Below are 55,228 nucleotides of genomic sequence, written 5' to 3'. Positions count from 1 at the left end.
GACGCGGTGGGCCTCGATCAGCCGGCTGCGGCTGCCGCGGTCGCGCTGGATGGTCGCGCCGCCGCCCTCGTAGGTGAGCCGGATGCCGACCCGGTCCGCCAGCCGCTCGACGGCCTCCACGAACGTGATCAGATCGATCTTCTGGACGAACTTGATCACGTCGCCGCCCTCGCCACAGCCGAAGCAGTGGAAGGTGCCGTGCGTCGGGCGGACGTTGAACGACGGGGTCTTCTCGTTGTGGAACGGGCAGAGGCCCTTCAGGCTGCCCCCGCCGGCGCGGCGCAGCGCCACGTACTCCCCGACGACCTCGTCGATCCGGTTCCGCTCGCGCACCTCCGCGATGTCGCTCTCCCGAATCCGTCCTGCCACGCCACCCACTCTAGTCTTGCTGTTCCCTTCCCCCTCGTCCCCTCTCCCCCGGGTGCGGCACACTCGGGGGCATGGCCTCCACGCCCACCGCCCAGGACACGCTCGCCGCGCGGTTCGCCGAGCACCGCGGTCACCTGATCGGGGTCGCCTACCGGCTGACCGGCACGCGCGCCGACGCCGAGGACGCCGTCCAGGAGTCCTGGCTGCGGCTGGCCGGGCTGGACGACGCCGGCCGCGCGGCGATCCGCGACCTGCGGGGCTGGCTGACCACGGTCGTCGGCCGGATCTGCCTCGACCGGCTGAAGTCGGCCGCCGCGCAGCGGGAGAAGTACGTCGGCAACTGGCTGCCGGAGCCGGTCGTCACGCCGTTCGGGCGGCCGGTGAGCGAGGACCCCCTGGACGTCGCGGTGCGCGACGACGGGCTGCGGATGGCCGCGCTGGTCGTGCTCGACAAGCTGACCCCGGAGCAGCGCGTCGCGTTCGTGCTGCACGACGCCTTCTCGGTGCCGTTCTCCGAGATCGCGGACGCGCTCGGCGTCTCGGTCGAGGCCGCCCGCCAGCACGCCTCCCGCGGCCGCAAGGCCCTCGCCGACGCCGACCCGGCGCCGCGCGTGCCGCTCGACGACCAGGCGAAGATCCTCGAGAAGTTCGTCATCGCCCTGCAGGCCGGGGACATCCGGGCGATGACCGAGCTGCTGGCCCCGGACGTCGTGCTCATCGGCGACTCGAACGGCAAGGGCCGGACCACGCGCCAGCTCATCGTCGGCGCGGACAAGATCGCCCGGTTCTTCGTGGGCCTCACGAGCAAGTACCCGCCCGGGGTGCTCACCGGCGGCACGCCGGTGCTCGTCAACGGCGATCTGGGGGTGTACCTCGCCCCGCAGCCGGGCCAAGACGGCTTCTTCGCCCTCGACGAGCACGTGCAGGCGATGACCGTCCGCGACGGGAAGATCGTGGCGATCTACGACGTCGTCAACCCGGACAAGCTGACCCGGATCACGCGTCCTGGCGACGCGCCCTCGTGATCCCGGCCGCCAGCAGGAGGACGGCGAAGCCGCCGAAGTAGGCCAGGGCCCAGCCCGGGCTCAGCGGCGAGTCCGAGAGGACGGTGGCGTTGCCGCCGTCCCGGCCCGCGTTCGCTTCTCCGGTGCCGCTGAGGAACTTCGCGACGGCGTTCAGCGGCAGCCACCGGTGGATCGCCTGCCCCGCGCGGGGAATCAGCTGGACGACGTTCTCCGCCATCAACGGGTAGGCGACGACGACCGCGACCGCGCCGGCGGTGTAGCGCACGAGCAGGCCGACGCCGACCCCGCAGAGAGCGGCCAGGGCGAAGACCGGGCCGGTGCCGGCGACGATCGTCCAGTCCGCGGCGCTGTCCAGGGCCAGGTCGGCGTCCGGGGCGAGCACCCGCGCGACCAGCCAGGCCCCGAACGCGGCCGCTTCGCCGAGCCCGAAGGCGTACCCGGCGACGACCACCGCCTTCGCGACCAGCGCGGGCGTCCGGCTCGGCACGGCCTGGAAGGTGCCGTGGATCGTGCCGGAGTGGTATTCGCTCGTCACCGCGAGCGCCGCCAGCACCAGCACGGCGACCAGCCCGAGCTGGTAGCCGAACTGGGTGCTCGCGACGGTGGGCGGCAACCGGGACTCCGTCGCCGTGAGGGCGGTGAGCGCGGCGGGGGCGACCAGCGCGGCGAGCGCGAAGACGCCGCACACCCAGGGCGTGACGATGCTGAAGAGCTTGATCCGTTCACTGGCGACGAGGTGCATGGCCGGAACGGTCCCGCGGCGGACCCCGGTGGCGCGTCCCCCCGGGGTCCGATTCCCGGGGTCCTACGGGAGCGGGACGCGGCAGGCGTCGCCCGAGGTGAAGCCCTGGTCGACGATGCCGAGCGCGCTGTTCATCCGGGCGCGCGAGTTCTCCAGCGCGATCTGGTAGGTCAGCTCGACGACGCCGTCGCGGCCGAACTCGCGCTCGAGCTCGGCGACCTGCTCGTCGGTCACGGTGACGTGCTCGCCGGACATCGCGTCGGCGTAGGCGATCGCGAGCCGCTCCTGGTGGCTGAACGCGGGCGAGGTCGCGTAGTCGTCGATCTTCTTGAGCCGCTCGATGTCCAGGCCTTCGTGCTTCTGCAGCATGGTGCCGAAGTCGACGCACCACGAGCAGCCGATCCGGGTCGCGACCCGGTAGACGGCGAGTTCCCGCACGTTCGGCGGCAGTTTCTTCGACGCCCGCTCCACCATCAGCTCATGCGCGGTGTTGGCCCGCAGCAGGCCGGGGTGGTGCGCGACGACGGCCATCGGCTCCGGCACCGCGCCGTAGCGGCGGCCGGCGATCCGGTAGAACAGCTTGAGGACCGGTCCGGCTTCGGTGGTCTTCTTCGCGGCGATGCGAGGCATTTCCCGTTCTCCTTCGTCTCGGTCAGGAGGGGAACGAGACGGCGTCCGAAGACGTGACAGCCGGCGCTGTGAGCCACGCCACCAGCATCGTCACGGCTGCCGCGGCGAACACGACGGTCAGGCCCGGTGCGGCCAGCCCGCCGGTCGTGGCCAGCGCGAGCCAGCCGAACACCGCGGCTCCGGCCAGCCCGCCGGCCTGCCGGGCGAACGTCAGCGACCCCAGCGTCACGCCCATCAGCTCGCGCTTCGCCCGGGTCTGGCCCAGGACGGTGTACGCGGACGTGCAGACCGCGAACGCGGCCCCGATCGCGAACAGCCCCGGGCCGAGGAGCCAGGGCCGGCCGCCGAGGACGGCCGCGGCGGCGGTGGCGGCGAGCCCGGCCGTGCCGAGCAGGCACCCGAACCGGCCCCACGCGGTCATGTCCGGCCGTTTGCGGGCCAGCGCGGCGAAGGACGCGGAGAGGACGAGCTGCCCGGCGGTCATCGCGACGAGCAGGACCCCGGTGCCGGCCGCGTCCGCGGCGAGGGCGGCGACGAGCGCGACGTAGGTGAAGGTGCCGTAGAGCGCGGCGCCCGCCAGGCCGTTGACCACCACCGCGCGCGCCAGCACGGCGTCCGCGAACACCTTCGGCGAGATCAACGGGCTCGCCGTGCGGCGCTGCCGCCGGACGAAGAGGAACCCCGCCACCGCCGCCGTTCCGGCCAGGATCGGCGTCCACAGAGGACTGCGGGCGAGGGCGTCGTCGGTGCCGAGCGCGACGACGGCGGACCCGGCGGCCACCAGCAGGACGCTGCTCGCGACGTCGAACTTCTCCCGGGCACGGCGGGGTCTCGCGGGCAGCCCGCGCAGGCCGAGCAGCAGCGCGGGGACGCACAGCGGCAGGTTGACCAGGAAGATCCACCGCCAGCCCGGGCCCGCCGCGAGCAGCCCGCCCAGCGGCGGCCCGCCGAGGGTGGCGGCCGCGAAGACCGCCGTCTGCCAGCCCTGGCGGCGCAGCAGTTCGTCCCGTTCGAACAGCTCGCCGAGCGCGCTCATGGCCGTGACGATCAGGCCGCTTCCGCCCAGCCCCTGCAGGGCGCGGGCGGCGATCAGCGAGCCGACGTCGGGCGCGGCGGCGCACCACGCCGATGCCGCGGCGAACACGAGGACCGACGCGGCGAAGGAGACCCGGCGGCCGTAGAGGTCGCCGAGCCGGCCGTGCAGCGGCGTCGCGACGGTGAGGGTGAGCAGGCCGGCCGCGGTCACCGCGACGAGACCGGTGCGGGTGTGCAGGTCGGCGCCGATCGACGGCAGGGCCGCGGTGACGATCAGGCCGTCGAGCTGGGCCATGGCCATGCCGAGCAGGAGACCGGCGAAAGCAAGGTTGCGAGATGCGTGCATAAAGCACACGTTATAGTGTGCGTTATGCACGCATCAAGGCCCGGCGGGCCGGCCCTGTTCCGCTTGGTCCGCCACTGGGCCCGCCAGTGGGCCCCGGACGTCGTCGAGCGCTTCGCCGCCGGCGCCCCGCCGGCGTGGACGGTGCCGAACCTCTTCGTGATCCAGGCGATCGACGGCGCGGCGGCCGACGAGGTGACCGTCGCGGACGTCGCGCACCAGCTGGGCATCGACCGCTCGGTGGCCAGCCGGATGGTCGGCGAAGCGGTCCGAGACGGCTTCGTGGAGCGCTCGACGTCGACCCGCGACGCGCGACGCGCGGTTCTCACCCTCACCGACGCGGCGAAGGAGTTCCTCGAGACTTCGCGAGCCCACCAGCGTCAGGCGTTCGACACGCTGGTGGGCCACTGGCCGAAGGAGGACCGAGAGCGCTTCGCGGGCTACCTGAACCGGCTCGCGGACGAGGTCCTCGGCTAGCTTTCCGCCAGGATCACGTTCAGCGCCTCCCAAGCGTGCCAAGCCCGTGTGACGCCGAACTGGGCGTTGAACCGCAGCGCCGCCCGCACGTCTTCCGGTGACGCGCCGCCCCGCCGCGCGCGCCCGACGTGCGTGCGGAACGTGTCGGCCAGGGTCTGGTAGTGGACGTCGACGCTGAGGCTGACCAGGCCGCGTTCCCGCTCGCTGAGCGTGCCGGGCCCGTGCCCGGCGCGCATCCGCGACTGCAGGTCGAAGAAGCCCCGGAAGTGCGGGTCCAGCTCGTCGAGCCGGGCCCGCACCGGGTCCGGCAGCGGACTGGGGCCGTCCGCCAGCAGTTCCGGCGCGAGCGGTTCGGCCCCGGGCCGGGGAATCCCGAGTTCCGCCTCGAGCTCGGTGATCCGTTCGATGCCGGCGGTCGCCGCGTGGTAGCCGCAGTCGTACGAGACGAACCGCAGCAGCTCCCGGATGTCCGCGGTGGACACCCCGGCGGCCAGCCCGGTCCGCACGTGCGCGGTGAACGCCAGACCCAGGCTCGCCTGGCAGACGTCGGCCGTGACGCACAGGAACGTCTTCTCGCGGTCGGTCAGCTCGGGGATCGACCGGACGTGCTTCGCGGTGGCCCCGACCATCTGGGCGAAGACCGGGTCGAGCGCGGCCAGCCGGTCGAGGTTCGTCGGCTGTTCGGTGGTGGTCAAGGTAGTGCTCCCTCCGTTGAAGAACATCCGTAGCGCTACAGCTGTAGTGCGAGTGACGCTACACCTGTAGCGCAATGGGTGTCCAGCTACACTGGGACGACCATGAACGACACCGCCCGCCGCCGTCCCAACGCCCGTGGCAAGGGCGAACTGCTGCGAGAAGAGATCGTCACGGCCGCCGTGCGGATGCTCGACGAGCTGGCCGACGACGAGGCGCTGTCCCTGCGGGCCGTCGCGCGCGAGGTGTCGATCGCGGCGACGTCGGTGTACCTGCACTTCCCGGACCGGGACGCGCTCGTCCTCGCCGCCATGCAGCGCTGTCACGAAGACCTCGTGCGCACCGGCGACGAAGCCGCCGCGGCCGCACCGGACCCGGCCGCCGCGCTGCGCGCCCGGATCCTGGCGCAGGCGACGTGGGCGCAGGAGCACCCCGGGCTCTACAAGGTGCTCCACGAGAGCAAGGTCCACCGGCGGCACGGCATGCCGTTCAAGGAGGTCATGGTCGCCCGCACGACCGAAGCGGTCCAGGCGTGCATGGACGCCGGCCTGGCCCCGGCCGACGACGCCGCGACCGTCGCCATCGACCTGCGGACCGCCGTCAACGGCATGCTGGCGCAGCGCATCAACGAGCCGGACCTGCCCTGGCCGCCCGCCGTCGGGCAGCTCGACCGGTTCCTGGTGAAGCTGGTCGGCCTGCGGCTCTGACTCGTGCTCCCTTGTGCTCCCGGCCGGAACGGGCTTGGGTGTGCGGGTATGAACCCGGGTTTCCCGACGGTGATCCCGCGGATGGTGGTGAGCGACCTCGTCGCCGCCGTCGCGTTCCTGCGCACGGTGTTCGGCGCGACGGGCGAGGCCGAAGGCGGCCGCCCGGCCGAGCTCCGCATCGGCGACTCGCTGGTGCTGGTGTCCGCGGAGGGTGAGCGCGAGCTGTTCCCGGCGTTCCTCTACGTGTACGTCGCCGACGCGGACGCGACGTACCGCCGCGCCCTCGACTGCGGCGCGACGAGCCTGGAGGAGCCATCGACCATGCCGTACGGCGACCGGCGCGCGATGGTCCGCGACCCGTTCGGCAACGTCTTCCAGATCGCCCACCGCCGCTGACCGGGAGCCGGGTCCTCCCGCCCGGCCTGTCCGTCAGCCCCCGCGGACGTAGCCTGCCGAAGTGATCGACGACGGCTATGACCGCCGGGCCCTGGCCAAGGCGTGGCTTCTCGCCCATCCCGACAACCGCGACGGCCACCTCGAAGGGGAGACCGCGTACAACACGGCGCTCATCGAGCACCGGCGGCGGCTGCTGAGCACCCTGTCCGAGCTGTTCGGCTTCGACCCGGACACGGCCCCGCTGCCGTCCGGCGTCCGGCGCACCGGGCTGCGTGCCCTGGTCGATTCGACCGTCCGGTCGGCCCTCGCCGTCCGGACGCCGACGAGCGGGTTCCTGGCGGCCGGGCTCATCGTCGACTCGCTCCAGAAGTCCGGCGCCGCGGGCTCCGCCGTCTTCGCCACGCTGGATCGGATCGACGACATCGCCGCGCAGGCCCGCGAAGCGCACATCGACACGCTGGCGGCGTTGTTCGCGATCTTCCTCGGCGATCGCGCCGGGCAGGTCTTCACCTCGGCCGATCTCCGCGCGGCGGGCACGGACGACACGGAGCCCGCGCCGCACGACTTCCGTTGACCGACCGGCTACTCCCCCGTGCTGCCGTCCACCGACTGGCGGATGAGGTCCGCGTGGCCGTTGTGGCGGGCGTACTCCTCGATCATGTGGACCAGGATCCAGCGCAGGCTCGGCGTGCCGCCGTCCGGCCACGGGCGGCGGGCCGGCTGCGACAGGTCGCCGTTCTCCAGGACCTTCGCCACCGTTTCCCGCGAGCGGGCGACCGCCTCCTCCCAGAGGCCGACGAGCTGCTCCGGGGTGTCGTCCGCGGCGGACTCCCAGTCCCAGTCGGGCGTGGCCGCCCAGTCGACCGCGTCGAACGGGGCCGCCCGCTCGCGGTCGAACCACACGCGGGAGAACCAGTGGTCCTCCACGTACGCCAGGTGCTTGAGGAGCCCGCCGAGCGTCATCGTGGACGGCGGGACCGTCGCGCGCAGGCCGGCCGCGTCCAGGCCGGCGCACTTCCAGGCCAGGGTCGCCCGGTGATAGTCGAGGAATCCCAGGAGGGTCGCGGCTTCGTCGCCGTCGATGGGCGGCTCGGGCCGGCCCTGTTCGTCCACAGAAGTCACGGGCGCCGACTCTACCGAAACTGTCGGTGCCCCCCGCTAGGTTCCGGCCATGGCTCATTTCGTACTGGTGGCAGGCGCCTGGCTCGGCTCGTGGGCGTGGGACGAGGTGGTCCCGCCGCTGCGCGCGGCCGGCCACGGCGCCCACCCGGTGACGCTCTCCGGCGTCGCCGAGAAACGCGGCGTGCCGGCCGGGCAGCGGACGCACGTCCAGGACATCGTCGACGTCGTCGAGGGCGGTGACCTGCGTGACGTCGTCGTGGTCGGGCACAGCTACTCCGGCATCCCGGCCGGGCAGGCGGCGGAGCGGATCGGCGACCGGCTGAAACGGGCGGTGTTCGTCGACTCGAACGTGCCGGCCGACGGCGCGTCGTTCACCTCCCGCTGGGGCGCGACGGAAACGGCCGCGCTGACGTCCCGCGGCTTCTGGCCACCTCTGGCGGCGGAAGACTATGCGGGCCAAGGGCTTTCGGAGGAACAGATCGCCCGGATCGTCAGCCGCTCGACCCCGCACCCGGCGGCGTCACTGACCGAACCGGCGACGCTGAGCCGTCCGCTGGGCGAGCTGCCCGCGACGTACGTCAAGTGCCTGCTCGACGGCGTGACCCCGAGCCCGGACGTCGTGGAGCTGCTCACGAGCGACCGCTGGGAACTGGTCGAGCTGAACACCGGTCACTGGCCGATGTTCTCGCAGCCGGCCGAACTGGCCCGGATCCTGCTGGCGGTCGCCTGAGGCGGTCACGGCGTCAGCGGGCGGACGTCCCAGATCCACACCCCGCCGACGAACTCCGCCGGCTTGCGCAGCAACAGCTCCACAGTGGACTTCAGCGCTTCCTGGTTCTGCCGCGGGCCGACCACCAGCACGTCCGCGTTCCAGTACCGCAGATCCGCGAGCGCCTGCGTCCGGTCGCCCTCGGTGACGTCCGCCGCCTGGCCGGTGCGCTCGACTTCGGCGAAGAGGTCCGACGTCGGCCGCGGAACCGCGCCGTAGCGGCCGCGGCGGTCGTCCGGGGACGTCGGGCCGACGAAGTAGCCCTCCGGCATCGGGTAGCCGAGTCCGGCGTCGACCTGCCAGTGCAGTGGCTCGGCCTCGCCGGTGCTGGGCAGCGGGACCGGCACCAGCGAGCCGCCGGGGGCGACGAACTGGCGCCAGATCCCGTCGGCGAAGAACGGCGGCGAGAGCGGGCGCTGGTGCGTCACCAGTTCCGTCGGCGCGATCGGGAGCAGCACGGCGATCACCGCGCCGATCCAGATCATGCGCAGCGGGAAGCGGGCCTGGCCGTCGGCGGGCTCGGGTTGCGCGGCCGCCGCGGTCCAGACGCGGTGCGTCGCGATCGCCAGGAGCCCGCCGACCACCGGGATGCAGCCCATCGCGAGCCGGGATTCCAGCAGCGAGTCCAGCAGCGGCAGCTGCCCCAGCCACTTCCACGGCCCGGCGATGCCGGTGTCCTCGTGCGCCACGGTGATCTCGATGCCGAGCGAAAGCAGCGCCATCACGTACATCGTGATCGCGAGCGCCCGCGAAACGACGTCACGCCAGAGCCAGATCGTCAGCACGACCATGAGCACGATCAGGGGCCAGCCGAAGAAGGCGTTCTCCTCGGTGCGGTTCATCGAGACGTCCGCGGCCGCCTCGGGCGCACCGGCGATCGACTGCGTCGCGAAGCGCGTGAACGCCGCCGTGTCGTTGCCCGCCGAACCGTGCAGCAGCGAGTGGAAGCTCTGCGGGCCGAAGAACTGCCAGTACAACGGGAACCCGGCGATCAGCAGCGCGATCACCGCGCCGATGCCGATGCCCTTGCCCAGGGGGGCCAGCATGCCGCGGATCTCGGCGCGGTGCGGGATCAGGTACGCGACCGCGAACACGAGGAAGGTGAGCGCGAAGATCGCCAGCGGCTCTTCGCCGAGCAGGATCTGCCACGCGACGAGGAGGCCGAGCACGACACCGTTGCGCACCGGGCGCTCGTTGTGCGCGATCTGGATCGTCTTGAGCGCGATGAACGGCAGCACGAACAGCACGACGAAGTTCGGGTGCGCGTTGCCGTGCGAGATCATCGGCGGGGCGAAGCCGCAGAACGCGCCGCCGATCGCGGCCGCCGTGCGGTTCGGCACCAGGTGCCGCGAAAACACCCAGTACCAGCCGATCGCGGTGCCGGCGAGCCCGGCGGTGAGCACGATCGCCCAGGTCAGCGTTGCGCCGAAGGTCAGCGTGATCGGCGCCAGGGGGATGTTCAGGCCGAACATCGCCGCGTTCGCCGCCATGTTCACGCCGAGCGGGTAGTTCTGCAGGTCCGTGGTGAACGGGTTCTGGAAGTGCAGGACGGACCGCGCGACGACCGTCGAGTACCACTCCCACTGGCTCTGGTCGGCCGCGCCGTTCCAGAGGTAGCCGCGCTTGAGGTCGAACCACAGCCCGTTGTAGAGCAGGATCGTGAACAGCAGGAATCCGCCGGCGATCGCGGAGTCCTGCCACGCCCAGCGTTTCGGGCCTTCGGGCGGTTCGGGCGCGGGCGGCACCAGTTCGGGGACGGCTTCGGACTTCAAGCTCACGGTTCGACCACCCTGGCGAGGAAGTAGAGCGCCCCGGTGCCGGCGTGCCGGACCAGCAGCAGGAACGGCCGGTCCACCGTGACGGCGACCGGATCGTCGATGATCATCGAGGTGAGGCGCATGGTCAGCGCGGTGGCCGCGGCCCCCTCGAAACCCTGTTCGTCGACACGCAGCACGGCCTGGTGCAGCACCTCGGACACGGCCAGCCGCGGGTCCGGGGAGAGCCCGCCGAGGTCGGCCTCGTCGGTGAACATCGTGCGGACGCCGAGGCCGCGCAGCACGCCGGTCAGCGAGCTGGGCACGTCGAGCGAAATCTTGGGGAGCGCCAGCTCCACGGGCTTGAAGCGGACCTCGTCGAGCAGGCTCGTCAGCGACGCCGGATCGAGCGCCGCTTCGGCGTCGGCGAGGTCGCCGTCGGGCAGCAGCACGACGGCCTGCAGGCCGCCCGCCGCGACCAGCTGCACCGCCTGCCAGCCGCCGGCCCGCGCGTAGCCGACGCTCTCGCTGAGCCACATCGTCGGCACGTCGCGGGTGCCGGACGGCGCGTGGAACGGCGCGTCCGTGGTGTTGGCCTCGCGGAACGGCAGCTTCCACGCGGCCTTGAGGTACAGCGCGTTGACCAGCACGGCCGCGATGTCGGAGTCGATCGAGCCGGGCGGCAGCAGCTGCGGGATCAGCCCGTGCGTGGTGCGGCCGACGTCCTCGTTGATCAGCGCGCGAGCGGCCTCGGGTTCCTGCTCGAAGGGCGCGCTCGCGACGGCGGCGCCGGGCCACTCGGCCAGCGCCGCCTTGAAGGAGTCCTCCAGCGGGAGCCGGGCGTCGGCCCACAGCGTGTTCGCGACGGCCAGCTCGGGCTGTTCCGCGCTCCGTGCCTCTTCGCCCAGTCGGGTGGCTTCGCGCAGGAAGGTGGTCTGCTCGCCCGGGTCGCCGAGCAGGGCGACGAGCTCGTCCCGGGTCTTGCCCCGCGCGGCGCGCGCGGCGAGGGTCAGCGCACTGGCCACCGAATACGGCGAGAAACAGCTGTTCCCGCCCTCGGCACCGAGGGCCGCGTGGACGGCGAGGGCGAACCGGAGGTGGCTGTCCGTGGCCATGCGGGCGAGAGTACCGGAACGGTTCACCCCACCGAGCGGCTACGCGGAACTCCGCCCACCGGTGACAAATCCCCCACCGGCCCCCGCACAGCCAGGTGCTAGTGCCCGCCGCCCCCGCCCCCGACGGGTCGGCTCGCGTGCGCGTGATGCCTCGTTGAGCGCGGGGTCAGCGGTGCAGGCGGGTGACGTGCCAGGAGTACCAGACGTGGGCCTGCGCGTCCGTGAGCGAAGCGACCTGGTCGATCACCACCCGCAGGAGGCCCGCGTCGCCCGTTGCCGCGTTCCAGGCCGGGACGAACAGCGGGTCGAGGGATTCCGGGGCCCGCCGCGCGAGCGCGTGGACCAGCTCGACCAGCAGCTCGCGCTGGCCTTCCTGCATCGCCAGCCGCCGCCGGTCGCTCATCACGTAGCGCAGCGCCAGTGCCTTCAGCAGCGCCACCTCCGCCGCGACCTGCTCCGGGACGCACAGGCGCGCCCGGTAGCGGCTCAACGCCCCTTCGCCGAACTCCGCCCGCGTGCCCGTCACCGCCGCGGTCGTGAACCGGCCGACGAGTTCGCTGGTCAGCCGCTTCAGCGCGACCTGCGCGCCCGGTGAGCCGTCCGGTTCCGCCGACGCCAGCGCCGCCACCACCGGCAGCGCCAGCAGTTCCTCCGCCGCATCCTCCAAAGTGGACACCGACTGGCCGGAGAAGTGCTTGGCGGCGGCCTCGGCGACGGCGGCGCGCTCGTCCGGGTGGGCCAGCACGCGCAGCTTGATCCGGCCCGCCAGCACGCCGTCCTCGACGTCGTGCACCGAGTACGCGACGTCGTCGGCCCAGTCCATGATCTGGGCCTCGAGACACGTCTGTTCGGCCGGAGCGCCTTCGCGGAACCACTCGAACACCGCGGCGTCGTCGGCGTACACGCCGTACTTCGCCTGGCCGGGCTTGCGCGCCCACGGGTACTTCGTGGTCGCGTCGAGGCAGGCGCGGGTCAGGTTGAGCCCGGCCGTGGCGCCGTCGGGACCCACCAGCTTGGGCTCCAGCCGGGTCAGGATGCGCACGGTCTGCGCGTTGCCCTCGAAGCCGCCGCAGGTCGCGGCCACCTCGTCGAGCGCGCGCTCGCCGTTGTGCCCGAACGGCGGGTGCCCGATGTCGTGCGCCAGCCCGGCGGTGTCCACCAGGTCCGGGTCGGCGCCCAGCTCCTCGGCGATGCCGCGGCCGATCTGGGCGACCTCCAGGGAGTGCGTCAGCCGGGTGCGCGGGACGCCGGTGACCTCGGCGCCCTCGCCCGGCCCGACCACCTGGGTCTTGCCGGCGAGCCGCCGCAGCGCGGCGGAGTGCAGCACCCGGGCCCGGTCGCGGGAGAACGCGCTGCGCCCGTCCGCGCGCGCGCCGGGCAGCGCCCCGCCCTTCGCCGGCTCCGGCAGCAGGCGGGCGGTGTCGTGCTCGGTGTAACCGTCGTCCACCCGGTCAGCTTAAGCGGGCGGACCGACAAAAAGCTCAGCCCAGGAAGGTGGCGAACAGGTCGTCGGCCGGGGTCTTCGTCAGCCGGTAGTACAGCAGCGCGCCGGTCTCGCGGACGATGTAGCGGACCTGCGTGACGCGCTCCTGCACGATCGGCCCGCTGTGCGTCGGCGCGGTCCAGGCGTCCAGGCCGAGGTCGTCGGCCATGGTGCGGGCGCGGAAGGAGTGCCACGGGTCGCTGACCAGCACCGCCGTGTGCCAGCCGCGCCCCTGGACCTGGTCGGCGACCGCCCGGAGGCTGCGCAGCGTGTCGCTGCCCTCCCCGACCGCCAGGGTCGCGGCCGGAGGCACGCCGTGGCGGGTCAGCCACAGCTGGCCGGCCCGGGCCTCGGTGAAGTTGTCCTCGGCCTTCTTGCCGCCCGCGGTGACGATCGTCTTCGCGACCCCGGCGTCGAAGAGCTGCTTGGCCTTGACCAGCCGCGCGGCGTAGATGTCCGACGGCTTGCCGTTGTACTGGGCCGCGCCCAGCACCACGATGACGTCGGCGGGGGTCCGGTCGTTCTCGCGCGCCACCTGCCACACCCGGAACGCCGTTCCGCCGATGAGCGCGAGCAGCACGAGGACCGTGCCGAAGGCGATCCGGCGCGCCCAGCTCGCGCGCGACGGTTTCGTGCGTTCAGCGGTACCCACCCGCCCCATCTTGTCAGAAGGCGGCGGGCCGCTCAGAGCCAGCCGCGCTCCTCCGCGACGCGGACCGCTTCGGCCCGCGTCCGGGCGCCGGTCTTGCCGATCGCGGCGGACAGGTGGTTGCGCACGGTCCCTTCGGACAGGTGCACCGCGCGCGCGACGTCGGCCACCGTGCTGCCGTCCTTGGCTTCCCGCAACACGTCCCGCTCCCGCCCGGTGAGCGGGCTGGCGCCGGTGGCGAGCGACTCGGCGGCCAGCGCCGGGTCCACCACCCGGAGTCCACTGTGGACCCGGCGGACGGCTTCGACGAGCTGTTCGGGCGGGGCGTCCTTGACGACGAACCCGGCCGCGCCCGCCGCCATCGCGCGGGCCAGGTAGCCGGGACGGCCGAACGTCGTGCAGATGATCACCCGGCACGACGGCAGCGCGGCCCGCAGGTCCGCCGCCGCTTCGAGGCCGTCCTTACCCGGCATCTGCACGTCCAGCAGCGCGACGTCGGGCTTGGCGGTCATCGCCGCGGCGACCACCTCGTCGCCGGCGCCGACCTGCCCGACCACCTCGATGTCCGTTTCGAGGCCGAGCACGGTGGCGAGCGCCCCGCGCACCATGGCCTGGTCGTCGGCCAGCAACACCCGGATCAAGCGAGTCCTCCCGCGGGTTCGGCGCGCACGGCCGGGACGGCCGCGCGGGATTCCGGCAGCGGGACCTCCGCCCGCACGGTCAATCCTCCCCCGGGCCGGACCGACGTCCGCACCGTGCCCCCGACGGCGCCCAGCCGCTCGGTGAGCCCGCGCAGGCCGTTGCCCGGGACGACCTCGGTGGCCGTGCCGTCGTCCTCGACCTCCAGCCAGGTGCCGCCCAGCCGGACCTTCACCTGCTTGGCGCCGGAGTGCCGCAGCACGTTCGTGACGGCCTCGCGCAGCACGTACCCGAAGGTCGTCTGGAACTCCGGCCGGACGTTGTCGACGGCGTGCGGCAGGTCGGCGTCGATCTCGGCGGCCCGCAACGCGGCCCGGGCGCCGACGATCTCGGCCGACAGCGACACCTCCCGGTACTCCGAGACGGTGGCGCGGACGTCGGACAGCGCGCTGCGGGTGAGGCCCTCGACCTCGCGGATCTCCTCGACCGCCCGCGGGATGTCCCCCGAGCTCTCCAGCACCCGCCGGGCCAGCCCCGCCTTGACGGTGATGGTGGTGAGGCTGTGCCCGAGCAGGTCGTGCAGGTCGCGGGCGACGCGCTCGCGCTCGTTCGCCACCGCGAGCGTGGCGATCTCCTCGTTGGCCTGCTGCAGCCGCCGGACCGCCCGGACCAGGCTGGACATGAAGAACATCGCCATCGTCACCGACCCGACGGTGACCAGGTCCCCCCAGTTGTCGCCGAACCGGCCGTCCAGCAGCAGGATCCCCGCCGCGACCAGCAGCGCCGCGCCGTCGAGGACCACCACCCACGCCAGCGGCAGCAGGAACACCAGCGCGGCGGTGCCGTAGAGCAGGACGAACGGGCCGGTGCCCGCCGCGGCGACCACGGCGAGGCCCAGGACGAGCATCCACACGCTGTAGGCGAACCGGAACGGGCGGCTTCGGTCGAACGCCACCGGGAAGAGCGCGTACGAGACGGCGACCGCGTAGACGAGCACCCACAGCGCCACCACGCCGGGCGTCACCGGGTCCATCTTCAGCAGCGACTTCGTCACCGGGATGAGGTAGGGCAGGGTGAACACGATCGACAGGAGCGGCCACCGGAACTTGTCCGGCCCGCTTTTCCCCCGGTTGGGCGGCGGGTCCTCCCACCACGTGTCGTGGTTGCCCAGCCCGTACTGCTTCGCCTCGTCCTTGGCCATCGCCGTTCCCGTTCCCCGTCCCCGGCCCTCAGACCCGGGCGCTGTCCTTACGGTAACGCCTGATCACCAGTGCGCCGAGCACGACCGTCCACGCCGCGAGCACACCGACGGCCGTCGGCAGCGAGACCACCTGGTCGCTGGTCACGGCGGGTCGCGCGACCTGCAGCACCCAGTACGTCGGCATGATCTGGGCGACGTCGTGCATCCAGCCCGGCATGGTCTCGATCGGGATCCACAGCCCGCCCAGGAAGCCCATGCCCAGCGTGACGATCATGTTGATCGGCTGCATCGAGTCCGGCGTGCCGAACTGGCCCAGCAGCAGCCCGAGCAGCACCAGCGGGATCGTGCCGAGCCAGATGCCGGCGAAGATGCGCACCCAGCCCGCCGCGTCGACGTGCACGCCCTCGGCCAGCACCCCGAGCAACGGCACCAGGACGAGCGCGGGCAGCCCGACGAGCATCCCCGACAGGCCCTTGCCCGCGAGGTAGCCGGACCCGGTGAGCGGGGTCAGGCGCAGCTGGCGCTGCCAGCCCGCGGCCCGCTCGAGCGCGAGGCGCGCCCCGCTGTTGGTCGCCGCGGCGAAGACGCCGAACGTCATCATGTTGACCATGATCACGGCGGCGATCCGCGCGTGGTCCGGGTCGCTGGTCTTGGTGAAGACGTTGGCCTGCAGCAGGAACATCAGCACCGGGAAGGCGACGACGAAGATCAGGAACCGCGGCGCCCGGAAGTTCCGGCGGATCTCGGTGAGCAGGTAGGTGGCGTTCATCGCACGGGCTCCGCGGTTTCGTCGGCGGTCAGGGACAGGAAGGCGCCTTCGAGGCCGACGGCGCCGATCTCGACGTCGTGCACGGCCGGGAGCGCCGCCTTGAGCGCCCACAGCGTCGCGTCGGAGTCGGCGCTGGAGATCGCGACGCGGTCGCCGCGCAGCTCGAACTCCTTGACGCCGGGCAGCGCGGCGATCAGCGCGTCGGTGGCACCCGGGACGGCGGCGCGCAGCGTGCGGCCGCCGGCCAGCGCGCGGACCTCGGCGACGGACCCGTCGGCCACGATCCGGCCGCGGCGCATCAGCACCACCCGGTCGGCGAACTCCTCGGCCTCTTCGAGGTAGTGCGTGGCGAACAGGACCGTGCGGCCCGACTCGGTGAACGAGTACATCGACTGCCAGAACTCGCGCCGGGTCCCGACGTCCATCGCCGCCGTCGGCTCGTCGAGGATCAGCAGGTCGGGATTGCTCACCAGGGCGACGGCGAACCGCACGCGCTGCTTCTGGCCGCCGGAGAGCTTGTTCGCGCGGCGGCCGGCGAGCTCCTCGATCCCGGCGGCGCGCAGGGCCTCGGCCACGGGCACCGGCCGGCGGTGCAGGGCCGCCACCAGGCCGACCGTCTCGGCGACGGTCAGGTCGTCCATCAGGGCGCCGCCCTGGAGCATCGCGCCGATCAGCCCGGCGCGGACGGCGTCGATCGGCTTGCGGCCGAACACGCGCACTTCGCCGTCACCGGGGCTGGTCAGGCCGAGGATCATGTCGACGGTGGTGGACTTGCCCGCGCCGTTCGGGCCGAGCAGGGCGACCACTTCGCCCGGGGCGATCGTCAGGTCGACGCCGTCGACCGCGCGGACGTCGCCGTAGTGCTTCCGCAGGCCGGTGAGGTGGATCGCGGCCCCCGCCGCCACCGCCTGGATGTCAGTTTTCCGCATGCCCCCAGGCTGCCGCCCGGCGGGCCCGGGCCCCCGGATCGTGCGTCACGACTTGGCCGTGACAGGTGTCAGGGGTGCCCGGGCCCGGGCGGGTTCAGCAGCCGATCAGGCGGGCCGCCAGGTACGACTCCAGCTTGTCGATCGCGATGCGCTCCTGCGACATCGAGTCGCGCTCGCGCACCGTCACGGCCTGGTCCTCGAGCGAGTCGAAGTCCACCGTGACGCAGTACGGCGTGCCGATCTCGTCCTGGCGGCGGTAGCGGCGGCCGATCGCCTGCGCGTCGTCGAAGTCGACGTTCCAGTGCTTGCGCAGGGTCGCGGCGACGTCCTTCGCCTTCGGGGTGAGGTCGGCGTTGCGCGACAGCGGCAGCACCGCGACCTTGAACGGCGAAAGCCGCGGGTCGAGCTTGAGCACCACGCGGGTGTCGGTGCCGCCCTTGGCGTTCGGCACCTCTTCCTCGTGGTAGGCGTCGACCATGAAGGCCATCATCGACCGGCCGACACCCGCGGCCGGCTCGATCACGAACGGCCGGTACCGCTGGCCCGACGCCTGGTCGAAGAACGACAGGTCCTGACCCGAGTGGTTCGAGTGCGTGGTCAGGTCGAAGTCGGTGCGGTTGGCGATGCCCTCCAGCTCGCCCCACTCCTGGCCCGCGTTGAACGCGAACCGGTACTCGATGTCGACGGTGCGCTTCGAGTAGTGGGAGAGCTTCTCCTTCGGGTGCTCGTAGTGGCGCAGGTTCTCGGCCTTGAGGCCGAGGTCGGTGTACCACTTCGTGCGCTCGTCGATCCAGTACTGGTGCCAGGTCTCGTCCTCGCCCGGCTCGACGAAGAACTCCATCTCCATCTGCTCGAACTCGCGCGTCCGGAAGATGAAGTTGCCCGGCGTGATCTCGTTGCGGAACGACTTGCCGATCTGGCCGATGCCGAACGGCGGCTTCTTCCGCGACGTCGTCTGGACGTTGGAGAAGTTCACGAAGATGCCCTGCGCGGTCTCCGGGCGGAGGTAGTGCAGGCCCTCTTCGGACTCCACCGGGCCGAGGTAGGTCTTCAGCATCATGTTGAAGTCGCGCGGCTCGGTGTACTTGCCGCGGGTGCCGCAGTTCGGGCAGGGCACATCGGACAGGTCGTCCTCGGTGGTCTCCTTGCCGGAGCGCGCCGTGTACTCCTCGGCGAGCTGGTCGGCGCGGAACCGCTTGTGGCACGAGAGGCACTCGATCAGCGGGTCGGTGAACACGTTGACGTGCCCCGACGCCACCCACACCTGGCGCGGCAGGATGACCGACGAGTCGAGGCCGACGACGTCGTCACGGCCCTGCACGACGGTCTTCCACCACTGGCGCTTGATGTTGTCCTTGAGCTCGACCCCGAGCGGCCCGTAGTCCCACGCCGAGCGGGTACCGCCGTAGATCTCCCCGCTGGGGAAGACGAAACCACGGCGCTTGCACAGGCTGACTACGGTATCGATGGTGTTCGTGGGCACTCCACGCTCCGGAAAGCTTGCGGGGACGGTTATCGGACTAGAACGTCCAGGGTATCCGCCGGGACCCACCGCTTTTCGCGCAGGTGAGGCTACGGCCGGGTGACCAGCGAAGCGGTGACGACCCGGTTGTCCTCGTAACCCTCGGTACCGCCGACGTACTCGCCGCCGCAGGTGACCAGGAGCAGCTTGTGCGGGCCGTCCGGGTTGAACAGCTGTTCGGAACGGCCGGCGAGCTCGGACTTGTGCACGGTCTCGGTCGCGTCGATCCGGTAGACCCACGCTCCGCCCGCGGCGTCGGTGAGCTTGACCTCCTGACCCTGCTTGACCTGCCACAGCTCGTTGAACGGGCCCTTCTTGCCCTTCCAGTTCACGTGCCCGGAGAGCAGGGCGACCCCGTGGTCGGCACCCAGCTTCGCCCCCCACCAGGCGGCCTCGTCGAGGCCTTCGGGGATCTTGAGCGCGCCGGTGGCGTCGAGGTCCTCCTGGATCAGCTTGGCGGCGCCACCGCCGGGCAGCGCCAGCCGCGCCGGAGCCTGGCCGGAGTCCTGCTTCGCGGGCCGGTCCGCGGGCTGGTCGGCGGCCGCGACGGGCGTCCCGGCGCCGTTCGCGACGGCGGGTTCATCCTTTCCGGTGAAGATGAGCAGCGTGGCGACGAGCGCCGCGACCACGAACGCGCCGGCGACACCGACGATCCACCAGCGGCCGGAGCCCTTCTTCCGCTCCGCCGGGTTCTGCTCCTGCATGCGCCTGTGCTCCTTTGTCCTCGACGGCCAGTGCACAGCCAGACATGCCGCGGCGGTCGGGAAAGGTTGCACCCGATCGAGGAGGCGCTCGCTGCGGGTGGATCCCGCAGGGCGGACCGCCCGACACGGACGGACGGCACCGGGGCGCCGAGCGGCACGGCTGCTCGCCCGACTCGCGTGACCGAGGCGGCCCGCGGGCCGAGCCGCGCCGCCCGCCAGCACGACCCGTGCGGCCCACGGAGCCGAGCCGCCCTCGCCCACCAGCGCGGCCGAGCCACCTCGGCCATCAGCGCAACCGAGGGGCGATCCGCAGCGCCGAGCCACCTCGCCCAACCCCGCACCACCTGCGCCGCCCGCGAAGCCGAGCCACCCCACCCCCGACCCGTGCGAAGCCGAGCTGCCGCGGCCTTGCTCAGCCGGTCGGGCGGGTCACCAGCTCGGCCGTCACCAGGCGGTTCTCGTCGTACCCCTCCGTGCCACCTACGTAGTCGCCGCCGCAGGTCACCAGGACCAGGCGGTGGGGGCCGTCCTGGCCGAACCAGCGGGTGGCCTGGGACGGCAGTGTCTCCTTCGGGAGCGTCACCACGTCGTCGACCCGGTAGACCCAGCGGCCCCCTCGGGCGTCGACCACGCTCACCTCGTCGCCGTCGCGCATGCGCCACAGCTCGTCGAACGGGCCGCGCCGCCCCTCCCAGTTCACGTGCCCGGACAGCAGGGCCGTTCCGCGGTCGGCGCCCAGCTTGGCGCCCCACCAGGCGGCGTCGCCGAGGCCGCGCGGGATCGGCAGCACGCCCGTGCCGGTGAGCTCGGTGCGGACCAGGCGGGCGGTGGCGCCGTCGGGCAGCCGGACCGTGCCGGGACGCTGCTGCGCGGCCGACTCGCTGTCCGCGGGCAGCACGGCCGGAGCCGCGTCCTCGCCCGGCAGCGCGCCGGGCGGCGGCGTCGCGTACGACGCCGGCGCGGGCGGCAGCCAGGTCAGCACGATGACCCCGGCCGCGAAGGCGGCCACGGCCAGCGCCGCCGAGACGGCGGCCAGCCCGGTGCGGAGCACCTAGTCCGTCCCGGACTTGCGGCGCCTGCCGAGCAGCACCGCGACCGCCGCGAAGAACACCCCGCCGAAGAGCAGGCCGAGGCCGAGCGGGACGCGCGAGCCGTCACCGTCGGTGGCGGGCGCGGCCGCGCCGAGGTAGCCCGCCGGGACCTGCGTCGGCACGGGGGCCTGCGTCGCGCTCGTCCCGCCGCCGGTGCTGCCCGAGGCCTTCGCGACGAAGCCCTTCGGAACCGAGCAGCTGACGCCGCCGAGGACGATGTTCGTCTGGACGTCCTGCAGCGCGGCGCCGCCGGCGTCCTTGACGTGGGTGGTGATTTCGACCCGCCAGCCGGCGACGGCGGTGAAGTCGCCCCCGCGCCAGCCGTCCTGGCGGATGAGCTGGTCGAAGGTCGCGACGCGGGTCAGCTTGAGGTCGGAGACCGTGGTGTCGCTGCTGGCGTTCGTGATGTCGCCGGGCGGGCCGAGCCGGAGGTTCTGCAGCTGGAGGCCGGCGTTGCCGCCGGGCACCGGGACGATGCCTAGCGAACCGCCCTGGCGGACCCACAGCCGGGCGACCGAAGAGGTGCTGCTGAGCTTCGCGGGACCGGTGCAGTCGACCGCCGTCTTGGCGCCTTCGAGCACGAGCACGGTGTTGTCGGCCGGTTTCGCGCCGCCCTGCCAGTTGTCGCGCAGCGCGTAGTTGGTTTCGGCGACGGCGGTGGGGACGGTGGTCGCCTGCAACGCGGCGACGACGTTGTGGTCCCGGCTCGCGACACCCGGCGGGTACGGGTTCTGCGACGCGCTGTAGCGGCCGAGGTCGATCTGGTAGTGCCCGCCGAACGTGGCGCGCTCGCCGTCGTCCTTCGGGACCGACACGCGGTCCGTGCCGAGCTTCGACTGGCCGGGCAGCAGCGGCGAGCGCTGGGTTTCGGTGATCAGGGCGCCGCCGCGCTGACCCTCGCCGCCGATCCGGACGGAGGCGATGTTCGCGAACGAAACCGGCCCGGTCTTCTCGTCGACCGCCTGGCTCTGCGCTCCCGCCACCCCGGCTCCGACCAGCGGGAACACCACCGCGGTCAGCGCGGCTGCCTTCGTCACGAAACGGGTCATGTCTCCCCACTGCTCTGCTCGGGCGGGCCGTCAGCGTACGAGAAGCGACGAAACGCTCCGCGACTACCTTGCACCGTCGGCCACGGCATGCGAAGCCACAGAGCCAATATCCCACGAACTCACCCGAACGGGGTAATACGACCAGCCGTACTTCGCAGCTCGACGCCGAGACGGGGTTCCCGGACGGGGGAACACTAGGATGGGCGGGGCCGTTATCGGCAATGACTACGGAATTCATGGTCCGGACGGCGACGAGCAGCATGGAGGCGGGCATGGCGACGGTGACCGGGAGTGGCGCCCAGCCGGGTCTCGCGGAGTGCGCCCCCGCAGCGGCGGCGCCGGCCCACCCGCCGGCGGCGGTCCTGTCCGACGCGGGCGACCTGCTCCGCGCGCTCGCGGCGCCGGTCCGGATCGCGATCGTGCTGCAGCTGCGGGCGGCCGACCGGTGCGTCCACGAGCTGGTCGACGCCCTCGACGTCGCGCAGCCGCTGATCAGCCAGCACCTGCGGGTGCTGAAGACGGCCGGGGTGGTCCAGGGCGAGCGCCGCGGCCGCGAGGTCGTCTACCGGCTGGCCGACAACCACCTGGCGCACATCGTCGTCGACGCTGTGGCCCACGTGCAGGAAGGAAAGTGATGAACCCCGCCGCGCCGCGTAGCCAGGCCCCGGTGCCCGGGCGCCGATCGACCCGGCAGCGAGCCGCGGTCGTCGAGCTGCTGAGCACCGTCGACGACTTCCGCTCCGCCCAGGAACTGCACGACGAGCTGCGCAAACGCGGCGACGGCATCGGCCTGACGACGGTCTACCGCACCCTGCAGTCCCTGTCCGAAGCCGGCGAGATCGACGTGCTGCGCACGGATTCGGGCGAGGCGATCTACCGGCGGTGCTCGGCGCACCACCACCATCACCTGGTGTGCCGCCTGTGCGGCCGCACGGTGGAGGTCGAAGGGCCGGCGGTGGAGCGGTGGGCGGAGAAGATCGCGGCCGAGCACGGTTTCTCGGAAATTTCGCACACGGTCGAGATCACCGGGACCTGCGCGGAGCACTGACCTCCTCAGTATTCGTAAGGGTCCTTCGGGGCGGGGACCGTCGCGACCGAATCCGGGGTGAAGTCCGGGGTGTAGCTGTTCGCCCTGGTCGCCGTGCCGGGGACGACCTGGCCCGTCACCTGGATCCAGGCGTCGCTGGCGAGGTGGTCCGCTTCGCCGCCCTTGAGGCGGACCGTCACCGGGAAGGCGTCGGCGGCGCAGCAGCTGATCACCAGACGGGCCAGCAGCGTGCCGCCGTCGGTGTGGACGACGAAGCCGGTCAGCGAGATCGTGCGGCCGTTGAGCGTGCCCGCCGCGTCCCAGCCCGCGCGGCTGACGAACTCGTTCACCGACAGCGGCACCACGTTCCCGGCGGGCAAGGGCGGGAAAGCAGCGGCGTTGGCCGCGGCCGCGCTGGCCGGGACGCGCGCTTCCGTGCGGATCACCGAGTCGGCGCCCAGCGCGGGCGGCGCGACGAGGAACACCGCCAGGACGGGAACCAGCAGCAGCCACGCCGGCCGGGCCGAGTGCGCGTGGTCATGGCCGTGGTCCGGCGAGTCCAGGGCCGCGCCGGGCGCCGCCACTGGGTCGTGGTCCAGCGGGTCCGGGGCCGCGCCGGGCGCCGCCTCCGGGTCGTGGCCGTGGTCCAGTGAGTCCGGGACCGTTGCGGGCGCCACCTCGCCGACGTGGTCGTGGCCGGGCACCGCGCCGACCGCGGCCTTCGAGCGCGCGGCCAGCAGGTCACGCAGGATCGCGACGGCACCGAGCAGCACCATCACCCCACCACCGGCGATGATCCACGGCTGCTGCGCCGGCTTGACGTACCGCAGGTAGTCGCCGTTGACGGCGATCTTGACCAGCGCACCGCCGAGCAGGATCAGCAGGATGTTCTGGGTTTCCCGTTTCACCGAAGCTCCCCCACCCGCACACTGTCCACAGTGGATAGCCGACGCACAGCCGGCCGCCCCGGCACCACACCCACCCCGCTCACGCGATCCCCACCACGACCCCGGCCACGACGGCGCACGCCACCGCCACCACGAACGTCACCGGCGCGAACCGGACCGCGAACGAACGGCCGAACGTGCCCGCCTGCAGGGCGAACAGCTTGACGTCCACCGCCGGGCCGACGACCAGGAACACGAGCTTCGGCAGCAGCGGCAACGCCGTCAGCGACGCCGCCACGAAGGCGTCCGCCTCGCTGCACAGGGCCAGCACCACCGCCAGCACCGCCAGCACGATCACACCCAGCACCAGCTGGTCGCCCAGGACGCCGAACCACTTCGCCGGCACCAGGACGTTCAGCGCCGACGAGATCAGCGCGCCCAGCACCAGGAAGCCGCCGGCTTCGACCAGGTCCGTCCGGGCCGTCTCCGCGAACACCCGCCACCGCTGGCCCTCCGCCACCTCGGGCAGGCGCCGCAACGCACGGGAAGTGATCCATTCCAGCTTGCCCCAGCGAGCCCACAGCCAGCCCATCACCATCGCCGTGGCCAGGGAGCCGGCGAACCGGGCCAGCACCATCTCCGGCTTGCCCGGGAACGCCACCGCCGTCGCCACCAGCACCACCGGGTTCACCGCCGGCGCCGCCAGCAGGAACGTCAGCGCCGCGGCGGGCGCGACCCCCTGCCCCATCAGCCGGCGCGCCACGGGCACCGACGCGCACTCGCAGCCCGGCAGCGCGACCCCGGCCAGCCCGGCGACGCCGACCGCCGCCCCGGAGCGGCGTGGCAGCACCCTCTCCAGCACGCGGGCGGGCACGAACGCGGCGATGGCCCCGCTGATCAGCACGCCCAGCACGAGGAACGGCAGCGCCTGCACGCAGACGGCGACGAACACGGTCGAGCCGGTGCGCAGCGCGGGAACGTCGAACAGCTGCTGCAGCCAGCCCTGGCCGAGGATCGCGATCAGCAGGATCGCGCACAGCACTTCGACCGAGCTGATCCGGAACCGGCGCGTGCGCCGGCCGGGCTCGGCCGCGGTGTCGGGAAGGGTGTCCACGCCGGTGATGATGCCAGGGCGGTCCGACACGAGGGGACCCGCACGGGCCGCGAACGGTCGGATACGGTCCGTTTTGGACCGGAATCCACCGTTCGCGGCCGGAAAAACTACTCCGGCACGATCCCCGGCAGGTCCGTCCGCAGCTGCGACGCCGTCGACACCACCAGCATCAGCAACGTCCCCAGCGCCGCCGCGTCCAGGCCGGCCGCCGGGAACGCGTACCGCAGCGTGACGTCGACGCCGTTGTCCGAGTGCCCGACCCCGAGCGTGCCGAACAGGCCCTGGCCCGCCCGCTCCGCGACCGCGATCGACAGCTCCGGCTCGTCCGCCAGGTCCCAGCCGACCACGCAGGTCAGGGTCAGCACCGTGAGGCCTTCGCCGAGCCGGGTCGCCTGGATCACGCACGGGACGTCGCCGTGGGAGAACGTCAGCGCGCCGTCGTCGTCGACGTGGACCTCGAGGTAGCGCTCGAGAGCGGACTTCGCCTGCGTCAGCAGCTCCGCGGTCTCGGCCGCTTCGGTGGCGCTCACGATGAGGCCGCCTGGTCCACCGCGCCGCCGAAGCGGCGATCCCGCTTCGCGAACTCCAGGCAGGCACGCCACAGGTGCGTCCGGTCGAAGTCCGGGAACAGCGTGTCCTGGTAGACCATCTCGGCGTAGGCCGACTGCCACAGCAGGAAGTTCGACGTCCGCTGCTCGCCCGAGGGCCGCAGGAACAGGTCCACGTCCGGCATGTCCGGCTGGTACAGGTACTTGCCGATGGTCTTCTCGGTGACCTTGTCCGGGTTCAGCTTGCCGTCGGCGACGTCGCGCGCGATCCGCTGCATGGCGTCGCCCAGCTCGGCGCGGCCGCCGTAGTTGACGCACATCGTCATGTTCAGCGCCGTGTTGTGCTTGGTCTTCTCTTCGGCCGCCTGCAGTTCCTTGATCACCGACGCCCACAGCTTCGGCCGCCGCCCCGCCCAGCGGATGCGGACGCCGATCGAGCCGAGGTAGTCCACCTGACGGCGGATGGTGTCGCGGTTGAAGCCCATCAGGAACCGCACCTCTTCGGGGCTGCGCTTCCAGTTCTCCGTCGAAAACGCGTACACCGAGAGCCACTTGACGCCGATCTCGACCGCACCGGCGGCGACGTCGATCATCACCGCTTCGCCGCGCTTGTGGCCCTCGATCCGCGGCAGGCCGCGCTGGTTGGCCCAGCGGCCGTTGCCGTCCATGACCAGCGCGACGTGCTTCGGGACCAGCTCGCGCGGGATCTCCGGCGGCTTCGCGCCGGACGGGTGCGGATCCGGGGGCCGCAGCTCGTACCGCGACGCCCTGTTCTCGCGTCCCCTGCGCAGCACTCCGAGCCTCCCTGGATGGGGTGAAACCGATCAGGCCCGACCCTACTGCCCGGGCACCGCCTATCCTTCGGGGGTCCGGGTGGCGGAGCCCCCGGCTCGGGGCGAAGCCCCGGATGCCACCGCGGTCTCCCGAGCGCGTCGCTCGACCAGGGGCAGGGACCGGAGCTGGCGCTCCAGATGCCACTGCAGGTGCGCGGCGACCAGGCCGCTCGCGTCGCGGCGGGTGCCCGGCAGGGTCGACTCGGCCAGCGGCCATTCGCCGTGGAGCAGAGCGGTGAGCAGGTCCAGGACCTCGGGGGCGGGGTGCACGCAGCCGGGGATCCGGCAGTCCTGGCACATCGAGCCACCCGCGGCCACGCTGAACGCCGTGTGCGGGCCCGGGAGGCCGCAGCGGGCGCACTCGGTGAGCGCGGGCGCCCAGCCGGCGTAGGACATCGCGCGGAGGAAGAACGCGTCGAGCACGAGGGAGGCGTCCCGCTCTCCCCCGGAGAGCGCGCGCAGCGCGCCGACGACGAGGAGGTACAGCTTGAGCACCGGCTCGCCCTCTTCGGCGGAGAGCCGGTCCGCGGTTTCGGCGATCGCGCTGGCCGCGGTGTAGCGCTGGTAGTCGGCGACCAGCGGCAGCTGGAACGCGTCGACGGTCTCGACCTGGGTGATCACGTCGAGCGTGCGGCCGGTGTAGAACTGCACGTCGACGTGGCCGAACGGCTCCAGCCGGGCGCCGAAGCGGGACGAGGTGCGCCGCACGCCCTTGGCCACGGCGCGGACCTTGCCGTGCCGCCGGGTCAGCAGGGTGACGATCCGGTCGGCTTCACCCAGCTTGTGCGTGCGCAACACCACTCCGGTGTCGCGGTAGAGGTTCACCACCCCGACATCGTCCCACTTCTGGGCGACGCCGGGGTGGACCGACCCGGCTTCAGCAGTAGTAGCCCGAGCAGTAGCTGGCGGCGGTCGCGAGCGCCACGATCCAGACGATGATCGCGGTCACGCAGCCGAGGCCCCCGACGATGGTGGCGATCAGGCAGAGCGTCTTGGTCGTCCGCGACGCCTGCTCGGCCATCGCGTAGTTGCCCTGCATCTTGTACGTCTGGACCTCGTTGGACTTCATGATCGCGAAGATCGCGAGGATCCAGAAGAGGAAGATGCAGCCGATCGCCCAGCCCTTGTAGTCCTTGATGGCGTTGATGTCGCCGCCACCGCCGGGCATGCCGTAGCCGGGGGCGCCGAAGCCGCCGGTCGGCGGCTGGCCGTAGGGCGCGGGCTGGCCGTAGGGCGCCGGCTGCCCGTAGGGCGCGGGCATGCCACCGGACGGCGGGCCGTAGCCGGGCTGCTGCGGCTGCTGCGGCTGCTGGCCGTAGGGCTGCTGCGGCTGGCCGTAGGGATTGGTCATGAACTTCTACCCCAACTACTCGTGAACTTCCGCCGGGCGACCCCGGCGGTGGTGCGGAAAAGTCGTGCTAGTGCTGCGGCGGCTGCTCGTTCGGCGGCTGCTGCCCGAACTGACCCGGCTGGATCTTCTGCGTCGACTCGGCCTCGCCTTGGGCCTCGGGACGCAGCATCTGGGTGCGCTCGGCCTGCTCGTCGAAGGCGGAGCCGCCCCCGGCGGAGTCCGGGCGCAGCATCTGGGTGCGCTCGCCTTCGTCGAAGGCGGAACCACCCGGCGGCGGGGCGAGCGGCTGGCCCGGCTGCTGGCCGAAGCCACCCGGCTGCGGGGGCTGCGCGAAGCCACCGGAGGACGGCTGCTGCTGCGGGAAACCACCCGACGACGGCTGACCGAACCCACCGGAGGACGGCTGCTGCTGCGGAAAACCGCCGGAGGACGGCTGCTGCTGCTGCGGGAAACCACCGGAGGACGGCTGACCGAAGCCGCCGGACTGCGGCTGGCCGAACTGACCGGGCTGACCCGGCTGGCCGAGCTGCGGCTGGCCGAACTGACCGGGCTGCTGCCCCGGCGGCGGGTAACCGCCCGCGAACGCCTGCGCGCCGGGCTGGCCGGGCGCGGGGGCGCCGTCGGCGGTGATCACGACGGTGCCGACGATCTTGTCGGCGAGGGTCTGGGACTTGTCGTCCCACAGCGGCCACAGCCAGCCGACGTAGCAGATGAGGTTGTCGACGACGTGCGCGAGGTCGCGCAGGAACGCCATGCCCGCGCCGACCGGCTGCCCGTTGTCCGCCCGGACCAGCTTGATCTTCGCGACCCGCTTGCCCATCGACTGACCGGTGTTGCCTTGCTGGATCCACCGGTTGTAGATCGTCCAGCCGAGCCACGCGAGCCAGGCGAGCCCGGCGAGGATGCTGATCAGCGAGGCGACCTGCCCGGCGATGAGGAACAGGAGACCGAAAATCAGGTACAGCGCGAAGATGGGCCCGATGTCGACCAGCCACCCGAGGGCGCGCTGGCCCCAGGTCGCGTAGTTCTGCGGCGCGCCGAAGGGGGTGCCGTGCTGGCCGAACGGCGCCGGCTGCCCGTAGGGCGCGGGCTGCCCGAACGGTGGCGGCGCCTGCCCCGGCTGCGGCTGTCCGAACGGCTGCTGGCCGCCGGGCTGCTGCCCGAAGGACGGCTGGCCGTAGGGATCGGTCATTGGGTCTCCCCCTCGCTGCTCACTCCACCGCACACCCCGTGCGGCCCCGGCCAGGATGTACGGCGCGGTCCGCGGGAGCGTACTCGGTTCGCGTTCGGCCGCGCTGCCCAGGCGTCCGCTGTCCGGGTGAACCGCGCCACCCTCCGACGCGGTGCGTGGTGTGCCGGTTCCGGTCCGTCGGCATCAGACGCGCAGGCCGGTGAACGGCGCGAACGGCAGGTTGCGGATGATGAACCAGACGATGAACACGACCGAAAAGACCATCGGGGTCCAGCGCCAGTGCAGCCAGCTGTTCAGCGCGCGGCCGCGCAGCCGCCCGAGGGTCCAGGCGGCGATGCTCCACACCGACAACACCACGACGACGAACGACACGGCGTTGTAGTGCAGGGCCGCCGGGATGTCGCCGTGCATGAGGCTGTACGCCATCCGCATGCCGCCACAGCCCGGGCAGTCGATGCCGAAGAGGGCCTTGGTCGGGCAGACCGGCAGGAAGCCGCCGGGCGTCGTCGGGTCGCCGGCCCAGACGACCGCGCAGCAGACGCCGAGCCCGCCGACGAGGGCCAGCGGCGGCGCCAGGGCCCGCATCCGGGCCTTGGCGCCGCGCGCGGGGAATCCCGTGTAGACGGTCGGCGTGATCACGGCGTGTACCGGTCCGCCGAGACGCCGATCGCGATCATCACGACGATGAAGGCGATGTAGAGCAGCAGGAGGATCCCGGTCGTGATGGCCGACCACATCGCCCACTTGCGGGCGTCCTCGGCGGCCTTCTGCGCCTCGGCGTGGTAGCCCTGGAACCACAGTGAACTGACCTGGCTGGACTTCACGATCGAGACGACGCCCAGCGGCAGGCAGCAGAGCACCGTGCTCAGGATCGCCCACACCATGTTGTTGTCCGGCGGCGGCCCGTAGTTCGGGGGCGGGTATCCGTAGCCGTAGCCGGGCGGCGGCCCGCCCGGGGGCGGGTACGGCGGCGGGTACTGGTCGGTCACCGGGATCCTCCTGCTGTTCGGCTAGGTCAGTAGGTCGTGCTCACGCTGGACGAGAAGACGCCCGCGAGCCCGAGGATGACCCACAGCACGATCCACGCGACGCCGACAACCGCCGAGATGATCGCCCACTTCTTGGCGGAGTCGGCGGCTTCCTGCGCGGCGGCGGTCTGGCCCTGCGCCCACAGGCCGTTGACCTTCGCGGCCTGCACGATCGACACGACGCCGAACGGGAGGCAGCAGAGGATGGTGGTGAGGATGGCCCACACGAGGTTGTTGCTCGGGGGCGGGCCCGGCTGGTAGCCACCCGGCTGCCCGCCGGGGTAGTTCGGCTGCCCGCCGGGCTGGTTCGGCTGGTCGCCGGGGTAGTTGGGCATGCCCTGGCTGTCGGTCATGATGGGTTGTTCCCCTTCGTCGTGCTCCGTGGACGACCACCGGGTCCGCCGCCTCCCCGACCGGCCGCGGTGTGGTCGAAGCCGCGACTGTAGGGGGCCGGGCGGCCGCGCGTCCGGTGATTGCTCCCGCCGCGACCGAATCGAGACCAGGAATTCGGCTGTTCCTCGCCGGTTCGCGCAACCAGCAGGTCAGAAGCCGAGCCGGCGCAGCTGCCGAGGGTCGCGCTGCCACTCCTTGGCCACCTTGATGTGCAGGTCGAGGTAGACCTTCGAGCCGAGGAGCGCCTCGATGTTCTTGCGGGCGGCGGCGCCGACCTCGCGCAGCCGTTCGCCCTTGTGCCCCAGGATGATCCCCTTCTGGCTGGGCCGTTCCACGTACAGGAACGCGTGCACGTCGATGAGGTCGTCGCGGCCTTCGCGGGGCAGCATCTCCTCGACGGTGACGGCGATCGAGTGCGGCAGCTCGTCGCGGACGCCTTCCAGCGCCGCCTCGCGGATCAGCTCGGCGACCAGGGTCTGCTCGGGTTCGTCGGTGAGCTCGCCGCCGGGGTAGAGCTGCGGCCCCTCGGGCAGCTTGCCGACGAGCAGGTCCGCGAGCGCGTCCACTTGGAACCCGTCCACTGCGGACACCGGGATCAGCTCGGCGAAGTCCATCACGGCCTGGAGCGCGAGGAGCTGCTCGGCGACCTGCTGGGGCTGGACGAGGTCGGTCTTGGTGACGATCCCGAGCACGGGGGTGCGCTTGGCGATCTTCTGCAGTTCGGCCGCGATGAACTTGTCGCCGGGCCCGATCTTCTCGTTCGCCGGCACGCAGAAGCCGACGACGTCCACTTCGGACCAGGTCGTGTGCACGATGTCGTTGAGCCGCTCGCCGAGCAGGGTGCGCGGGCGGTGCAGGCCGGGCGTGTCGATGAGGACGAGCTGGGCGTCCTCGCGGTGGACGATGCCGCGGATGGCGTGCCGGGTGGTCTGTGGCTTGCTGGAGGTGATCGCGACCTTGGTGCCGACGAGGGCGTTGGTCAGGGTCGACTTGCCCGCGTTGGGGCGGCCGACGAAGCAGGCGAAGCCGGAGCGGTGTTCGGTCATCGGGTGCGCACCTCGAGAACGTCGCCGTTCGGGGTGGCGAGGATGATCGGCGCGTACTTCGCGATGTCTCGGACGGCGTGCACGGACGCTCCCTTGAGCAGGCCTTCGTCGGTGACGACGGCGGCGGCTTCGATGCCTTCGGCGCCGCTGGACAGGGCGGCGGCGACCGCGGCCTGGAGCGCGGTGAGCTTGAACGACGGCTGGTCGACCGTGCCGGCGGCGTAGGTGCGGCCGTCGGTGTCGCGGACCGCGGCGCCCTCGGGGGCCTGGATGCGGGCGCGCGAGGACCTGGCCAGCGTGACGAGTTTCTGGTCCTCGGCCTCGAGGTCAGGCATGTTCGACGCTCCTGTCGCGTTCGTCGGGGTGGGGCAGGCGCGTGCGGCGACGCGTCCGGTCGACGGGGTCCGTCATGGCCTCGGCATCGGCCGGGTGCACCACCACGGAGGTGATCCGCATGCGGCCGCGCCGGTCCTTGCCCCCTTCGGCGAACAGCCGAAGGCCGGCGACCTCGGCTTCGGCCCCCGGCAGCGGGACCCTACCCAGTCGTTCCGCGAGCAGCCCGCCCACGGTCTCGACGTCGTGGTCTTCGAGGTCGATGCCGAACAGTTCGCCCAGGTCGTCGACGCTCATCCGGGACGACACGCGGACGGCGCCGCCGTCGAGCTCCTCGACCTCGGGGCGTTCGTCGGCGTCGGACTCGTCGGTGATCTCGCCGACGATCTCCTCGAGGACGTCTTCGATGGTGAGCAGGCCCGCGGTGCCGCCGTATTCGTCGACGGCGATCGCCATGTGGTTGTGCGAGCGCTGCATCTCCTTGAGCAGCTCGTCGAGCCGTTTCGAGTCGGGGACGAACCCGGCGGGGTTCATCACGGTGTCGACGACGGTGCTCGGGCCGTCCGGGTCGAGGTAGCCGGACATCAGGTCCTTGATGTTGACGACGCCGACGATGTCGTCGACGGACTCGTCGATCACCGGGAGCCGGGTGAACCCGGTGCGCAGGGCGAGGGCGAGGGCCTGGCGGACGGTCTTGGTGCGCTCGATCCAGACGATCTCGGTGCGCGGCACCATGACCTCGCGGGCGATGGTGTCGCCGAGCTCGAACACCGAGTGGATCATCTCGCGTTCGGAGTCCTCGACGACGCCGCGTTCCTGGGCGAGGTCGACGAGCTCCCGCAGCTCGACCTCGGAGGTGAAGGGGCCTTCGCGGAAGCCCTGGCCGGGGGTGATGGCGTTACCGATGAGGATGAGCAGGCGGGACAGGGGGCCGAGGATCGAGCCGAGGACGCGGACGGGCCCGGCGACGTAGCGGCCGATGCGGTAGGGGTGCTGGCGGCCGAGGGTGCGGGGGCCGACGCCGATGAGGACGTAGCTGACGACGACCATGACGACCGCGGCGACGAGGACGGCGAGGCCGAGGGGCCGGATGCGGGTGCCGAGGGCCACGGTGACGAGCACGGTGGCGGTGAGTTCGCAGCCGAGGCGCAGCAGGAGCAGCAGGTTGATGTGCCGTCGTCGTTCGGCGACGACGGCGGCGAGCTGGCGGGCGCCGGGCAGCCCGAGCCGGGCGAGGCCTTCGGCCCGGGCCTGCGAGACGGTGCTGATGGCGGCGTCGGCCGCCGCGAACACGCCGGCCAGGAGGACGAGCGCGATCGCGAAGAGGAGCTGGACCATGGCTGGCGCCTAGGGCGTTTCCCCGGCGGGTGGTTCGGCGGCGGGCGCGGCGTTCGCGTCGAGGCCGGCGATGCCGAGGACGCGGTCGTCGGTGCTGCGCTGGGCGTTGCGCTTCTCCAGGGCGGCGACGGCGTCCTGGTACTCGCCGAGGATCCGCTTCTGGAGGGCGAACATCTCGCGTTCCTCGGCGGGTTCGGCGTGGTCGTAGCCGAGGAGGTGGAGGCAGCCGTGCACGGTGAGCAGGTGCAGCTCGTCGATGAGGGCGTGGCCCGCGGTCTTGGCCTGGTCCTTGGCGAACGCCGGGCAGAGCACGATGTCCCCGAGCAGCGCCGGGGACGCGTCGGGCGCGTCGGGGCGGCGGGAGGAGTCGAGCTCGTCCATGGGGAAGGCCATGACGTCGGTGGGGCCCGGGAGGTCCATCCAGCGTTCGTGGAGGTCTTCCATCACTTCGAGGGTGACGAGGAGGATGGACAGCTCGGCGAGCGGGCTGACCTCCATCTTGTCGAGGGCGTAGCGGGCGGCGGAGACGATGGACGTCTCGTCGACGTTGACGCCGGATTCGTTGGCGATCTCGATGCTCAACGCCGGTTGCCCTTCCAGCCGTCGGTCTGCTGCGCGTCCTGCACGGCCTGCCACTTCTCGTAGGCGTCGACGATGCTCGCGACGAGCCGGTGCCGGACGACGTCCTGGCTGGTGAGCTCGGCGAAGTGGAGGTCTTCGACGCCGGTGAGGATGTCGCGGACGACGCGGAGGCCGCTGCGCTGCCCGCTGGGCAGGTCGACCTGGGTGATGTCGCCGGTGACGACGATCTTGGAGCCGAAGCCGAGGCGGGTGAGGAACATCTTCATCTGCTCGGGCGTGGTGTTCTGGGCCTCGTCGAGGATGATGAAGGCGTCGTTGAGGGTGCGGCCGCGCATGTACGCGAGCGGCGCGATCTCGATGGTGCCGGCCTGCATGAGCCGCGGGATGGACTCGGGTTCGACCATGTCGTGCAGCGCGTCGTAGAGGGGCCGCAGGTAGGGGTCGATCTTCTCGTTGAGCGTGCCGGGCAGGTAGCCGAGGCGTTCGCCGGCTTCGACGGCCGGGCGGGTCAGCACGATGCGGGTGACCTGCTTGGCCTGCAGCGCCTGGACGGCTTTCGCCATGGCGAGGTAGGTCTTGCCGGTGCCGGCGGGGCCGATGCCGAAGACGACGGTGTGCTTGTCGATGGCGTCGACGTAGCGCTTCTGGTTGAGCGTCTTGGGCCGGATGGTCTTGCCGCGGCGGGAGACGATGTTGAGGCTGAGGACTTCGGCCGGGGACGCGTCGCCGGTGGAGAGCATGCCGACGGTGCGGCGGACGGTGTCGGGTCCGACCTGCTGGCCGCCGGTGGCGAGCTGGACGAGCTCGGCGAAGACGCGTTCGGCGAACGCGACGTCGGCGGGGGTGCCGGTCAGGGTGACCTCGTTGCCGCGGACGTGCACGTCGGCGGCGAGGAGTTCCTCGGCGACGCGCAGGTTCTCGTCGCGGGAGCCGAGCAGGCTGAGGGCGGCGGCGTCGGGGATGGGGAACCGGGACTGGGCCGCCTGCGCTCCGGCGGTGTCCTCGGTCTTCTGCACGTCTCCAGGGACGTCAGGTCGGGCGGCTCCACCCGGTACGGTTCCGGCCACGTGGCCTCGGCCCTGCTTTCTGCATGAGGGACAACGGACCCCACCGATGCTACTGGCACCCACCGACAGAACGCAGACGGGTTTCGGCTATCAGCCCTCGTGCGCCCCGAAGAACCCCAGCGGCTCCCCGCCGAGCACGTGGGCGTGGACGTGAAAAACGGTCTGCCCGGCGTCACGATCGGTGTTGAAGACCACCCGGTACCCACTCTCGAGGATGCCCTCGAGCTCCGCGACCTTACGAGCGGTAGCAACGACCTCACTCAGAAGCCCCGGATCCCCGGCAGCGAGCTCACCCAGGTTCCGATACCGCTTCCGGGGCACAACGAGCACATGAACCCGAGCCTGCGGCCGAATGTCCCGGAAGGCGAAGGTGGTCTCGTCCTGATAGACGACATCAGCAGGGATCTCCCCACCGATGATCCGTTCGAAGAGAGTCTCGTCCTCACTCATGGCCCAACCCTATCGACCCGGCCCAGAGGGCACCCAGAGAGCCGCTGACGCACCCACGGGCCGACTCACGGCTCACGCGCCCAACGGTCGGTTCGGGCCGGCTAGGGGGGACCACGGGGTGCGAGGCGGCCGCCAGGCCGCCAAAGCAAGGCAACACGCCTTTTGAACAGGAACCGCACCAAAGTCGCGGGGGGTCCGGGGGCGTGCCCCCGGCTGGGGGTCTGGGGGTTTGACCCCCAGAAGACACGACGAACGCAGAGTGGCGTTTCCACCCGAAGCGAAGCGAGGGAGGGAAACGCCGCGACGCGGAAGCGAGGGAGGGAAACGCCACGACGCGGAAGCGAGGGAGGGAAACGCCACGGCGCGGTAGATCCTGGGGGTCGATCTACCGCGGCCGCGGCTCCGCCGGACCGAGGGGGGAGGTGCCCGGCGGGGTCTGTGTCTTCCCAGTGGCGCGCCGAAACGGTGTGTGGCGCGTTAGTAAACGAGAGTAACGGGTCGGAGTGTGATCGCGCCATAACTGGGCGCAAATCCGACCCTTTTTTTCGGTCGTGATCTTTTCACCGCCAGCGGCTGGTGAGGGCGCCCAGTGCGCCGAGGGCCACGGCGGCGGCGGTGGAGGTGCGGAGGACGGTGGTGCCGAGGCGGACGGCGCGGGCTCCGGCGTTCTGGAGGGTCTTGAGTTCGTCGTCGGTGATGCCGCCTTCGGGGCCGACGACGACGAGGATGTCTCCGGTGTCGGGGAGTGGGAGGTCGGTGAGCCGGTCGGGGACGTCGGATTCGAGGACGATCGCGAGGGACATCGTGGCGGCGAGGCCGGCGAGTTCGCTGGTGGCGACGGGTTCGGTGATGTCGGGGACGTGGGCGCGGCGGGCTTGTTTGGCGGCCGCGCGGGCGGTGGCGCGCCAGCGGGCGAGGGCTTTGTCGCCGCGGGGGCCGTCTTCCCACTTGGCGACGCTGCGGGCGGCGCGCCAGGGGACGACGGCGTCGACGCCGGCCTCGGTGGCGAGTTCGACGGCGAGTTCGCCGCGGTCGCCCTTTGCCAGGGCTTGGGCGACGACGACGCGCAGGGCCGGGGGTTCCTCGGTCCAGCTCTCCTCGACCGACAGGGTGACCAGGGGGTCCCGGCCGGCCTGGACGGCGTCGACGACGCAGCGGGCCATCGCGCCGGCGCCGTCGGAGAGGACGAGCCGCTCCCCCGCGCGCAGCCGCCGGACGGTGGCCGCGTGCCGGGCTTCCTCGCCGTCGAGGACCGCTTGCCCGGTCGCCGGGACTGAGGTGGCGAGGAAGACCGGCAGGGTGGTGTCGGGCACGGGTCAGCGGTGGTTCTTGGCGCGGAGCTTGGAGAACAGGCCGCCGTGCTTGCTGCCGTTGGACGCCAGCGTCGGGACTTCTTCGCCGCGCTGCTGGGCGAGTTCGACGAGGAGTTCGCGCTGGGCGTCGTCGAGCTTGGTGGGGACCACGACGTCGATGTGGACGTGCAGGTCGCCGCGGCCGTCGACGCGGCCGGAGGACCGCAGCCGGGGCATGCCCTTGCCGGTGAGGACGAGTTCGGCGTTCGGCTGGGTGCCGGGTTCGACGTCGAGTTCGTAGTCGCCGTCGACGAGCGTCGCGATCGGGACCGTGGCGCCGAGCGCGGCCGTGGTCATCGGGATGCGGAAGTTGCAGTGCAGGTCGTGGCCCTGCCGGACGAAGACCTCGTGCGGGGTCTCGTCGATCTCGACGTACAGGTCGCCGGCCGGGCCGCCGCCGGGGCCGACCTCGCCCTGGCCGGAGAGCCGGATGCGCATGCCGTCGCCGACGCCCGGCGGGATCTTCGCGGTGACGTTGCGGCGGGCGCGGATGCGGCCGTCGCCGCCGCACTGGCGGCAGGGGTCGGGGATGACCTCGCCGAAGCCGCGGCAGACCGGGCACGGCCGGGCGGTGACGACCTGGCCGAGGAAGGACCGCTGGACGGACTGGACCTCGCCGGCGCCGCCGCACGTGTCGCAGGTCTTGACCGAGGTGCCCTCGGCGGTGCCGGCGCCGCGGCAGAGGTCGCACACGATGGCGGTGTCGACGGCGATCTCCTTGTCGACACCGGTGGCGCACTCTTCGAGGCTGAGGCCGAGCCGGATGAGGGCGTCGGAGCCGGGCTGGACGCGGCTGCGCGGGCCGCGCCCGCGGCCGCCGCCCCCGCCGGCCGCGCCGAAGAAGGCGTCCATGATGTCGCCGAGGCCGCCGAACCCGGCGAACGGGTCGCCGCCGCCCCCGCCGCGCGCGCCGTTGTCCATCGGGTCGCCGCCGAGGTCGACGATCTTGCGCTTCTGCGGGTCGGACAGCACCTCGTAGGCCGTCGTGACCTCGCCGAACTTGTGCTGGGCGTCTTCCGACGGGTTGACGTCGGGGTGCAGCTCCCTGGCCAGCTTCCGGTACGCGCGCTTGATCTCCTGATCGCTCGCGTTCTTCGCCACCCCGAGGATGCCGTAGTAGTCCCTCGCCACCGTCTCTGCTTCTCCTTCTGCTCTGCCCGGCTCAGCGGCCGGCCAGGATCTGCCCCACGTAGTTGGCGACCGCGCGCACCGCGGCGATCGTGCCGGGGTAGTCCATCCGGGTCGGGCCGACCACCCCCATGCCGCCGAGCACCACGTCGTCGCGGCCGTAGCCGATCGAGACGACGGAGGTGCTGCGCATCTGCTCGTCCTCATTTTCCTCACCGATGCGCACCGTGATCGCACCGGGGTTGCGCGCGGCGGCGAGGAGCTTGAGCACGACGACCTGTTCCTCGAGCGCCTCGAGGACCTGGCGCAGCGAGCCCGGGAAGTCGGCGACGTTCCGCGTGAGGTTGGCGGTGCCGCCGAGGACCAGGCGTTCTTCGGGGTGTTCGGCCAGCGACTCGACCAGGACCGTCGAGATGCGGATGAGCACGTCCCGCAGGTCACCGGGCGATTTGTCCGGCAGTTCGGCGACGCGAGCCGCGGCGTCGTTGACCCGCCGCCCGCTCATCGCCGCGTTGAGCACGGTGCGGAGCCGGGCGACGTCTTCCTCGGTGACGACGTCGCCGAGGTCGACCGTGCGCTGGTCGACGCGCCCGGAGTCGGTGATGAGCACCAGCATGAGCCGCGCCGGGGTGAGCGGCACCACTTCGAGGTGGCGCACCGCGGCGTTGGTCAGCATCGGGTACTGGACGACGGCGACCTGCCGGGTCAGCTGCGCGAGCAGCCGGACCGAGCGTTTGAGGACGTCGTCGAGGTCGGTGCCGCTGTCGAGGAAGGTGGTGATGGCCCGGCGTTCGGCGGTGCTCAGGGGTTTGATCTCCGAGAGCCGGTCGACGAACAGGCGGTAGCCCTTGTCGGTCGGCACGCGGCCGGCGCTGGTGTGCGGCTGCGTGATGTAGCCCTCTTCCTCCAGCGTGGCCATGTCGTTGCGCACCGTGGCGCTCGACACACCCAGGTTGTGCCGCTCGACGATCGCCTTGGACCCGACCGGTTCCTGGTTGGAGACGTAGTCGGCCACGATCGCGCGCAGCACTTCGAAGCGGCGCTCATCCGCGTTGGCCACCGGTTCCTCACCTACCTCGCTCGCTGCTCACCCCGAGTTTACGGAAGCCTGAGCCGGGCGTGCTCAACCCGGGCCACGCGCGCCGGGTAAAGAACGCGCAAACCGGGTCCCATGCATTGTTCTGGAAATTGTCTCCCCGCTTGAAAGGGGAACCGAAAAGCGGTTTGCTCCCTCTCATCCGCGAGCCCGTCCCCGACTTCCGAGGTCACCGTGAACAGAATTGAACCCCTTTCGGCCGGTATGCCCGAAATCGCCCGGCGCGCGGCGGAGGCGAAGGCGCGGCTGGAGCGGATCGCCGCGACCGCCACGAGCGCCGACGGCGCCGTCACGGTGACCGTCAACACCAGCGGTGCGCTGCAGGAACTCACCTTCGGGCCGCGCGCGGACGAGCTGCCGCGCGCCCGCCTGGCGCAGGCGATCCTGGCCACGGCCAAGCGGGCCCAGGTCGACGCCGCCCAGCAGCTGACGGGCGTCATGGCGCCGGTGATCGGGCCGGACAGCGACGCCATGAAATTCCTCCGGGAACAGATTCCCGCGCCCGAATTGCCCGAAGAAGAACCTCGTCGGGAATTCGTCCGGAAACCGCCGAAGCCGGACGACGACGACTTCGGCGGCCCGATCCTGCGCCGGGGCCTCTGATGGCGGGACAGGCGATGAAGGTCGACTTCGACGTCCTCGGCGGGCACGAGGACGAGATCCGGGAGATCGCCGAGCGGGTCCAGCAGGCCGTCGACGCCGCCGGCGCCGCACAGGCGCTCGACTTCGACGCGTTCGGGCTGGTCGGGCAGGTCTTCGCGGTCCCGATCCAGGCGTGGGTCGACACGGCCGACGGCTTCCTCTCCGCGGCCGTCGAGGCCGGGCACGACGTCGCGGACCGGGTGAAGACCGCGCACACGGCGTTCCGCGAGCACGAGCAGCACACGAAGGGCCTGATCGACGGCATCGGCAAGGAGCTCCCGGCATGACCGAGACGCAGGAGAACCCGCTGGTCGCGACGGCCGAGTCGCCGGGCGGCTTCTGGAGCGGCATGGGCGACGGCTCGAAGGGCGAGCTGGCCAACGTCAACGCCCAGACCGGCGGCGCGGGCCTCTTCAGCGACGCCGCGTCGACGCTCACCGACGCCCGCAACGGCGACTGGGGCAACCTCGCCATGGACGTCGGCACCGACGCCCTCGACCTGCTCGGCGCGGCGATGGACCCGCTCGGCACCCTGGCGAGCGCCGGCGTCGGCTGGCTGATCGAGCACATCAGCTTCCTCAAGGACGGCCTCGACAAGCTGGCCGGCAAGCCCGAGTCCATCACCGCCAAGGCCGTGACCTGGTCGAACATCGCCAAGCAGCTCACCGAGACGGCCGAGAGCTACGAGGGGAAGGCGAAGCGGGTCGGGCAGTCGTTCAGCGACTGCGGCTCCGCCGAGGCGTACCAGAAGACGGCCGAGAGCTACGTCGGCGTCCTGCGCGGCGCCGCGACGCACGCCCAAGGCGCGTCGACCGCCATGAACGTCGGCGCCGCGCTGGTGGGCACCGAGCGCGGGCTGATCCGCGACATGATCTCGTCGTTCGTGGGCGAGCTGATCGTCAAGGCGCTGGCCGCGCTCGCGGCGTCGTGGTGCACCTTCGGCGGCACGATCGCGGCGTTCATCGCCGACACCGTGATCGAGGGCGGGGTGCTGGCGGAGAAGATCAGCACACGCATCGCGAAGATCGTCGAGAAGCTGGAAAGCCTCGCGAAGGGCGCGGGGAAGTCGAAGGCGGCGCTCGAAGGGGCGGCGAACGCGCTGAAGAAGGCCGGGAAGAGCGCCGACCGGATCGTGGACCAGAGCGTCGAGACCGCGGCGAACCTCGAGCGGAGGGCGAACGAGCTCAAGCAGGCGGGCCGGGAGGCCGGTTCGGCCGCCGAGAAGGCCGAGGGCTGGAAGGACGCCTGGGCGGGCAAGGTGCCGGGCGGCGAGAAGCTCGAGGGGCCGGGCAAGCAGCTCTCCGAAGACGGCCGCAGCGCGCTCAAGCCGGGTGCGTGGCAGGCGTCCGGCGGCTTCCCGGGCTGGAAGCCCGCGGACACGGTCGGGGTCGTGACCGAAGGCCGCCGCCAGGCGAACGAGCAGTACGACCGCTACCACGAGACGCAGGAGGCCTACGAGAAGGAGCACCCCGAGGGCGAGGGCGAGTGACCGAGCAGGCCGAGGTGGAGCTGGCCAACCGCAACGGCAGGCTCCACCCCTCGCAACGCGGGAAGCTGCTCGACTTCACCTTCTGGACGGCGGCGGTCCTGGTGGTCGCCGGGCTGGTGACGGCCGCCCTCGCGGTCGCCGGCGGGGCGGCGGCCGCCGCGGTCCCCGTCCTCGCCGTGACGGGCTGGTTCGCCTTCGTCTGCGGGCGACGGCTCGCCGAGGCCGGCAGCGGGCGGCTGCTCGTGGTCACCGGCTGGACCCACGACTTCGGGAAGGTGCACGGCAAGCGGCCCGAGCGCGGGCAGTACCCGATCTACCTCTACACCATCATGGAACGGGTCTGGTTCACCTACCTCGTGGTCCACGACCGCAGCTACCGGCTCGACAACCGCGCGCTCCGGGCGCGGATCCAGGCGGAGCGGACCAACGCCGTCTACCTGACTCCGCGCACGAAGCTGCTGATCAACGTCCTCCCGGCCTAGGGCCTGTCCTCAAAGCCGGATGAGCAGCGTGGCCAGGTCGATCAGGCCCCGGTAGGAGATGAGCCGGCAGCGTTCGACGATGTTGCGGCGCCGGTAGACGACACGGACGAAGGCCGGTGGGCGTCCACCGGCCCGGCCCCGGCGCAACCGGTTGGCCTGCTGATCCCGGCGTTCGGGAATCGTCGCCGGGATGTGCCGTCGGTGCAGGGAGGAGCGGATGGCGCGGCTGGAGTAGCCCTTGTCCGCCACCGGCCCATACCGTTCCGGCAGGTCCCGCCAGGCCATCCCGGTCTTGGCCTTGAACAACATCCCGTTGATCACCCGCCGGTCATCCACCCGCGGGCGTCCCTTCGCCCCCGAAGCGGGCAGCAACGGCTGGATGACCTGCCACTGCTCATCAGTCAGCTCATGCCTACGCACCACACCCCAAGATCAAGCTGTCACCCACCAGCTTTGAGGACACGGCCTAGCCGGGCGATCAGCGGCGGGCTTCGATCCGCAGGTCGCCGCGGGTCACCCGGCGGAGGTGGTCGCCGGCGAGCACGTCGTGCGGGAAGCCGAGGTCGATCGCGGCGACCTCCTCGAGGCGGGCCAGGTGCGAGGCGGTGAAGACGACGTCGAGGGCGCCCAGGTTGTCCTCCAGCTGCGCGGGGGTGCGGGCGCCGATGACCGGCGCCGTCACGCCCGGGTTCTGCAGGGTCCAGGCCAGCCCGACCTGGGCGGGGGTGCGGTCCAGCTCGGTGGCGACCTCCTGCACGACGCCGGCGATGGCGAGGCTGCGCTCGGTGACCATGCCCAAGCCGGCGTTGAAGCTCTTGCGGGTGCTCTCGCCGGGGCCGGCGTCCGCCGCGGTCAGGTCGGCTCGGCTGTACTTGCCGGTGAGCAGGCCGCCCGCCAGCGGCGAGTACGGGGTCACCCCCAGCCCCATCGCCCGCGCCATGGGGATCAGGTCGCGCTCCCCGGCCCGGTTGACGAGGTTGTATTCGATCTGCAGCGCGACCAGCGGCGACCAGCCGCGCAGGTCGGCGATCGCCTGCATGCGCGAGACCTCCCAGGCCGGGACGTTGGACACGGCCACGTACCGGACCTTGCCGTCGCGGACCAGATCGTCCATGCCGCGCAGGATCTCCTCGACCGGCGTCGTGAAGTCCCAGACGTGCAGGTAGAGCAGGTCGAGGTAGTCCGTGTCCAGCTGCCGCAGGCTGGCTTCCACCGACGCGAACAGGCTCTTGCGGTGCGGGCCCCCGGAATTCGGGTCACCGGGCGTGCGCAGCGTCGAGTACTTCGTCGCCAGCACCAGGCTGTCGCGGTGGTCCCGCGCGAACTCGCCGAGCAGGCGCTCGGAGCTGCCGTCGGTGTAGGTCGGCGCGGTGTCGACGAAGTTGCCGCCGCGCTCGACGTAGGTGTCGAACAGCTTGCGCGCCTCGTCCTTCTCCGCGCCCCAGCCCCACTCGGTGCCGAAGGTCGCCGTGCCCAGCGCCAGCGGGGAGACCCGCAGCCCGGAGCGGCCCAGCAGCCGGTAGGTGTCGAGGGTGAGGGACATCGGTCCTCCTGTGCTCGTGATCGTTGGCCGGGCACCAGCCTGTGACCACCGCGGGCCGGGGGTAAGGGAGGGGAGTTCCTGGGAACACCAGTCCCACCCCGGCTGTTGGACCCGGAATGATCAGCCGGACCGTGGACCCGACGCAGGAGCTGGCCGCGTTCCTGCGGAACCGGCGCGAGCGCCTGGACCCGCGTGAGTTCGGCCTGCCGGCGCGCCGGCAGGCCCGGCGGACCCCGGGACTGCGCCGCGAAGAGGTCGCCGAACTGGCCGGGGTCAGCATCGACTACGTCGTCCGGCTGGAACAGGGGCGCGGGCTGCGGCCCTCGGCGGACGTGGTGGAGGCGCTGTCCCGGGCGCTGCGCCTGGCCCCCGCCGAACGCGCGTACCTCTTCGACCTGGCCCGGCAGCGCCCGCCCGGCGCCGTCGAGCCCGCCACCACCGCGGTGCCGTCGCTGGCCCGGCTGGTCGCCGACCTGTCACCCCTGCCGGCCATGCTGATGAACCACCGCTACGACATCCTGGCCTGGAACGGCGAAATGGCGGGGCTGCTCCTGGACTTCGGCGCCCTGCCGCCGTCACAGCGCAACGCGATGTGGCTGTGCCTGCTGCACCCGGAGATCCGCGAGTACTACCTCGACCGCGAGCGCGTGGTGCGGGAGGGGATCGCCCACCTGCGCGCCGCATGGGCCGCCCACCCGGAGGACCCGGCGCTGCTCGGCCTCATCGCCGAATGCACCGCTCGTGACGAGGACTTCGCGCGGTGGTGGGCCGAGCGGGACGTCCAGGCCGGCGGCCGCGGGAGCAAGGTGCTGCGCCACCCGGGGCTCGGCGTGATCGCCGTGCAGTTCGAAGTCCTGATGCCCCTCCAGGACACGGACCAGCGGCTGATGATCGGCCGTCCCGCGGACGAGGAGAGCCGGTCGGCGCTGGCCGCGCTCAGGAGTTCCGGGGGAAGCCGAGGTTGACGCCGGCGTGCGAGCGGTCCGGCCACCGCGACGTGACCACCTTCGTCCGCGTGAAGAAGTGGAACCCTTCCGGCCCGTAGGCGTGGCTGTCGCCGAACAGGGAGTCCTTCCAGCCGCCGAAGGAGTAGTACCCCACGGGCACGGGGATCGGGACGTTCACCCCGACCATGCCCACCTCGACCTCGTTCTGGAACCGCCGCGCCGACGAGCCGTCGCCGGTGAAGATCGCCACGCCGTTGCCGTACGGGTTCGCGTTGACCAGGTCCAGGGCGTCGTCGTACGAAGCCGTGCGTGCCACCGAGAGCACCGGGCCGAAGATCTCGTCCGTGTAGATCGACATCTCGGGGCGGACGTGGTCGAAGAGCGTCGGGCCGAGCCAGAAGCCGTCCCCGGCGACCTCGATGCCGCGGCCGTCCACCACCAGCGACGCGCCCTCGGCGACGCCGGCGTCCACGTAGGACTGGACGCGCGCGTGGTGGGCCGCCGTCACGAGCGGGCCCATCTCGGACTCGGGGTCGCGGCCGTCGCCGACGCGCAGGCGGGCCATCCGCTCGGTGATCTTCTCCACCAGGGCGTCGCCCACCGGGTCGACGGCCACGACCACCGACACCGCCATGCACCGCTCCCCCGCCGAGCCGAACCCGGCCGACACCGCGGCGTCGGCGGCCAGGTCGAGGTCGGCGTCGGGCAGCACGACCATGTGGTTCTTCGCTCCGCCGAGCGCCTGCACGCGCTTGCCGTGCCGCGTGCCGGTTTCGTAGACGTACCGCGCGATCGGCGTCGACCCGACGAAGGAGATCGCCTTGACGTCGGCGTGCGTCAGCAGCCCGTCGACCGCCACCTTGTCGCCGTGGAGCACGTTGAGCGCGCCCTCGGGCAGCCCGGCCTCGGCGAACAGCTCGGCGATGAACACCGCGGCCGACGGGTCCTTCTCGCTGGGCTTGAGCACGACGGTGTTGCCGCAGGCCAGTGCGTTCGGCACGAACCACAGCGGCACCATGGCCGGGAAGTTGAAGGGCGAGATCACGCCGACGACGCCGAGCGGCTGGGCGATCGAGTAGACGTCGACGCCGGTGGACGCGTTCTCGCTGAACCCGCCCTTGAGCAGCTGGGCGGCCCCGCAGGCGAACTCGACGTTCTCGATCGCGCGGGCCACCTCCCCCGCCGCGTCCGACTCGACCTTGCCGTGCTCGCTCGTGACGATCTTCGCCAGCTCGTGCTTGCGGGCGGACAGCAGCTCGCGGAAGGCGAACAGCACCCGCGTCCGGCCGGCCAGCGACGTCCCGCGCCAGCCCGGCAACGCCGCCTTGGCCGCGGCGACGGCGGCTTCGACCTCGGCCTCGCCCGCGAAGTCCACGTGCGCCCGGACCTGCCCGGTGGCGGGGTCGAAGACCTCACCGGACCGCGAGCCGGTGCCGGTGAACGGCTTGCCGTCGATCCAGTGGCTGATGCGGTCGGTCACGGCGGGTACTCCTCGGCTCGGGGTCGTTCCCGACGAGTGTCCGGGCGGGCGCCACGCCAACGCCATCGGCAACGTGTACGCCAGTTGGTTCCCGGCCGTACAGTCTGTCCCTGCCGATCACCTCCGAGGAGCCATGTACCCGACCGTTGCCGAGGTCCTCGCGCTGCCGGTGCTGCGGCAGGGCCGTCCGCACGTCGTCGCCGGCGCGGCCGGCCTGGACGCGCCGGTGCGCTGGGCGCACGTCGCCGAGATCGCCGACATCGCGCACCTGCTGCGCGGCGGCGAGCTGGTGCTGACGACCGGCGTCGCGCTCCCCGACGACGGGCCCGCGCTGGCCCGCTACGTCGCCGACCTGGCCGGGGTCGGCGCCGCCGGCCTGGTGATCGAGCTGGTCCGGCACTGGAGCGACAAGCTGCCCGCCGCGCTGGTCGAGGCGGCCGAGGAGCACGGCCTGCCGCTGGTCACGCTCTCGCGCGAGACGCGGTACGTGAGCGTCACCGAGGCGGTGAACGGCCAGATCGTCGACGCCCAGGTCGCCGAGCTGCGCGCCGCCGAGCGCGTGCACGAGACGTTCACCGCCCTGACGGTCGCCGGCGCCGAACCCGGCGTCGTCCTGGGCGAGGTCGCGCGGCTCACCGAGGAGCCGGTGGTGCTGGAGACGCTCTCGCACGAGGTGCTCGCCTACGACGCCGCCGGCACCGACCCGGCCGAGCTGCTCGCCGGCTGGCCGTCGCGGTCCCGGGTGGTCCAGGTCGGCGAGCGGACCGGCTACCACCCCGGTTCGGGCTGGCTGGTCACCGTGGTCGGCGCGCGCGGGCACGACTGGGGACGGCTGGTCCTCGTCTGCGCCGAGCAGCCGCCGCACGGCCACCGGGTGGTCGCCGAACGAGCCGCGTCCGCGCTGGCCGTGCACCGGCTGGTCGCCAAGGACGCCGACGGTCTCGAACGCCAGGCCCACCGCACGGTGCTCACCGAGCTGCTCGCCGCGCCGGCCCCGTCGGCCGAGCTGCTCGCGCGGGCTTCGGCACTGGCGGTGCCGCTGTCCGGGCGGCAGCTGGTCGGGCTGGCGGTCCGGCCGCGGCTGACCGGCACGTCACGGCCCGCGCTGTCCACCCCGCCGGTGCTGCGCGAGCTGGCCGAAGCCACGGTCCTGGCGGCGCGCCGCGCGAAGGTGTCGGCGCTGGTGGCGACCGACGATCTCGGTGTCCGGGCCCTGATCGCGCTGTCCCCCGAGGCGAACGCGGACGCCGTGCTGCAGCGGCTCGCCACCGACGTCCACGAGTCTCGCGGCAGTGCGCCCGGCGTGCTCGCGGTCGGCACCACGGTGACGTCGGCCGCCGAAGCGCGCCGGACGCTGCTGGAAGCCGGGCAGGTCGCGGCGGCCGCGCTCGGGGCGGGCTCGGACCGGGTGCTGCACCGGCTTTCCGACGTCCGCCTGCGGGGTCTGCTGCACCTGCTTTCCGGCGACGAGCGCGTCACGGCGTTCGCGCACCGGGAACTGGGGCCCTTGCTGCACCGCGACGCCGCCTCCGGCAGCCGGCTCGTCCAGGCCCTGCGGCACTACTGCGAACAGGGCGGCAACAAGTCGGCGGCGGCCGCGGCGGCGCACACCTCCCGCACGGCGTACTACCAGCAGCTCGCCCGGATCGAGCAGGTCCTCGGCGTCCGGCTGGAGGACCCGGAGTCGATGCTCTCGCTGTACGTCGCGTTGCTGGCGTGGGACCTCACCCGTCCGAGCGAAGATGACTCACCCGGACGTGGAGCACAGTGATCGGCTCCGGACTGCCGATGACACCGATATGGCCCTGATCCCCTTCGCAGCCTGTCTGATGAGCCTCGGCTGTCTCGCGCCGGCGCAGCCCCCGGCGTCGACGCTGCAGCTGACCACCCACGACACCGCCAACCGGATCGGCGCGGTGGTGCTCACGTGCGAGCCGACCGGCGGCACGCACCCGAAGCGCGACAACGCGTGCGCGGTGCTTTCCGGCGCCGGCGGCGACTTCTCGCGGATCACCGCCCGCCACCAGGCGTGCACGCTGATCTACGCCCCGGTCGACGTCACGGCGACCGGCACCTGGCACGGCAAGCCGGTGTCGTTCCGCACGACGTACGCGAACCGCTGCGAGGCCGACCGCGACTCGGACGGCGTCTTCGCGTTCTGAACGCGCGGAAGCCGCCGGGTCGCCCCCACGACGGCCCGGTGGCTTCCGCGTAACTCTTAACCACGCGCGGGCCGGTGCCCGGGTTCAGCCGCAGCGGCCGTCCGGGTTGAGAACCACGTCACGTGCCGCGGCCCGGCTGAGGTTCCACGCCGGCCAGCCGTCCGGGGTGTCGTGGCGCAGGACCTGCCGCAGCACGCACGTGCGCAGCGGCTCCGGGAGCCGGGCCGAGACGACCGGGACCACGTCGGCCGAGAAGCCCGCCAGGTAGTGGTTGTCGAGGCTCTTGCCGGCGGCCGCGCGGTCGAGGTTGGCGTCGGCGATGAGGCGCTCCGGGTCGAGGACGGCGAGCGCGAGCAGCGCCGCGGCGGCCGTCCCGATGGCCGCGCGGGGCAGCCACGCCGAGCGCAGCCGCACCAGCGACGCCAGGACCAGGACGAACACGGCGCCGAACCACAGTTCGCAGACCTCGACCAGCAGCCGCAGCACGGTGAAGCCGTACGCCTCCTGGTACGTCCACATGCGACTCAACGCCGAGCCGACCAGCACCAGGCTCAGCGCGCTCAGCGCCCCCAGCAGGACGCGCTGGCGGAGCCGGTCGGCTTTCGTCGAGTCCGGAGCCCAGCGCAGCGCCGCGGCGACGATCGCCAGGGTCAGCACGGTGACCGTGCACAGCTGCCAGAAGCCGCTGCGGGCGTACTGGGCCGACGTCAGGCCGCTGGTGCGCAGGACGTACCCGGTGCCGCCGAACAGCACGACCAGCCGGACACCGACGAAGACGCTGAACAGCAGGACGAGGACGGCGAGCGGGAACGTCCACTCCAGACCGTAGGCGGTCCGGTGTGGACGATCCGCCGACGCGCGACGCGGTGGCGCGGCGAGGAAGTAGCACGCTCCGGCGACGAACAGCGCGACGACGGCGAAGACCACGCACCACCGCAGGATGATCTCGACGCCGAGGTCGGGGATCATCGCGTTGACGACGGCGGCGAAGGCGGCGTCGGCGCTGGCGAGCAGCGGCACGAAGACGGCGACGAGCACGGCCGCGGCGAGCACGGCGAGGGCGATCCGGCGGGCGACCCCGTCGCGCCGGGAGGTGAAGCGCCCGACGCCGCGGCCGGCCCACGGGATCGCGCGGAGGGCTTCGACGGGGACCGCGAGCATGTCGTAGAGCACGGTGTTCACGGTCCGCGTCCCGACGACGGCCAGCGACCCGGTGACGACGGCGGCGAGCACGCACAGGACGAACAGCCACCCCGACGCCCGGACGGCCCCCATGCCGAGGAGGGCGAGGGTGAGCAACGCCCACCCGGCGCTGAGCCAGGTGAAGGGCCCGTCCTCGCCGTCCGCCCGCGAACGCCGATCGGCGACGAAAACGGCGGCGGTGACGGCCAGCCCGGTGAGCAGCCACCCGACCCCGGGCCGGTCGACGGGCAGCACGAGGGCAGCAGCGACCCCGGCGATCCCCGCGGCGGGCAGAACAGCGGGCGGCAGCGGAACAACAGCGGATTTCGGCGGCGGCAGCGGCCGCATGAGAACGGGCGGCGCGGCGACGGCCACCCCCGCGCCACCAACGTTCACACCTCCCTGCGACCCGGGCACCCCACCAGCCACCCCACCCACCGCGGCGGCCACCCCCGGACCACCGCCGCGTGCCCCGGCCGCAGCCGGTTCCGGCGTCCCCACCTCCGACGCGACCGAGCGCTTACCCCTCGGCACAGCACCGCCACCGATCTTGGACTTGGGCATTCCGCCCCTCCTCAGGCTTCGACGTTCACGTTTGCAAATCCCCCGACCCGAACCCGTCCCGCTCAGCACCTCCCGAGCCGGGGAACTACCCCGTCGGCAGCGTCACCCGGATCCGGCTGCCCGTCCCCGGCGACGGTTCCGCCACGCCGATCGTCCCGCCGTGCAGTTCCACCGCCCACCGGGCGATCGCCAGCCCGAGCCCGGTGCCGCCGCCCGACGGACGGTCGCCCCGGGTGAACCGCTCGAAGACCCGCATCCGGTCCGCCGGGGCGATGCCCGGGCCCTCGTCGCAGACGTCGATGCGCACCTCGCCCGGCCGCACCTCCGCGAGCACCCGCACCTCGCCGCCGGCCGGGCCGTGGCGGGCCGCGTTCTCCAGGAGGTTGGCCACCACCTGGAACAGCCGGCCGCGGTCGGCGACCACCGTCGCGTCCGGCGGGGACACCGTCACCGCGAACCGCACCCCGCGCACCAAAGCCGCCTCCGACACCGCTTCGGACAGCAGCGAAGACAGGTCGAACGTCGTCTTGTGCAGCGGGATCGCCCCCGCGTCGAGGCGCGACAGATCCAGCAGCTCGTCCACCAGCGTCGCGAGCCGTTCGGTCTGCTGCAACGCCGTCTTCAAGGTGGCCGGATCGGGATCCTCGACGCCGTCGACGAGGTTCTCCAGCACCCCGCCCAACGCGGTGATCGGCGTCCGCAGTTCGTGGGACACGTTCGCGATCAGCTCGCGCCGCTGGCGATCCGCGTCCCCGAGGTCCCCCGCCATCTGGTTGAACGCCGACGCCAACGAGCCCACTTCGTCACGCGTGGTCGCGCGGATCCGGCGCGTGTAGTCGCCCTTGGCCATCGCCCGCGCCGCCGCGGTCATCTCGCGCAGCGGCCGCGTCATCCCGTGGGCCAGCACCTGCGACAGCGCCAGCGCCAGCAGCACCGCGGTCAAGATCGTCTTCGGCGGGAACCAGCCGATCTGCCAGCTGAAGAACGCGAACGCGACCCCGCCCGAGGCGACCATCAGGATCGCCAGCTTCAGCTTGATCGACCGGATCCGGTCGAGCGGCCGGGGCAGCAGCTCCACCACCCTGACCAGCAGCGCCTTCACGATCCCGCCTCCAGCGCGTACCCGACGCCGTGCACGGTCCGGATCAGGTCCGCGCCGAGCTTCCGCCGCAGCGCCTTGATGTGGCTGTCCACCGCCCGGGTGCCCGCGGACGTGCCGTGGACGTCCCAGGCCCACACCTCCGACAGGAGCCGTTCGCGCGGCTGCACCACCCGCGGCCGCCGCGCGAAGTGCACCAGCAGGTCGAACTCGATCGGCGTCAGCTGCGCCGCGACGCCGGCCCGGGCGACGCGCCGCTGGTCGACGTCGATCTCGAGGTCGCCGAGCACGATCCGCGTGCCCGCCACCGACGAGGAGCGCTCGACCCGCCGCAGCAGCGCGTGCACCCGCGCGGTCAGCACCCGCATCGAGAACGGCTTCGTGAGGTAGTCGTCGGCGCCGACGCCGAGCCCGACCAGCATGTCCGTCTCGTCGGCGCGCGCGGTCAGCATGAGCACCGGCACCGGGCGCCGCCCCTGGATCCGCCGGCAGACCTCGAGGCCGTCGAACCCCGGCAGCATCACGTCCAGCACGACGAGGTCCGGCTCCGCCCCGGCTTCCGCCTCGACGGCGGACGGCCCGTCGTGGGCGACGTCCACGCTGAAGCCCTCGGCCCGCAACCGGGCCGCGATCGACGCGGCGATGGTGACGTCGTCCTCGACGACGAGCACCCGCCGCACTCCCGGTTCCATGACCACGACCCTAAGCACCCCCGGTGGAGACGGTCCGCGTGAAGTGTGAAGATCCTGTGGAGACGTTTCACCCGCTTTGCCGGTTCGTGACGGCCGGATGTGTGACGCAGGTCATGCACTCCGGGACCCCTTCGCGCAATCGACAGACTGCACTCCTGATCAGTGAAGAGTGAACAGACTGCCGTTGCCCCGGCGATGACCAGGCGCGCAGGATTCCGCAATGGCGCCGACACCCGCAGACCAGCGCGTGCACGACGACGGCCGGGTCGAACTCGACCCCGCCGACGCCGGGTCTCTCGAAGGCAGCCGGTTCTTCAACGAGGAACTGGCCCCCGTCCCGGTCGAAAAACGGACCTGGACCACCTACAACTACTTCGCGCTCTGGATGGGGATGGCGCACAACATCCCCAGCTACGCCCTGGCCGCGTCGCTCATCGCGCTCGGCATGAACTGGGTGCAGGCGCTGATCACGATCACGATCGGCAACCTGGTCGTGCTCGCGCCGATGCTGCTCAACAGCCACGCCGGCACGAAGTACGGCATCCCGTTCCCGGTGTTCGCCCGCGCGTTCTACGGCCTGCGCGGCGCCAACCTGGCCGCGCTGCTGCGCGCGTTCATCGCGTGCGGCTGGTTCGGCATCCAGACCTGGGTCGGCGGCGAAGCCATCTACGTCATCCTCGGGCGCCTGCTCGGCTCGTGGTGGCGGGACTCCGCGGTGGTCGCCGGGCAGCACTGGACGCTCTGGCTGTCGTTCGTGGTGTTCTGGATCGGCCAGATGCTCATCATCTGGCGCGGCATGGACGCGGTCCGCCGGTTCGAGAACTGGACGGCGCCGCTGGTGTCGGTCGGCTTCCTGATCATGCTCGGGTACGTCCTGGTCAAGGCGGGCGGCCTCGGCCCGATCCTGTCCGACGGCGGCAAGCTCGGCTGGGGCCCCGACTTCTGGAAGGTGTTCGCGCCGTCGCTGATGGCGATGATCGCGTTCTGGTCGACGCTGTCGCTGAACATGCCGGACTTCACCCGCTTCGGCGGCAGCCAGCGCAAGCAGGTCCGCGGCCAGATCCTCGGCCTGCCGACGACGATGACGTTCATCGCCGTCGTGGCCATCCTGACGACGTCGGGCGGGCACGTGCTCTACGGCGAGGACATCTGGGACCCGGCACAGCTGGCGGACCGGTTCACCAGCCCGGTCGTGGTCGTCGTCGCGCTGGTCGCGCTGGTGCTGGCGACGATCTCGGCGAACCTGGCGGCCAACGTCGTCAGCCCGTCCTACGACTTCTCGAACGCGTTCCCGAAGAAGATCACGTTCGCCGTCGGCGGCGGGATCACCGGCGTCATCGGCATCCTCATCCAGCCGTGGCGGCTCTACTCCGACCCGAACATCTACATCTTCGCCTGGCTCGGGTTCTACGGCGGCCTGCTCGGCGCCGTCGCCGGGGTGCTCGTCGCCGGCTACTGGGTGATCAGCCGCACCAAGCTCCGGCTGAAGGACCTGTACACCCCCGATGGGGTGTACTGGTTCACCGGCGGTTGGAACTGGCGCGCGTTGCTCGCGACGCTGGTGGGAGCCGTCCTCGCGGTCGGCGGGGCCTACGGCGGGCCGTTCCCCGCCGACGGGATCATCCCGTTCCTCAAGCCGCTTTACGACTACAACTGGGTGGTCGGCCTGGTCGGCGCGTTCGTCGTCTTCGCCGCCCTGTCCCTGCCCGCTACGAACAAGGAGGAAATCAGTGAGCGTGGTTCGAGCCGGCCTGATCCAGCAGCGGTGGACGGGTGACAAGGAGTCCATGATCAAGGCGGCGGTCGACCACATCGGCACCGCCGCTTCGCAGGGCGCCCAGGTCGTCTGCCTCCAGGAACTGTTCTACGGGCCGTACTTCTGCCAGGTGCAGGACGCGGATTACTACTCCTACACCGAGGCCATCCCCGACGGACCGACGACCAAGCTGATGCAGGAGGTCGCCGAGCGCCACGGCGTCGTGCTGATCGTGCCGATGTACGAGGTCGAGCAGCCCGGCGTCTACTACAACACCGCCGCGGTGATCGACGCCGACGGCACCTACCTCGGCAAGTACCGCAAGAACCACATCCCGCAGGTCAAGGGGTTCTGGGAGAAGTTCTACTTCCGCCCCGGCAACCTCGGCTACCCGGTGTTCGACACGGCCGTGGGCCGCATCGGCGTCTACATCTGCTACGAGCGGCACTTCCCGGAGGGCTGGCGCGCGCTCGGGCTGGCCGGGGCGAAGATCGTGTTCAACCCGTCGGCGACCAGCCGCAGCCTGTCGCAGTACCTGTGGCGGCTGGAGCAGCCGGCGGCCGCGGTGGCGAACGAGTACTTCGTCGGCGCGATCAACCGCGTCGGCGTCGAACCGCTGGGCGACAACGACTTCTACGGCCAGACGTACTTCGTCGACCCGCGCGGGCAGCTCGTCGGCGACGCGGCTTCCGACACCGACGACGAAGTCGTGGTGCGCGACCTCGACCTCGGTCTGCTCGACGAGGTCCGGAACCAGTGGGCGTTCTACCGCGACCGCCGCCCGGACACCTACGGCCCCCTCGCGGAGGCCTGATGAGCACGCTCATCCGGGGTGGCCAGGTCGTTTCGCCGTCGGGCGCGCTCCTGGCGGACGTCCTCGTCGACGGCGAGACCATCGCCGCCGTCGGGGCGCCCGGGACGCTGTCCGGCGACGAGACGATCGACGCCACGGGCAAGTACGTGCTGCCCGGCGGCATCGACGCCCACACGCACATGGAGATGCCGTTCGGCGGCACGCACTCGGTCGACACGTTCTCGACCGGGACCACGGCGGCGGCGTGGGGCGGCACGACGACGATCATCGACTTCGCCGTGCAGGCCAAGGGCACGTCGCTGCTGTCCACACTGGACAAGTGGCACGCGAAGGCCGACGGCAACTGCGCCATCGACTACGGCTTCCACATGATCGTCTCCGACGTCAACGACCAGTCGCTGAAGGAGATGGAAGCCTGCGTCGACGGCGGCGTCGGCAGCTTCAAGATGTTCATGGCCTACCCGGGCGTGTTCTACTCGACCGACGGCGAAATCCTGCTGGCCATGCAGAAGGCGCGCGAAATCGGCGCCACGATCATGATGCACGCGGAGAACGGCATCGCGATCGACCAGCTGGCCGCGCAGGCGTTCGCCGCCGGGAACATCGACCCGGTCCAGCACGGCCTGACCCGGCCGCCGGAGCTCGAAGGCGAAGCGACGTCGCGGGCGATCCAGCTGGCGAAGGTCACCGGTTCGCCGCTGTACATCGTGCACCTCTCGGCGTCGCAAGCGCTTGCGGCGGTCGCGGAGGCGCGCAACGAGGGCCAGAACGTCTTCGCCGAGACGTGCCCGCAGTACCTCTACCTGTCCATCGAGGACCTCGCGAAGCCGGACTTCGAGGGCGCGAAGTACGTCGCTTCGCCGCCGCTGCGGGAGAAGTCGCACCAGGCCGACCTGTGGCGCGGGCTGCGGACGAACGACCTGTCCGTGGTGTCGACCGACCACTGCCCGTTCTGCTTCAAGGACCAGAAGGAGCTGGGCCGCGGCGACTTCCGGGCCATCCCGAACGGGATGCCGGGCGTCGAGCACCGGATGGACCTGCTGCACCAGGGCGTCGTCGCGGGTGAGCTGACGCTCGGGCGCTGGGTCGAGACGTGCTCGGCGACGCCGGCGCGGATGTTCGGGCTGTACCCGCGCAAGGGCGTCATCGCGGCGGGTTCGGACGCGGACATCGTGATCTACGACCCGGCGGCGACGCAGACGCTGTCGGCCGAAACGCACCACATGAACGTGGACTATTCGGCGTACGAGGGGTTCGAGATCACCGGCCGGGTGCACACGGTGCTGTCCCGTGGGCGCGTTGTCGTGTCGCCGGACGGGTTCACCGGGTCGACGTCGCACGGCAAGTTCCTGTCCCGCTCGCTCAACCAGTACCTCAACTAGGAGCGCGCGATGGACTTCGGGATCGTGCTGCAGACCGACCCGCCCGCGCGGGACGTCGTGCGGCTGATGAAGGACGCCGAGGACGCCGGGTTCCGCTACGGCTGGACGTTCGACTCCTGCGTGCTGTGGCAGGAGCCGTTCGTCATCTACTCGGCGATCCTCGCGGCGACGTCGTCGCTGGTCGTCGGGCCGATGGTGACCAGCCCCGGCACGCGCGACTGGTCGGTGATGGCGTCGACGTTCGCCACGCTCAACGACATGTACGGCAACCGGACGGTCTGCGGCATCGGCCGCGGCGACTCCGCGCACCGGGTGGTCGGGAAGCCACCGTCCGCTTTGGCCACCGTGCGGGACTGCATGCGGGTGGTGAAGGACCTCGCCGAGGGCCGCCCGGTGACGATGAACGACAAGACCGTGCAGATCCCGTGGATCTCGAACGGGCAGCTCGAAATGTGGATGGCCGGGTACGGGCCGAAGGCGCTGAAGACGGTCGGCGAGCACGCCGACGGCTTCATCCTGCAGTGCGCGGACCCGGCGATCGCGCGCTGGACCATCGGCGCGGTCCGTGACGCGGCCCGCGCGGCCGGCCGCGACCCGGGCGGCATCACGATCTGCGTCGCGGCCCCGGCGTACGTCGGCGACGACCTGGCGCACCAGCGCGAACAGCTGCGCTGGTTCGGCGGGATGGTCGGCAACCACGTCGCGGACCTGGTGGCGCGCTACGGCTCGTCGGGCGCGGTGCCGCGGGAGCTGACGGACTACATCCGCGAGCGCGAGGGCTACGACTACAGCCACCACGGGAAGGCGGGCAACCCGTCGACGGAGTTCGTCCCCGACGAGATCGTCGACCGGTTCTGCCTGCTGGGCCCGCCGTCGGCGCATGTCGAGAGGTTGCAGGAACTGGCGGAGCTGGGCGTGGACCAGTTCTCGCTGTACCTGATGCACGACAACCGCGAGGCGACGCTGGCGTCCTACGGATCGCAGATCATCCCGAAGCTGACCGCGTAGGGCTCGCC

61 protein-coding genes and 1 pseudogene (1 of these 62 running past the window's edge) are annotated in these 55,228 nt (G+C 72.0%); 19 read left to right on the top strand and 43 right to left on the bottom strand.

The window, feature by feature from the left end; genetic code table 11:
- Positions 1–378, bottom strand: the start of a protein-coding gene (gene dnaG / locus ACH54P_RS43575; RefSeq protein WP_489909147.1) for a DNA primase. 1,536 nt of this gene lie to the left of the window's left edge; only the first 378 of its 1,914 coding nucleotides appear in the window; the start codon lies at positions 376–378; the stop codon falls past the left edge of the window.
- Between the two features lie 62 nt (positions 379–440).
- Here dnaG and ACH54P_RS43570 point away from each other — a divergent pair, with 62 nt between their 5' ends.
- The gene (locus tag ACH54P_RS43570; RefSeq protein WP_489909146.1) at positions 441–1,394 is read left to right on the top strand and encodes a sigma-70 family RNA polymerase sigma factor; all 954 of its coding nucleotides are present in this window, start codon (positions 441–443) and stop codon (positions 1,392–1,394) included.
- Here the strand turns inward: ACH54P_RS43570 and ACH54P_RS43565 are convergent.
- The 3 genes from ACH54P_RS43565 to ACH54P_RS43555 form a co-directional block, all read right to left on the bottom strand.
- On the bottom strand, positions 1,366–2,136 hold the full coding sequence (locus ACH54P_RS43565; protein ID WP_489909145.1) for a hypothetical protein: 771 nt from the start codon (positions 2,134–2,136) through the stop codon (positions 1,366–1,368). The two genes, ACH54P_RS43570 and ACH54P_RS43565, sit on opposite strands and share 29 nt — an antisense overlap.
- 63 nt (positions 2,137–2,199) lie before the next feature.
- A complete protein-coding gene (locus ACH54P_RS43560) occupies positions 2,200–2,766 on the bottom strand; it encodes a carboxymuconolactone decarboxylase family protein (protein WP_489909144.1) in 567 nt (188 codons plus the stop codon).
- Positions 2,767–2,788: 22 nt separating this feature from the next.
- Positions 2,789–4,147, bottom strand: coding sequence for an MFS transporter (locus tag ACH54P_RS43555; protein ID WP_489909143.1), 1,359 nt, complete (start codon positions 4,145–4,147; stop codon positions 2,789–2,791).
- A 24-nt stretch (positions 4,148–4,171) separates the two neighbouring features.
- Here ACH54P_RS43555 and ACH54P_RS43550 point away from each other — a divergent pair, with 24 nt between their 5' ends.
- The gene (locus ACH54P_RS43550; protein WP_489909142.1) at positions 4,172–4,621 is read left to right on the top strand and encodes a MarR family winged helix-turn-helix transcriptional regulator; all 450 of its coding nucleotides are present in this window, start codon (positions 4,172–4,174) and stop codon (positions 4,619–4,621) included.
- Here the strand turns inward: ACH54P_RS43550 and ACH54P_RS43545 are convergent.
- A complete protein-coding gene (locus tag ACH54P_RS43545; RefSeq protein ID WP_489909141.1) occupies positions 4,618–5,316 on the bottom strand; it encodes a carboxymuconolactone decarboxylase family protein in 699 nt (232 codons plus the stop codon). The genes ACH54P_RS43550 and ACH54P_RS43545 overlap by 4 nt on opposite strands.
- 102 nt (positions 5,317–5,418) lie before the next feature.
- On the opposite strand from ACH54P_RS43545, the gene ACH54P_RS43540 reads away from it, so the two are divergent.
- From ACH54P_RS43540 to ACH54P_RS43530, 3 genes are all read left to right on the top strand, one after another.
- Positions 5,419–6,021, top strand: a complete 603-nt coding sequence (locus ACH54P_RS43540) for a TetR/AcrR family transcriptional regulator (protein WP_489909140.1) — start codon at positions 5,419–5,421, stop codon at positions 6,019–6,021.
- Positions 6,022–6,069: 48 nt separating this feature from the next.
- Positions 6,070–6,417, top strand: coding sequence for a VOC family protein (locus ACH54P_RS43535; protein WP_489909139.1), 348 nt, complete (start codon positions 6,070–6,072; stop codon positions 6,415–6,417).
- Positions 6,418–6,478: 61 nt separating this feature from the next.
- A complete protein-coding gene (locus tag ACH54P_RS43530) occupies positions 6,479–6,991 on the top strand; it encodes a hypothetical protein (RefSeq protein ID WP_489909138.1) in 513 nt (170 codons plus the stop codon).
- 8 nt (positions 6,992–6,999) lie between these two features.
- Here the strand turns inward: ACH54P_RS43530 and ACH54P_RS43525 are convergent, their stop codons facing one another.
- Positions 7,000–7,539, bottom strand: coding sequence for a DinB family protein (locus ACH54P_RS43525; protein ID WP_489909137.1), 540 nt, complete (start codon positions 7,537–7,539; stop codon positions 7,000–7,002).
- 49 nt (positions 7,540–7,588) lie between these two features.
- On the opposite strand from ACH54P_RS43525, the gene ACH54P_RS43520 reads away from it, so the two are divergent.
- A complete protein-coding gene (locus tag ACH54P_RS43520; RefSeq protein WP_489909136.1) occupies positions 7,589–8,269 on the top strand; it encodes an alpha/beta fold hydrolase in 681 nt (226 codons plus the stop codon).
- 5 nt (positions 8,270–8,274) lie between these two features.
- On the opposite strand, the gene ACH54P_RS43515 is transcribed toward ACH54P_RS43520, so the two are convergent.
- The 12 genes from ACH54P_RS43515 to ACH54P_RS43460 all read right to left on the bottom strand — a co-directional run bounded on the left by ACH54P_RS43515 (position 8,275) and on the right by ACH54P_RS43460 (position 21,213).
- Positions 8,275–10,086, bottom strand: coding sequence for a glycosyl transferase (locus tag ACH54P_RS43515; RefSeq protein WP_489909135.1), 1,812 nt, complete (start codon positions 10,084–10,086; stop codon positions 8,275–8,277).
- Positions 10,083–11,177 (bottom strand): serpin family protein, encoded by a 1,095-nt coding sequence (locus tag ACH54P_RS43510; RefSeq protein ID WP_489909134.1) that lies wholly within the window; start codon positions 11,175–11,177, stop codon positions 10,083–10,085. Before ACH54P_RS43510 ends, ACH54P_RS43515 begins: the two co-directional genes overlap by 4 nt.
- Positions 11,178–11,343: 166 nt before the next feature.
- Positions 11,344–12,624, bottom strand: coding sequence for a deoxyguanosinetriphosphate triphosphohydrolase (locus tag ACH54P_RS43505; protein ID WP_489909133.1), 1,281 nt, complete (start codon positions 12,622–12,624; stop codon positions 11,344–11,346).
- A 34-nt stretch (positions 12,625–12,658) separates the two neighbouring features.
- Entirely contained in the window at positions 12,659–13,312 is a 654-nt protein-coding gene (locus tag ACH54P_RS43500) for a YdcF family protein (RefSeq protein WP_489909132.1), read from the bottom strand.
- Positions 13,313–13,344: 32 nt separating this feature from the next.
- Positions 13,345–13,950, bottom strand: a complete 606-nt coding sequence (locus tag ACH54P_RS43495) for a response regulator (RefSeq protein ID WP_489909131.1) — start codon at positions 13,948–13,950, stop codon at positions 13,345–13,347.
- Positions 13,947–15,149, bottom strand: coding sequence for a sensor histidine kinase (locus ACH54P_RS43490; protein ID WP_489909130.1), 1,203 nt, complete (start codon positions 15,147–15,149; stop codon positions 13,947–13,949). The genes ACH54P_RS43495 and ACH54P_RS43490 overlap by 4 nt, the downstream gene beginning before the upstream one ends.
- Before the next feature lie 28 nt (positions 15,150–15,177).
- The gene (locus ACH54P_RS43485) at positions 15,178–15,918 is read right to left on the bottom strand and encodes an ABC transporter permease (protein ID WP_489909129.1); all 741 of its coding nucleotides are present in this window, start codon (positions 15,916–15,918) and stop codon (positions 15,178–15,180) included.
- Positions 15,915–16,847, bottom strand: coding sequence for an ABC transporter ATP-binding protein (locus ACH54P_RS43480; protein WP_489909128.1), 933 nt, complete (start codon positions 16,845–16,847; stop codon positions 15,915–15,917). Before ACH54P_RS43480 ends, ACH54P_RS43485 begins: the two co-directional genes overlap by 4 nt.
- Before the next feature lie 94 nt (positions 16,848–16,941).
- Complete coding sequence (locus ACH54P_RS43475) at positions 16,942–18,330, bottom strand: glycine--tRNA ligase (protein ID WP_489909127.1); 1,389 nt, start codon at positions 18,328–18,330, stop codon at positions 16,942–16,944.
- A gap of 89 nt (positions 18,331–18,419) precedes the next feature.
- Entirely contained in the window at positions 18,420–19,073 is a 654-nt protein-coding gene (locus ACH54P_RS43470; protein ID WP_489909126.1) for a class F sortase, read from the bottom strand.
- Between the two features lie 412 nt (positions 19,074–19,485).
- On the bottom strand, positions 19,486–20,124 hold the full coding sequence (locus tag ACH54P_RS43465; RefSeq protein WP_489909125.1) for a class F sortase: 639 nt from the start codon (positions 20,122–20,124) through the stop codon (positions 19,486–19,488).
- Positions 20,125–21,213 (bottom strand): hypothetical protein, encoded by a 1,089-nt coding sequence (locus ACH54P_RS43460; protein ID WP_489909124.1) that lies wholly within the window; start codon positions 21,211–21,213, stop codon positions 20,125–20,127.
- 272 nt (positions 21,214–21,485) lie between these two features.
- On the opposite strand from ACH54P_RS43460, the gene ACH54P_RS43455 reads away from it, so the two are divergent.
- Both ACH54P_RS43455 and ACH54P_RS43450 read left to right on the top strand, forming a co-directional pair.
- Positions 21,486–21,848, top strand: a complete 363-nt coding sequence (locus ACH54P_RS43455) for an ArsR/SmtB family transcription factor (protein ID WP_489916970.1) — start codon at positions 21,486–21,488, stop codon at positions 21,846–21,848.
- A complete protein-coding gene (locus ACH54P_RS43450; protein ID WP_086858947.1) occupies positions 21,848–22,261 on the top strand; it encodes a Fur family transcriptional regulator in 414 nt (137 codons plus the stop codon). Before ACH54P_RS43455 ends, ACH54P_RS43450 begins: the two co-directional genes overlap by 1 nt.
- Positions 22,262–22,266: 5 nt before the next feature.
- Here the strand turns inward: ACH54P_RS43450 and ACH54P_RS43445 are convergent, their stop codons facing one another.
- The 19 genes from ACH54P_RS43445 to hrcA all read right to left on the bottom strand — a co-directional run bounded on the left by ACH54P_RS43445 (position 22,267) and on the right by hrcA (position 37,942).
- On the bottom strand, positions 22,267–23,148 hold the full coding sequence (locus tag ACH54P_RS43445) for a TIGR03943 family putative permease subunit (RefSeq protein ID WP_489909123.1): 882 nt from the start codon (positions 23,146–23,148) through the stop codon (positions 22,267–22,269).
- Between the two features lie 79 nt (positions 23,149–23,227).
- On the bottom strand, positions 23,228–24,241 hold the full coding sequence (locus ACH54P_RS43440) for a permease (RefSeq protein WP_489909122.1): 1,014 nt from the start codon (positions 24,239–24,241) through the stop codon (positions 23,228–23,230).
- 107 nt (positions 24,242–24,348) lie between these two features.
- Positions 24,349–24,771 (bottom strand): YbjN domain-containing protein, encoded by a 423-nt coding sequence (locus tag ACH54P_RS43435; RefSeq protein ID WP_489909121.1) that lies wholly within the window; start codon positions 24,769–24,771, stop codon positions 24,349–24,351.
- Positions 24,768–25,583 carry an isoprenyl transferase gene (locus ACH54P_RS43430; RefSeq protein WP_489909120.1) on the bottom strand — a complete coding sequence of 272 codons (816 nt, stop codon included), beginning with the start codon at positions 25,581–25,583 and terminating at the stop codon, positions 24,768–24,770. Before ACH54P_RS43430 ends, ACH54P_RS43435 begins: the two co-directional genes overlap by 4 nt.
- A gap of 60 nt (positions 25,584–25,643) precedes the next feature.
- Positions 25,644–26,450 (bottom strand): DNA repair protein RecO, encoded by an 807-nt coding sequence (gene recO / locus ACH54P_RS43425; RefSeq protein ID WP_489909119.1) that lies wholly within the window; start codon positions 26,448–26,450, stop codon positions 25,644–25,646.
- A gap of 49 nt (positions 26,451–26,499) precedes the next feature.
- Entirely contained in the window at positions 26,500–26,973 is a 474-nt protein-coding gene (locus ACH54P_RS43420; protein ID WP_489909118.1) for a CD225/dispanin family protein, read from the bottom strand.
- A gap of 67 nt (positions 26,974–27,040) precedes the next feature.
- Entirely contained in the window at positions 27,041–28,165 is a 1,125-nt protein-coding gene (locus ACH54P_RS43415) for an RDD family protein (RefSeq protein ID WP_489909117.1), read from the bottom strand.
- A 183-nt stretch (positions 28,166–28,348) separates the two neighbouring features.
- Positions 28,349–28,804 carry a DUF2752 domain-containing protein gene (locus ACH54P_RS43410; RefSeq protein WP_489909116.1) on the bottom strand — a complete coding sequence of 152 codons (456 nt, stop codon included), beginning with the start codon at positions 28,802–28,804 and terminating at the stop codon, positions 28,349–28,351.
- Positions 28,801–29,154 carry a CD225/dispanin family protein gene (locus ACH54P_RS43405; protein ID WP_489909115.1) on the bottom strand — a complete coding sequence of 118 codons (354 nt, stop codon included), beginning with the start codon at positions 29,152–29,154 and terminating at the stop codon, positions 28,801–28,803. The genes ACH54P_RS43410 and ACH54P_RS43405 overlap by 4 nt, the downstream gene beginning before the upstream one ends.
- A gap of 26 nt (positions 29,155–29,180) precedes the next feature.
- The gene (locus ACH54P_RS43400) at positions 29,181–29,546 is read right to left on the bottom strand and encodes a CD225/dispanin family protein (RefSeq protein WP_489909114.1); all 366 of its coding nucleotides are present in this window, start codon (positions 29,544–29,546) and stop codon (positions 29,181–29,183) included.
- Positions 29,547–29,735: 189 nt separating this feature from the next.
- Positions 29,736–30,632, bottom strand: coding sequence for a GTPase Era (era, locus tag ACH54P_RS43395; protein ID WP_489909113.1), 897 nt, complete (start codon positions 30,630–30,632; stop codon positions 29,736–29,738).
- Positions 30,629–30,967: a cytidine deaminase gene (locus ACH54P_RS43390; RefSeq protein WP_489909112.1), complete on the bottom strand. Its 339-nt coding sequence runs from the start codon at positions 30,965–30,967 to the stop codon at positions 30,629–30,631. The genes era and ACH54P_RS43390 overlap by 4 nt, the downstream gene beginning before the upstream one ends.
- Entirely contained in the window at positions 30,960–32,303 is a 1,344-nt protein-coding gene (locus ACH54P_RS43385) for a hemolysin family protein (RefSeq protein ID WP_489909111.1), read from the bottom strand. The genes ACH54P_RS43390 and ACH54P_RS43385 overlap by 8 nt, the downstream gene beginning before the upstream one ends.
- Before the next feature lie 9 nt (positions 32,304–32,312).
- Positions 32,313–32,885 carry an rRNA maturation RNase YbeY gene (gene ybeY, locus ACH54P_RS43380; RefSeq protein WP_489909110.1) on the bottom strand — a complete coding sequence of 191 codons (573 nt, stop codon included), beginning with the start codon at positions 32,883–32,885 and terminating at the stop codon, positions 32,313–32,315.
- The gene (locus tag ACH54P_RS43375) at positions 32,882–33,952 is read right to left on the bottom strand and encodes a PhoH family protein (protein ID WP_489909109.1); all 1,071 of its coding nucleotides are present in this window, start codon (positions 33,950–33,952) and stop codon (positions 32,882–32,884) included. Before ACH54P_RS43375 ends, ybeY begins: the two co-directional genes overlap by 4 nt.
- 90 nt (positions 33,953–34,042) lie before the next feature.
- The gene (locus ACH54P_RS43370) at positions 34,043–34,402 is read right to left on the bottom strand and encodes a histidine triad nucleotide-binding protein (protein WP_489909108.1); all 360 of its coding nucleotides are present in this window, start codon (positions 34,400–34,402) and stop codon (positions 34,043–34,045) included.
- Positions 34,403–34,962: 560 nt separating this feature from the next.
- The gene (locus tag ACH54P_RS43365; protein WP_489909107.1) at positions 34,963–35,715 is read right to left on the bottom strand and encodes a 16S rRNA (uracil(1498)-N(3))-methyltransferase; all 753 of its coding nucleotides are present in this window, start codon (positions 35,713–35,715) and stop codon (positions 34,963–34,965) included.
- A gap of 3 nt (positions 35,716–35,718) precedes the next feature.
- Complete coding sequence (gene dnaJ / locus ACH54P_RS43360) at positions 35,719–36,885, bottom strand: molecular chaperone DnaJ (RefSeq protein WP_489909106.1); 1,167 nt, start codon at positions 36,883–36,885, stop codon at positions 35,719–35,721.
- 31 nt (positions 36,886–36,916) lie between these two features.
- Positions 36,917–37,942: a heat-inducible transcriptional repressor HrcA gene (gene hrcA, locus ACH54P_RS43355; protein ID WP_489909105.1), complete on the bottom strand. Its 1,026-nt coding sequence runs from the start codon at positions 37,940–37,942 to the stop codon at positions 36,917–36,919.
- Positions 37,943–38,182: 240 nt separating this feature from the next.
- On the opposite strand from hrcA, the gene ACH54P_RS43350 reads away from it, so the two are divergent.
- The 4 genes from ACH54P_RS43350 to ACH54P_RS43335 are packed head-to-tail and all read left to right on the top strand — an operon-like array spanning position 38,183 to position 40,591.
- A complete protein-coding gene (locus ACH54P_RS43350; protein ID WP_489909104.1) occupies positions 38,183–38,581 on the top strand; it encodes a YbaB/EbfC family nucleoid-associated protein in 399 nt (132 codons plus the stop codon).
- A gap of 14 nt (positions 38,582–38,595) precedes the next feature.
- Positions 38,596–38,907, top strand: a complete 312-nt coding sequence (locus ACH54P_RS43345) for a type VII secretion target (RefSeq protein ID WP_489909103.1) — start codon at positions 38,596–38,598, stop codon at positions 38,905–38,907.
- On the top strand, positions 38,904–40,109 hold the full coding sequence (locus tag ACH54P_RS43340; protein WP_489909102.1) for a PPE domain-containing protein: 1,206 nt from the start codon (positions 38,904–38,906) through the stop codon (positions 40,107–40,109). Before ACH54P_RS43345 ends, ACH54P_RS43340 begins: the two co-directional genes overlap by 4 nt.
- On the top strand, positions 40,106–40,591 hold the full coding sequence (locus ACH54P_RS43335) for a hypothetical protein (RefSeq protein ID WP_489909101.1): 486 nt from the start codon (positions 40,106–40,108) through the stop codon (positions 40,589–40,591). The genes ACH54P_RS43340 and ACH54P_RS43335 overlap by 4 nt, the downstream gene beginning before the upstream one ends.
- A 249-nt stretch (positions 40,592–40,840) precedes the next feature.
- Here the strand turns inward: ACH54P_RS43335 and ACH54P_RS43330 are convergent.
- Together ACH54P_RS43330 and ACH54P_RS43325 are read right to left on the bottom strand one after the other, a co-directional pair.
- Positions 40,841–41,014, bottom strand: a pseudogene (locus ACH54P_RS43330) (transposase); the annotation flags it as partial.
- A gap of 55 nt (positions 41,015–41,069) precedes the next feature.
- Entirely contained in the window at positions 41,070–42,134 is a 1,065-nt protein-coding gene (locus ACH54P_RS43325) for an aldo/keto reductase (protein ID WP_489909100.1), read from the bottom strand.
- A gap of 116 nt (positions 42,135–42,250) precedes the next feature.
- On the opposite strand from ACH54P_RS43325, the gene ACH54P_RS43320 reads away from it, so the two are divergent.
- Complete coding sequence (locus tag ACH54P_RS43320) at positions 42,251–43,099, top strand: helix-turn-helix transcriptional regulator (RefSeq protein ID WP_489909099.1); 849 nt, start codon at positions 42,251–42,253, stop codon at positions 43,097–43,099.
- Here ACH54P_RS43320 and ACH54P_RS43315 read toward each other — a convergent pair.
- Positions 43,071–44,561, bottom strand: a complete 1,491-nt coding sequence (locus tag ACH54P_RS43315) for a CoA-acylating methylmalonate-semialdehyde dehydrogenase (RefSeq protein WP_489909098.1) — start codon at positions 44,559–44,561, stop codon at positions 43,071–43,073. The two genes, ACH54P_RS43320 and ACH54P_RS43315, sit on opposite strands and share 29 nt — an antisense overlap.
- 133 nt (positions 44,562–44,694) lie before the next feature.
- On the opposite strand from ACH54P_RS43315, the gene ACH54P_RS43310 reads away from it, so the two are divergent.
- The gene (locus tag ACH54P_RS43310) at positions 44,695–46,332 is read left to right on the top strand and encodes a PucR family transcriptional regulator (RefSeq protein ID WP_489909097.1); all 1,638 of its coding nucleotides are present in this window, start codon (positions 44,695–44,697) and stop codon (positions 46,330–46,332) included.
- 58 nt (positions 46,333–46,390) lie between these two features.
- Positions 46,391–46,723: an SSI family serine proteinase inhibitor gene (locus ACH54P_RS43305; RefSeq protein WP_489909096.1), complete on the top strand. Its 333-nt coding sequence runs from the start codon at positions 46,391–46,393 to the stop codon at positions 46,721–46,723.
- Positions 46,724–46,807: 84 nt separating this feature from the next.
- On the opposite strand, the gene ACH54P_RS43300 is transcribed toward ACH54P_RS43305, so the two are convergent.
- From ACH54P_RS43300 to ACH54P_RS43290, 3 genes are all read right to left on the bottom strand, one after another.
- Positions 46,808–48,253: a DUF4153 domain-containing protein gene (locus tag ACH54P_RS43300; protein WP_489916968.1), complete on the bottom strand. Its 1,446-nt coding sequence runs from the start codon at positions 48,251–48,253 to the stop codon at positions 46,808–46,810.
- Between the two features lie 301 nt (positions 48,254–48,554).
- Entirely contained in the window at positions 48,555–49,547 is a 993-nt protein-coding gene (locus ACH54P_RS43295; RefSeq protein WP_489916966.1) for a HAMP domain-containing sensor histidine kinase, read from the bottom strand.
- Between the two features lie 20 nt (positions 49,548–49,567).
- Positions 49,568–50,239: a response regulator transcription factor gene (locus ACH54P_RS43290; protein ID WP_489916964.1), complete on the bottom strand. Its 672-nt coding sequence runs from the start codon at positions 50,237–50,239 to the stop codon at positions 49,568–49,570.
- A 241-nt stretch (positions 50,240–50,480) separates the two neighbouring features.
- On the opposite strand from ACH54P_RS43290, the gene ACH54P_RS43285 reads away from it, so the two are divergent.
- From ACH54P_RS43285 to ACH54P_RS43270, 4 genes are read left to right on the top strand one after another with little or no spacing between them, the layout of a single operon-like run.
- The gene (locus ACH54P_RS43285; RefSeq protein WP_489909095.1) at positions 50,481–52,037 is read left to right on the top strand and encodes an NCS1 family nucleobase:cation symporter-1; all 1,557 of its coding nucleotides are present in this window, start codon (positions 50,481–50,483) and stop codon (positions 52,035–52,037) included.
- Between the two features lie 10 nt (positions 52,038–52,047).
- Entirely contained in the window at positions 52,048–52,830 is a 783-nt protein-coding gene (locus ACH54P_RS43280; protein WP_242547159.1) for a nitrilase-related carbon-nitrogen hydrolase, read from the top strand.
- Positions 52,830–54,212 carry a dihydropyrimidinase gene (gene hydA / locus ACH54P_RS43275; RefSeq protein WP_489909094.1) on the top strand — a complete coding sequence of 461 codons (1,383 nt, stop codon included), beginning with the start codon at positions 52,830–52,832 and terminating at the stop codon, positions 54,210–54,212. Before ACH54P_RS43280 ends, hydA begins: the two co-directional genes overlap by 1 nt.
- Positions 54,213–54,221: 9 nt before the next feature.
- A complete protein-coding gene (locus tag ACH54P_RS43270) occupies positions 54,222–55,220 on the top strand; it encodes a TIGR03842 family LLM class F420-dependent oxidoreductase (RefSeq protein ID WP_489909093.1) in 999 nt (332 codons plus the stop codon).
- Positions 55,221–55,228: the final 8 nt, after the last annotated feature.

The organism is Amycolatopsis sp. N2S4-7 (assembly GCF_058119595.1).
This window is presented reverse-complemented; position numbering and strand designations above follow the sequence as displayed.

Excerpts from the sequence above, each read along its gene's own strand:
- ACH54P_RS43570 (WP_489909146.1), top strand. The coding sequence starts at position 441 with ATGGCCTCCACGCCCACCGCCCAGGACACGCTCGCCGCGCGGTTCGCC.
- ACH54P_RS43565 (WP_489909145.1), bottom strand. The coding sequence starts at position 2,136 with ATGCACCTCGTCGCCAGTGAACGGATCAAGCTCTTCAGCATCGTCACG.
- ACH54P_RS43560 (WP_489909144.1), bottom strand. The coding sequence starts at position 2,766 with ATGCCTCGCATCGCCGCGAAGAAGACCACCGAAGCCGGACCGGTCCTC.
- ACH54P_RS43555 (WP_489909143.1), bottom strand. The coding sequence starts at position 4,147 with ATGCACGCATCTCGCAACCTTGCTTTCGCCGGTCTCCTGCTCGGCATG.
- ACH54P_RS43550 (WP_489909142.1), top strand. The coding sequence starts at position 4,172 with ATGCACGCATCAAGGCCCGGCGGGCCGGCCCTGTTCCGCTTGGTCCGC.
- ACH54P_RS43540 (WP_489909140.1), top strand. The coding sequence starts at position 5,419 with ATGAACGACACCGCCCGCCGCCGTCCCAACGCCCGTGGCAAGGGCGAA.
- ACH54P_RS43535 (WP_489909139.1), top strand. The coding sequence starts at position 6,070 with ATGAACCCGGGTTTCCCGACGGTGATCCCGCGGATGGTGGTGAGCGAC.
- ACH54P_RS43520 (WP_489909136.1), top strand. The coding sequence starts at position 7,589 with ATGGCTCATTTCGTACTGGTGGCAGGCGCCTGGCTCGGCTCGTGGGCG.
- ACH54P_RS43510 (WP_489909134.1), bottom strand. The coding sequence starts at position 11,177 with ATGGCCACGGACAGCCACCTCCGGTTCGCCCTCGCCGTCCACGCGGCC.
- ACH54P_RS43490 (WP_489909130.1), bottom strand. The coding sequence starts at position 15,149 with ATGGCCAAGGACGAGGCGAAGCAGTACGGGCTGGGCAACCACGACACG.
- ACH54P_RS43485 (WP_489909129.1), bottom strand. The coding sequence starts at position 15,918 with ATGAACGCCACCTACCTGCTCACCGAGATCCGCCGGAACTTCCGGGCG.
- ACH54P_RS43480 (WP_489909128.1), bottom strand. The coding sequence starts at position 16,847 with ATGCGGAAAACTGACATCCAGGCGGTGGCGGCGGGGGCCGCGATCCAC.
- ACH54P_RS43470 (WP_489909126.1), bottom strand. The coding sequence starts at position 19,073 with ATGCAGGAGCAGAACCCGGCGGAGCGGAAGAAGGGCTCCGGCCGCTGG.
- ACH54P_RS43460 (WP_489909124.1), bottom strand. The coding sequence starts at position 21,213 with ATGACCCGTTTCGTGACGAAGGCAGCCGCGCTGACCGCGGTGGTGTTC.
- ACH54P_RS43455 (WP_489916970.1), top strand. The coding sequence starts at position 21,486 with ATGGCGACGGTGACCGGGAGTGGCGCCCAGCCGGGTCTCGCGGAGTGC.
- ACH54P_RS43450 (WP_086858947.1), top strand. The coding sequence starts at position 21,848 with ATGAACCCCGCCGCGCCGCGTAGCCAGGCCCCGGTGCCCGGGCGCCGA.
- ACH54P_RS43420 (WP_489909118.1), bottom strand. The coding sequence starts at position 26,973 with ATGACCAATCCCTACGGCCAGCCGCAGCAGCCCTACGGCCAGCAGCCG.
- ACH54P_RS43415 (WP_489909117.1), bottom strand. The coding sequence starts at position 28,165 with ATGACCGATCCCTACGGCCAGCCGTCCTTCGGGCAGCAGCCCGGCGGC.
- ACH54P_RS43400 (WP_489909114.1), bottom strand. The coding sequence starts at position 29,546 with ATGACCGACAGCCAGGGCATGCCCAACTACCCCGGCGACCAGCCGAAC.
- era (WP_489909113.1), bottom strand. The coding sequence starts at position 30,632 with ATGACCGAACACCGCTCCGGCTTCGCCTGCTTCGTCGGCCGCCCCAAC.
- ACH54P_RS43390 (WP_489909112.1), bottom strand. The coding sequence starts at position 30,967 with ATGCCTGACCTCGAGGCCGAGGACCAGAAACTCGTCACGCTGGCCAGG.
- ACH54P_RS43385 (WP_489909111.1), bottom strand. The coding sequence starts at position 32,303 with ATGGTCCAGCTCCTCTTCGCGATCGCGCTCGTCCTCCTGGCCGGCGTG.
- ACH54P_RS43370 (WP_489909108.1), bottom strand. The coding sequence starts at position 34,402 with ATGAGTGAGGACGAGACTCTCTTCGAACGGATCATCGGTGGGGAGATC.
- ACH54P_RS43350 (WP_489909104.1), top strand. The coding sequence starts at position 38,183 with ATGCCCGAAATCGCCCGGCGCGCGGCGGAGGCGAAGGCGCGGCTGGAG.
- ACH54P_RS43345 (WP_489909103.1), top strand. The coding sequence starts at position 38,596 with ATGAAGGTCGACTTCGACGTCCTCGGCGGGCACGAGGACGAGATCCGG.
- ACH54P_RS43340 (WP_489909102.1), top strand. The coding sequence starts at position 38,904 with ATGACCGAGACGCAGGAGAACCCGCTGGTCGCGACGGCCGAGTCGCCG.
- ACH54P_RS43325 (WP_489909100.1), bottom strand. The coding sequence starts at position 42,134 with ATGTCCCTCACCCTCGACACCTACCGGCTGCTGGGCCGCTCCGGGCTG.
- ACH54P_RS43320 (WP_489909099.1), top strand. The coding sequence starts at position 42,251 with ATGATCAGCCGGACCGTGGACCCGACGCAGGAGCTGGCCGCGTTCCTG.
- ACH54P_RS43310 (WP_489909097.1), top strand. The coding sequence starts at position 44,695 with ATGTACCCGACCGTTGCCGAGGTCCTCGCGCTGCCGGTGCTGCGGCAG.
- ACH54P_RS43305 (WP_489909096.1), top strand. The coding sequence starts at position 46,391 with ATGAGCCTCGGCTGTCTCGCGCCGGCGCAGCCCCCGGCGTCGACGCTG.
- ACH54P_RS43300 (WP_489916968.1), bottom strand. The coding sequence starts at position 48,253 with ATGCGGCCGCTGCCGCCGCCGAAATCCGCTGTTGTTCCGCTGCCGCCC.
- ACH54P_RS43285 (WP_489909095.1), top strand. The coding sequence starts at position 50,481 with ATGGCGCCGACACCCGCAGACCAGCGCGTGCACGACGACGGCCGGGTC.
- ACH54P_RS43280 (WP_242547159.1), top strand. The coding sequence starts at position 52,048 with ATGATCAAGGCGGCGGTCGACCACATCGGCACCGCCGCTTCGCAGGGC.
- hydA (WP_489909094.1), top strand. The coding sequence starts at position 52,830 with ATGAGCACGCTCATCCGGGGTGGCCAGGTCGTTTCGCCGTCGGGCGCG.
- ACH54P_RS43270 (WP_489909093.1), top strand. The coding sequence starts at position 54,222 with ATGGACTTCGGGATCGTGCTGCAGACCGACCCGCCCGCGCGGGACGTC.